This window comes from Sphingomonas sp. Leaf38 (genome assembly GCF_001421825.1).
In the GTDB taxonomy this organism is placed as follows: Bacteria; Pseudomonadota; Alphaproteobacteria; order Sphingomonadales; family Sphingomonadaceae; genus Sphingomonas.
The window spans coordinates 52,607-102,922 of the sequence record NZ_LMLD01000004.1 but is presented as its reverse complement, the minus strand read 5'-3'; the positions used below and the strand labels follow the sequence as shown (position 1 = coordinate 102,922).

The 50,316-nt window shown below is 66.9% G+C and carries 51 protein-coding genes, 1 pseudogene and 1 riboswitch; of the genes and pseudogenes, 24 read left to right on the top strand and 28 right to left on the bottom strand.

Going from position 1 to position 50,316, the window contains the following annotated elements; all coding sequences use genetic code 11:
• Window positions 1–46: 46 nt before the first annotated feature.
• Window positions 47–1,300, bottom strand: coding sequence for an aspartate kinase (locus ASE88_RS00680; RefSeq protein WP_056474393.1), 1,254 nt, complete (start codon window positions 1,298–1,300; stop codon window positions 47–49).
• A gap of 52 nt (window positions 1,301–1,352) precedes the next feature.
• Between ASE88_RS00680 and ubiG the strand changes: the two genes are divergently transcribed.
• On the top strand, window positions 1,353–2,093 hold the full coding sequence (ubiG, locus tag ASE88_RS00675; protein ID WP_056474207.1) for a bifunctional 2-polyprenyl-6-hydroxyphenol methylase/3-demethylubiquinol 3-O-methyltransferase UbiG: 741 nt from the start codon (window positions 1,353–1,355) through the stop codon (window positions 2,091–2,093).
• Window positions 2,094–2,319: 226 nt separating this feature from the next.
• Window positions 2,320–3,753 (top strand): hypothetical protein, encoded by a 1,434-nt coding sequence (locus ASE88_RS00670; protein ID WP_056474204.1) that lies wholly within the window; start codon window positions 2,320–2,322, stop codon window positions 3,751–3,753.
• Here the strand turns inward: ASE88_RS00670 and ASE88_RS00665 are convergent.
• From ASE88_RS00665 to ASE88_RS00655, 3 genes are read right to left on the bottom strand one after another with little or no spacing between them, the layout of a single operon-like run.
• Window positions 3,695–4,879, bottom strand: coding sequence for a glycosyltransferase (locus ASE88_RS00665; RefSeq protein ID WP_056474201.1), 1,185 nt, complete (start codon window positions 4,877–4,879; stop codon window positions 3,695–3,697). The genes ASE88_RS00670 and ASE88_RS00665 overlap by 59 nt on opposite strands.
• Window positions 4,880–4,903: 24 nt before the next feature.
• The gene (locus ASE88_RS00660) at window positions 4,904–5,419 is read right to left on the bottom strand and encodes a DUF2141 domain-containing protein (RefSeq protein WP_056474198.1); all 516 of its coding nucleotides are present in this window, start codon (window positions 5,417–5,419) and stop codon (window positions 4,904–4,906) included.
• Window positions 5,416–6,432, bottom strand: a complete 1,017-nt coding sequence (locus tag ASE88_RS00655) for a hypothetical protein (protein ID WP_235527607.1) — start codon at window positions 6,430–6,432, stop codon at window positions 5,416–5,418. The genes ASE88_RS00660 and ASE88_RS00655 overlap by 4 nt, the downstream gene beginning before the upstream one ends.
• Before the next feature lie 54 nt (window positions 6,433–6,486).
• Here ASE88_RS00655 and ASE88_RS00650 point away from each other — a divergent pair, with 54 nt between their 5' ends.
• Window positions 6,487–7,545 (top strand): glycosyltransferase, encoded by a 1,059-nt coding sequence (locus ASE88_RS00650; RefSeq protein ID WP_056474195.1) that lies wholly within the window; start codon window positions 6,487–6,489, stop codon window positions 7,543–7,545.
• Window positions 7,546–7,558: 13 nt separating this feature from the next.
• Here the strand turns inward: ASE88_RS00650 and ASE88_RS00645 are convergent, their stop codons facing one another.
• The 5 genes from ASE88_RS00645 to pyrE form a co-directional block, all read right to left on the bottom strand.
• Entirely contained in the window at window positions 7,559–8,626 is a 1,068-nt protein-coding gene (locus ASE88_RS00645; RefSeq protein ID WP_056474193.1) for an AI-2E family transporter, read from the bottom strand.
• A gap of 1 nt (window position 8,627) precedes the next feature.
• Window positions 8,628–9,611 carry a signal peptidase I gene (gene lepB / locus ASE88_RS00640; protein ID WP_055882086.1) on the bottom strand — a complete coding sequence of 328 codons (984 nt, stop codon included), beginning with the start codon at window positions 9,609–9,611 and terminating at the stop codon, window positions 8,628–8,630.
• Window positions 9,608–10,033, bottom strand: coding sequence for a holo-ACP synthase (acpS, locus tag ASE88_RS00635; protein WP_056474191.1), 426 nt, complete (start codon window positions 10,031–10,033; stop codon window positions 9,608–9,610). Before acpS ends, lepB begins: the two co-directional genes overlap by 4 nt.
• Window positions 10,034–10,207: 174 nt before the next feature.
• The gene (locus ASE88_RS00630) at window positions 10,208–10,948 is read right to left on the bottom strand and encodes a pyridoxine 5'-phosphate synthase (RefSeq protein WP_056474188.1); all 741 of its coding nucleotides are present in this window, start codon (window positions 10,946–10,948) and stop codon (window positions 10,208–10,210) included.
• The gene (gene pyrE / locus ASE88_RS00625; RefSeq protein ID WP_056474185.1) at window positions 10,945–11,529 is read right to left on the bottom strand and encodes an orotate phosphoribosyltransferase; all 585 of its coding nucleotides are present in this window, start codon (window positions 11,527–11,529) and stop codon (window positions 10,945–10,947) included. Before pyrE ends, ASE88_RS00630 begins: the two co-directional genes overlap by 4 nt.
• A gap of 296 nt (window positions 11,530–11,825) precedes the next feature.
• On the opposite strand from pyrE, the gene coxB reads away from it, so the two are divergent.
• The 11 genes from coxB to ASE88_RS00575 all read left to right on the top strand — a co-directional run bounded on the left by coxB (window position 11,826) and on the right by ASE88_RS00575 (window position 22,587).
• Window positions 11,826–12,968, top strand: a complete 1,143-nt coding sequence (gene coxB / locus ASE88_RS00620; RefSeq protein ID WP_235527600.1) for a cytochrome c oxidase subunit II — start codon at window positions 11,826–11,828, stop codon at window positions 12,966–12,968.
• A 1-nt stretch (window position 12,969) separates the two neighbouring features.
• Window positions 12,970–14,634: a cytochrome c oxidase subunit I gene (gene ctaD / locus ASE88_RS00615; protein ID WP_055882103.1), complete on the top strand. Its 1,665-nt coding sequence runs from the start codon at window positions 12,970–12,972 to the stop codon at window positions 14,632–14,634.
• 339 nt (window positions 14,635–14,973) lie between these two features.
• Complete coding sequence (locus tag ASE88_RS00610; RefSeq protein ID WP_056474181.1) at window positions 14,974–16,425, top strand: hypothetical protein; 1,452 nt, start codon at window positions 14,974–14,976, stop codon at window positions 16,423–16,425.
• Between the two features lie 60 nt (window positions 16,426–16,485).
• Window positions 16,486–17,385 (top strand): heme o synthase, encoded by a 900-nt coding sequence (locus tag ASE88_RS00605; RefSeq protein ID WP_055882109.1) that lies wholly within the window; start codon window positions 16,486–16,488, stop codon window positions 17,383–17,385.
• Window positions 17,382–17,528, top strand: coding sequence for a hypothetical protein (locus tag ASE88_RS19150; protein WP_200910116.1), 147 nt, complete (start codon window positions 17,382–17,384; stop codon window positions 17,526–17,528). Before ASE88_RS00605 ends, ASE88_RS19150 begins: the two co-directional genes overlap by 4 nt.
• A complete protein-coding gene (locus ASE88_RS00600) occupies window positions 17,528–18,079 on the top strand; it encodes a cytochrome c oxidase assembly protein (protein WP_055882112.1) in 552 nt (183 codons plus the stop codon). Before ASE88_RS19150 ends, ASE88_RS00600 begins: the two co-directional genes overlap by 1 nt.
• A 29-nt stretch (window positions 18,080–18,108) precedes the next feature.
• Window positions 18,109–19,035, top strand: coding sequence for a cytochrome c oxidase subunit 3 (locus tag ASE88_RS00595; RefSeq protein WP_056474178.1), 927 nt, complete (start codon window positions 18,109–18,111; stop codon window positions 19,033–19,035).
• Between the two features lie 259 nt (window positions 19,036–19,294).
• Window positions 19,295–19,678 (top strand): DUF983 domain-containing protein, encoded by a 384-nt coding sequence (locus ASE88_RS00590; protein ID WP_056474175.1) that lies wholly within the window; start codon window positions 19,295–19,297, stop codon window positions 19,676–19,678.
• Window positions 19,675–20,310, top strand: a complete 636-nt coding sequence (locus ASE88_RS00585; protein ID WP_414893209.1) for an SURF1 family cytochrome oxidase biogenesis protein — start codon at window positions 19,675–19,677, stop codon at window positions 20,308–20,310. The genes ASE88_RS00590 and ASE88_RS00585 overlap by 4 nt, the downstream gene beginning before the upstream one ends.
• A 10-nt stretch (window positions 20,311–20,320) precedes the next feature.
• Complete coding sequence (gene thrC / locus ASE88_RS00580) at window positions 20,321–21,721, top strand: threonine synthase (protein ID WP_056474172.1); 1,401 nt, start codon at window positions 20,321–20,323, stop codon at window positions 21,719–21,721.
• The gene (locus ASE88_RS00575) at window positions 21,718–22,587 is read left to right on the top strand and encodes a class I SAM-dependent methyltransferase (protein WP_055882124.1); all 870 of its coding nucleotides are present in this window, start codon (window positions 21,718–21,720) and stop codon (window positions 22,585–22,587) included. Before thrC ends, ASE88_RS00575 begins: the two co-directional genes overlap by 4 nt.
• Window positions 22,588–22,832: 245 nt before the next feature.
• On the opposite strand, the gene ASE88_RS00570 is transcribed toward ASE88_RS00575, so the two are convergent.
• The 3 genes from ASE88_RS00570 to rpsD all read right to left on the bottom strand — a co-directional run bounded on the left by ASE88_RS00570 (window position 22,833) and on the right by rpsD (window position 26,255).
• On the bottom strand, window positions 22,833–23,801 hold the full coding sequence (locus ASE88_RS00570; protein ID WP_056474168.1) for an agmatine deiminase family protein: 969 nt from the start codon (window positions 23,799–23,801) through the stop codon (window positions 22,833–22,835).
• Complete coding sequence (locus ASE88_RS00565) at window positions 23,802–25,445, bottom strand: M28 family peptidase (protein WP_056474384.1); 1,644 nt, start codon at window positions 25,443–25,445, stop codon at window positions 23,802–23,804.
• Window positions 25,446–25,640: 195 nt separating this feature from the next.
• On the bottom strand, window positions 25,641–26,255 hold the full coding sequence (rpsD, locus tag ASE88_RS00560) for a 30S ribosomal protein S4 (protein ID WP_055882130.1): 615 nt from the start codon (window positions 26,253–26,255) through the stop codon (window positions 25,641–25,643).
• A 179-nt stretch (window positions 26,256–26,434) separates the two neighbouring features.
• Between rpsD and ASE88_RS00555 the strand changes: the two genes are divergently transcribed.
• Window positions 26,435–26,734, top strand: a complete 300-nt coding sequence (locus ASE88_RS00555) for a chorismate mutase (protein ID WP_056474165.1) — start codon at window positions 26,435–26,437, stop codon at window positions 26,732–26,734.
• Between the two features lie 121 nt (window positions 26,735–26,855).
• On the opposite strand, the gene ASE88_RS00550 is transcribed toward ASE88_RS00555, so the two are convergent.
• The 5 genes from ASE88_RS00550 to rpiB all read right to left on the bottom strand — a co-directional run bounded on the left by ASE88_RS00550 (window position 26,856) and on the right by rpiB (window position 30,599).
• Window positions 26,856–27,992, bottom strand: coding sequence for a TrmH family RNA methyltransferase (locus ASE88_RS00550; RefSeq protein WP_082466008.1), 1,137 nt, complete (start codon window positions 27,990–27,992; stop codon window positions 26,856–26,858).
• A 215-nt stretch (window positions 27,993–28,207) separates the two neighbouring features.
• Window positions 28,208–28,672 (bottom strand): transcriptional regulator NrdR, encoded by a 465-nt coding sequence (gene nrdR, locus ASE88_RS00545; protein ID WP_056474163.1) that lies wholly within the window; start codon window positions 28,670–28,672, stop codon window positions 28,208–28,210.
• Window positions 28,673–28,852: a hypothetical protein gene (locus ASE88_RS00540; RefSeq protein WP_055882487.1), complete on the bottom strand. Its 180-nt coding sequence runs from the start codon at window positions 28,850–28,852 to the stop codon at window positions 28,673–28,675.
• 5 nt (window positions 28,853–28,857) lie between these two features.
• The gene (locus ASE88_RS00535; protein WP_056474161.1) at window positions 28,858–30,168 is read right to left on the bottom strand and encodes a serine hydroxymethyltransferase; all 1,311 of its coding nucleotides are present in this window, start codon (window positions 30,166–30,168) and stop codon (window positions 28,858–28,860) included.
• The gene (gene rpiB, locus ASE88_RS00530; protein WP_056474158.1) at window positions 30,165–30,599 is read right to left on the bottom strand and encodes a ribose 5-phosphate isomerase B; all 435 of its coding nucleotides are present in this window, start codon (window positions 30,597–30,599) and stop codon (window positions 30,165–30,167) included. Before rpiB ends, ASE88_RS00535 begins: the two co-directional genes overlap by 4 nt.
• Window positions 30,600–30,845: 246 nt before the next feature.
• On the opposite strand from rpiB, the gene ASE88_RS00525 reads away from it, so the two are divergent.
• Genes ASE88_RS00525 through ASE88_RS00505 form a run of 5 tightly spaced genes read left to right on the top strand, consistent with a single transcriptional unit; the run spans window position 30,846 to window position 33,603 of the window.
• Window positions 30,846–31,271, top strand: coding sequence for a hypothetical protein (locus tag ASE88_RS00525; protein WP_056474155.1), 426 nt, complete (start codon window positions 30,846–30,848; stop codon window positions 31,269–31,271).
• Between the two features lie 10 nt (window positions 31,272–31,281).
• Window positions 31,282–31,851, top strand: coding sequence for a sigma-70 family RNA polymerase sigma factor (locus ASE88_RS00520; RefSeq protein ID WP_055882152.1), 570 nt, complete (start codon window positions 31,282–31,284; stop codon window positions 31,849–31,851).
• Complete coding sequence (locus ASE88_RS00515) at window positions 31,844–32,542, top strand: anti-sigma factor domain-containing protein (RefSeq protein WP_055882155.1); 699 nt, start codon at window positions 31,844–31,846, stop codon at window positions 32,540–32,542. Before ASE88_RS00520 ends, ASE88_RS00515 begins: the two co-directional genes overlap by 8 nt.
• A complete protein-coding gene (locus ASE88_RS00510) occupies window positions 32,542–33,006 on the top strand; it encodes a DUF3429 domain-containing protein (RefSeq protein ID WP_056474153.1) in 465 nt (154 codons plus the stop codon). Before ASE88_RS00515 ends, ASE88_RS00510 begins: the two co-directional genes overlap by 1 nt.
• A gap of 39 nt (window positions 33,007–33,045) precedes the next feature.
• Window positions 33,046–33,603, top strand: a complete 558-nt coding sequence (locus ASE88_RS00505; RefSeq protein WP_056474149.1) for a Uma2 family endonuclease — start codon at window positions 33,046–33,048, stop codon at window positions 33,601–33,603.
• 36 nt (window positions 33,604–33,639) lie between these two features.
• Here the strand turns inward: ASE88_RS00505 and hemA are convergent, their stop codons facing one another.
• Together hemA and murI are read right to left on the bottom strand one after the other, a co-directional pair.
• Window positions 33,640–34,902: a 5-aminolevulinate synthase gene (gene hemA, locus ASE88_RS00500; RefSeq protein ID WP_056474147.1), complete on the bottom strand. Its 1,263-nt coding sequence runs from the start codon at window positions 34,900–34,902 to the stop codon at window positions 33,640–33,642.
• Between the two features lie 136 nt (window positions 34,903–35,038).
• Window positions 35,039–35,827: a glutamate racemase gene (gene murI / locus ASE88_RS00495; RefSeq protein WP_055882169.1), complete on the bottom strand. Its 789-nt coding sequence runs from the start codon at window positions 35,825–35,827 to the stop codon at window positions 35,039–35,041.
• A gap of 199 nt (window positions 35,828–36,026) precedes the next feature.
• On the opposite strand from murI, the gene plsY reads away from it, so the two are divergent.
• Both plsY and dprA read left to right on the top strand, forming a co-directional pair.
• A complete protein-coding gene (plsY, locus tag ASE88_RS00490) occupies window positions 36,027–36,641 on the top strand; it encodes a glycerol-3-phosphate 1-O-acyltransferase PlsY (protein ID WP_055882171.1) in 615 nt (204 codons plus the stop codon).
• Window positions 36,634–37,725, top strand: a complete 1,092-nt coding sequence (dprA, locus tag ASE88_RS00485; RefSeq protein WP_055882174.1) for a DNA-processing protein DprA — start codon at window positions 36,634–36,636, stop codon at window positions 37,723–37,725. Before plsY ends, dprA begins: the two co-directional genes overlap by 8 nt.
• 40 nt (window positions 37,726–37,765) lie before the next feature.
• Here the strand turns inward: dprA and thiC are convergent, their stop codons facing one another.
• The 8 genes and pseudogenes from thiC to ASE88_RS00450 form a co-directional block, all read right to left on the bottom strand.
• On the bottom strand, window positions 37,766–39,682 hold the full coding sequence (thiC, locus tag ASE88_RS00480) for a phosphomethylpyrimidine synthase ThiC (RefSeq protein ID WP_056474144.1): 1,917 nt from the start codon (window positions 39,680–39,682) through the stop codon (window positions 37,766–37,768).
• Window positions 39,683–39,721: 39 nt separating this feature from the next.
• A riboswitch (TPP riboswitch) is annotated at window positions 39,722–39,829 on the bottom strand.
• Between the two features lie 373 nt (window positions 39,830–40,202).
• A complete protein-coding gene (locus tag ASE88_RS00475; protein ID WP_082463531.1) occupies window positions 40,203–41,081 on the bottom strand; it encodes an outer membrane protein in 879 nt (292 codons plus the stop codon).
• Between the two features lie 79 nt (window positions 41,082–41,160).
• Complete coding sequence (locus ASE88_RS00470; RefSeq protein WP_055882180.1) at window positions 41,161–42,198, bottom strand: ferritin-like domain-containing protein; 1,038 nt, start codon at window positions 42,196–42,198, stop codon at window positions 41,161–41,163.
• Between the two features lie 52 nt (window positions 42,199–42,250).
• Complete coding sequence (locus tag ASE88_RS00465; RefSeq protein ID WP_055882494.1) at window positions 42,251–43,270, bottom strand: ferritin-like domain-containing protein; 1,020 nt, start codon at window positions 43,268–43,270, stop codon at window positions 42,251–42,253.
• A 519-nt stretch (window positions 43,271–43,789) separates the two neighbouring features.
• The gene (locus ASE88_RS00460) at window positions 43,790–44,653 is read right to left on the bottom strand and encodes a MipA/OmpV family protein (protein WP_055882183.1); all 864 of its coding nucleotides are present in this window, start codon (window positions 44,651–44,653) and stop codon (window positions 43,790–43,792) included.
• 69 nt (window positions 44,654–44,722) lie between these two features.
• Window positions 44,723–45,151: a DUF2141 domain-containing protein gene (locus ASE88_RS00455; protein WP_056474135.1), complete on the bottom strand. Its 429-nt coding sequence runs from the start codon at window positions 45,149–45,151 to the stop codon at window positions 44,723–44,725.
• Window positions 45,078–45,488 (bottom strand): annotated as a pseudogene (locus ASE88_RS18065) (sterol desaturase family protein); the annotation flags it as partial. The pseudogene ASE88_RS18065 and the gene ASE88_RS00455, both read right to left, overlap by 74 nt.
• A gap of 210 nt (window positions 45,489–45,698) precedes the next feature.
• Window positions 45,699–47,972 carry a CDC48 family AAA ATPase gene (locus tag ASE88_RS00450; RefSeq protein ID WP_056474131.1) on the bottom strand — a complete coding sequence of 758 codons (2,274 nt, stop codon included), beginning with the start codon at window positions 47,970–47,972 and terminating at the stop codon, window positions 45,699–45,701.
• 263 nt (window positions 47,973–48,235) lie between these two features.
• On the opposite strand from ASE88_RS00450, the gene ASE88_RS00445 reads away from it, so the two are divergent.
• Window positions 48,236–49,120 (top strand): LysR substrate-binding domain-containing protein, encoded by an 885-nt coding sequence (locus tag ASE88_RS00445; protein ID WP_055882189.1) that lies wholly within the window; start codon window positions 48,236–48,238, stop codon window positions 49,118–49,120.
• A gap of 178 nt (window positions 49,121–49,298) precedes the next feature.
• Here ASE88_RS00445 and ASE88_RS00440 read toward each other — a convergent pair whose 3' ends face one another.
• Window positions 49,299–49,757 carry a peptidylprolyl isomerase gene (locus tag ASE88_RS00440; RefSeq protein WP_056474128.1) on the bottom strand — a complete coding sequence of 153 codons (459 nt, stop codon included), beginning with the start codon at window positions 49,755–49,757 and terminating at the stop codon, window positions 49,299–49,301.
• Between the two features lie 108 nt (window positions 49,758–49,865).
• Here ASE88_RS00440 and ASE88_RS19295 point away from each other — a divergent pair.
• Window positions 49,866–50,316, top strand: a 451-nt coding sequence (locus ASE88_RS19295) for a magnesium transporter MgtE N-terminal domain-containing protein (RefSeq protein ID WP_414893203.1), incomplete at its 3' end; no start/stop codon positions are given.

The following is a 50,316-nucleotide window of genomic DNA, read 5'->3' as shown; positions in this document are numbered from 1 at the left end:
CGCCTAGCCCCCCCCCGCCCCCTCCCGCAAGCGGGAGGGGAGAGATTTACGCTGCATCCTCGGCATCGAGCCCGTAGGCGGTATGCAGCACGCGCACGGCAAGTTCGGTATAATCCTCTTCGATCAGCACGCTGACCTTGATCTCCGACGTCGCGATCGCCTGGATGTTGATCCCGCGTTCGCCCAACGTCGTGAACATCGTCGAGGCGACGCCCGCATGGCTGCGCATCCCGACGCCGACCACCGAGACCTTGGCGACGCGCGTGTCGTGGACGATCGTCGCATAGCCGATCGCGTCCTTGGCCTTGGCGAGGATATCGAGCGAGCGCGCGAGGTCCGCGGCGGGCACGGTGAAGGTGACGTCGGTCGAGCCGGTCGAATGCGCGACGTTCTGCACGATCATGTCGACGTTGATGCCGCCGTCCGCGAGCGGCGCGAAGATCGCCGCGACCGAGCCGGGGCGATCGCTGACCTGCGTCAGCGTGATCTTCGCCTCGTTCTTGTCGTGCGCGATCCCGGTGATGAGCTGGCGTTCCATATCGTCGATTTCCTCTTCGCCCACGATCAGCGTGCCGCGGTGGCCGTCATTGGTATCGCCGTCCTCGAACGAGGACAGCACGCGCACGCGCACATTCTCTTTCATCGCCAGGCCGACAGACCGGGTCTGCAGCACCTTGGCACCGACGCTGGCGAGTTCCAGCATCTCTTCATACGTCACCTTGCCGAGCTTCCGCGCGCGCGGGACGATCCGGGGATCCGTCGTGTAGACGCCGTCGACGTCGGTATAGATGTCGCAGCGATCGGCCTTCATCGCCGCCGCCATCGCGACCGCGGAGGTATCCGACCCGCCACGGCCCAACGTCGTGACGCGATCACCATCCGCCACGCCCTGGAAACCCGGAATCACGGCTACGACACCGTCCGCAAGGCTCGCATCGAGTGCGACCGTATCGATCTCGCCGATCCGGGCCGAGCCATGCGCGTCGGACGTATTGATCGGGAGCTGCCAGCCGAGCCACGACCGCGCCTTGCAGCCCGCCGCCTGCAAAGCGATCGCAAGCAGCCCGCTCGTGATCTGCTCGCCGGCCGAGACGACGACGTCATATTCCTTCGCATCGTACAGCGACGACGCCTCGCGGCAGAAGCCGACCAGCCGGTCGGTCTCGCCCGCCATCGCCGAGACGACGACCGCGACCTGGTTGCCCGCATCGACTTCGCGCTTCACGCGCGCGGCAACGTTGCGGATCCGCTCGATCCCGGCCATCGACGTGCCGCCGAATTTCATCACGATACGGGCCATGAACTGCGCAAATCCCTTTGGGTCGAAGCGGCGGCCCTGATAGGTAGCGCGCATGATACTGGCAAGTGACACCGTAGACGGCGCAACAATCGATCCGCGCGAGGCCGCGCATTTCGGCACGATGGCAAAGGACTGGTGGGACCCCAAGGGCTCGTCCGCGCCGCTCCACAAGCTCAACCCGCCGCGGCTCCGCTATATCCGCGAGCAGGTCGACGCGCATTGGGGTGGCGACGGGTCGACCTTCACGCCGCTGGCGGGGAAGACCGCGCTCGACGTCGGCTGCGGCGCCGGGTTGCTCTGCGAGCCGCTCGCCCGGCTCGGCGCGGCGGTGACGGGGATCGACGCCGCGCCCGAGAATATCGCGGTGGCGGAGATCCATGCGGCGCAGAGCGGTCTGGCGATCGACTATCGCGCGGGCGGCGTCGAGGGGCTCGTCGGCCAGTTCGACCTCGTCACCAGCCTCGAGGTGATCGAGCATGTCAGCGATCCCGCCGGATTCGTGCGCGGTCTGGCGCGCGTGCTGGCGGACGGCGGGTTGCTGATCCTGTCGACGCCCAACCGCACGCCGCTGTCGCGGCTCGCGATGATCACGCTGGCGGAGGGCACCGGCACGATCCCCAAGGGCACGCACGACTGGAACAAGTTTCTGACGCCCGAGGAACTGACGGCGTTGCTGAAGGATGCGGGGCTGCGCGTGACGGACACGCGCGGCCTGAGCTTCTCGCCGGCGACCGGCTTTACGCTGAGCGATTCGACCAGCCTCGATTACTTCCTGACCGCGGTAAAAGCCTGATCCGTGGCCTCTTCCCCTCCACCCCGGCGGAGGCCGGGGCCCAATTGGGAAGGCCGTGGTAACGAAACGCTGCCCCTGATCACCGCCGTCCCCCAATTGGGCCTCGGCCTCCGCCGGGGTGGGGCCTATCAGGATGGTGGCATCAGTGGTTGAGCGCCCCCCTCCCCAACGCTGTTCACCCGCGAAGGCGGGGGCCCAGTCTGGGCACCCGCCTTCGCGGGTGAACATGCTTCTGTTGCTCGCGGCGCTGGCGATCTTCCTTATCACCCTCGCCCTCCTCCGCCCCGTCGACCACGACGAAAGCCAGTACGTCGCCGCCACCGCGCTCACTGCCCGCGGGCTGCTCCCCTATCGCGACTTCGCCTACCTCCAGACACCACTTCAGCCCTACCTCTTCGCCCCCCTCGCACTGCTCGCCCGCGCATGGACCTGGCCAGCGCTCCGCATCGCCAACGCGCTGCTGGGGCTCGCCACGATCGCCGCGGTCCACCGCGCCGCGCGGATCGGTGGCGCCGGCCCCCGCGCCGCCGCCATCGCGGCCGCGCTGTTCGCCACCTGCGACATCCTGCTCTTCAGCATCGGTACCGCGCGCAACGACGCACTCCCCGCCGCGTGCCTCGCGCTCGCACTCCCCGCCATCGTCAGGACCGCGCGCGACCAGGCGCGCCGTCGCGACGCGCTCCTGATCGGCGCACTGCTCGCCGCCGCCGCCGCCGCCAAGATCTCCTATGCGCTGCCCGCGCTCACCTACGGCATCTGGACTCTGCTCCGCGCCGACCGCCGCCCCTGGTGGACGCTGCTCGGCGCGCTCCCCTTCGCGGCACTTACTGGCGCAGTGTTCCTCCAGGCCCCCGACGCCTTCCTGTTCGGCGTGCTCGGCTTTCCCGGCCGGGCGCCGACCGAATGGTATCAGGCGCGCCCCTGGAAGCTGTCGAACGCAGCGAAGCTCATCGACACGCTCAAGTTCCTCGCGCTCGGCCCCGCCCTGCTGGCGATCGTCGCCACCACGGGCAGGCGCCACCGCCGGCACCTGATCCTCGATCTGCTGATCCTCGCCGGCCTGATTGCAGCGCTCGCCCCCGTGCCGACATGGCGCCAATATCTGCTGCCGATGTTGCCCGCCTTGTTCGTGCGCGTGGCACTGGTCTGGCACGCGCACCCGCCTGGCAAGGCGATGCGGGTCGCCGCTATAGTATTTGCCTGCGCCGGTCTTGCGCCCACCGCCGAGGCCGTCGCGAACGGCGGCATCCCGATGCACGACGCGCTGCAGACCGCCACCGCGGTGCGCGCGACTCTGGACCGTGCGCACGTCACCGGCCCGGTCGCGACGCTCTCCCCGCAATTCCTCCCAGGCGCGGCGATCGACCCGCGCTTCGCCCCCGGCCCCTTCTATTTTCGCAGTACGGCGCTGCTCGACGCCGGGCAGGAACGCCGCCTCCACCTCGTCTCGCACGCGCGGATCGGGCTGCTCGGCGATCCGCCCGCGATCCTGACCGGCGGCGAAGGCGCCTGGAGCAGCGGCGACGACCGGATCGACGCGCTGCTCGCCGCCTACGCGATCCGCCGCGGATACCAGGCGGTACCGGTTCCCGGCACCCGCTTCACGCTGTACGTCGCACGCCCTGCTTCGCCGCGACCAGTCCCGCATAATAGTCCATGAGCTCGACCGCATGCTCGCGATCGCTGCGAACGTGCCGGGCCGCCACCGCTGCCGCGCGCCTGAGCAAAATGCGGTCGCGCGCGAACAGCCGACCGATCGCCGCCGCCGCGCTCTCCGCCTCGCGCGCTGCGTAGAGCTCGCTCGCGTGGGCGTCCGCGACTTCCGCGCAGCCCCCCGTGTCGGGCACGATCAGCGGCAGGCCCGACGCCATCGCCTCCGACGCGACCAGCCCGAACGGCTCGGCTTCCGACCCGTGGATCAGCGCATCGCAGCTCGCCATGATCCGCGCCAGCCGCTCGCGATCATAGACCGGCGCGAACATCCGGATATGCGGCGATCCGCCGATCCGCCGCGCGATCGCCTTGCTCTGTGCACCGGTGCCGATCAGGATCAGCCCGACCGGCAACGTCGCGCCGGCCCGCGCCACCGCATCGACCACCAAAGGCCAGCGCTTCTCGCCGTGATGCCGCCCGAGCCCGAGCAGCAGCATACCGTCCTCGGGCAGGCCGCACTGTTGCAGCAAGGCCGCCCGCAACCGCGGGTCGCGCAGGTCCGGCGAGAAATGCCCGCGTTCGATTCCCAGTGGCATCGCCACGTCGATCCGCACGCCGCGCGCGCGCAAACGCTTTTCCAACGCCGGGCCGTTGGTGACGACGACGTCGTATTTCTCGAGGAAGCGCCGCATGTACCGGCTGTACCAGCCAAACCCGCGCTCGATCTGGTCATGGCTCGCCACGCCCGCGAACCAGCGCTGCGCATAGGCCGCGATGTTGTCGTTGTGCATGAAGAACGCCTTGACCGCGCGGCCCTGCCAGTCGCCGACGAACCACGCGGGCCGCCACGGCGAGCAGCATTCGACCACGTCCGGGTCGAGGTCGTCGAGGACGCGGTGGATCGCGCGCTCGTCCCAGAACAGCCCGTAGTTGCGATCGAACGGCATCCCCGGCGACTTGAGGTATAGGATCCGCCCGCCGCCCGGCCGTTCCTCGATGCGGTCCTCCTTGCCCGGCGCGACGACGATCAGTTCATGACCCATATCCGCCATGATCCCCATCTTGCGGTCGACATAGGTCCGCACGCCGCCACCGGTCGGCGAGTAAAACTCGTTGACGTCGACGATCCTCACGCTTCGATTCTCACGTCACGATCCTCATGGCGTGACCGGCCCGAACCCGCCGAGCCCGCGCAGATATTGCGCGGCGATCTGCACGCTCGTCACGCCGGCCCCCACCTCGACCAGCGCCTGCTCGACCTTGGGCCGCGACCGCCCGAGCTTTACGTTGCTCGCAAACCCCGCGCCGTCGGACCAGACGCTGAACTTGTTCTTCCCGTCGCGGTTGTGCGTCAGCAACAGCGCGTAGCGGCCCGGCCGCGGCACCCGGATGCACATCGTCGCAGGGCCGCTCGCGGGCGTCGGCACCACTACCCGTCGAAACGTCTTGCCCGCCGCGATCAGATCGCGGTCGTCCTTAAGAAAATCCGCTTCGTCGCCCGGATAAAGTTCGAGCTTCAACGCGCCCGTGCGATCCTTCAGCCCAGTGATCTCGACCGCGATCGCCGGGCCTTCTCCCGGCCGGCACGCCGCCGCATCGCTGCCGAGCACCTGCGCGCGCGCGGGTCCCGCCGATACGACCGACGCGAGCACCGCCAGACCATAGCGAATCATGCCCGCATCCTGGTCAGCGCCGCGTGGATGCCGAACAGCACGATCAGGCCGACATGCACGAGCAAGGTCGCCGCCGCGGTAAACGCGATCAACTCCGACAGCGCCTGATCCTGGCCGATCAGCAGGATCGCGATATTGGCAAACAACAGATCCTTGTTCGGCACCAGCGGCAGGCGCGACACGAGCAGACGGCCCGCCGCGAGGAACAGCCACATCCCCATCGGCACCCCCGGCAGCGCGTAATGCCACGCGAACGCGATCAGCACCGATCCGCACAACAACCGCAAGCAGTGGATCCCGAACACCCACCACAGCCGCGCGCGGGGCAGCGAAAACACGCGGCGCGAGAAGATCAGGAACGGCAGCGAGATCGCCAGCGTCACTCCTGCCGATGCCAGCACCGTGCGGAACTGGTCGTGCGTCAGCAGATGCCGACCAAGCGGCAACGCGATCGCCACCAGCAGCAGCGTGACCGCATTGCCTGCGATCGCCGACAGGATCGTGACGTCCTTCACCGCGCCGAACGGCGACGCCACCATCCGCGCCCTGGCCCGCGCCCACGCATAGAAATAGGCGTCGCCCGAATAGCCGAACACGACTTCGTTCGCGATCCGCTTCTTGATCAGCGCGACGAGGCCGCCGAGCGGGATACCCCACAACCGACGGAAGATTACAAAGTCGCCGGTCGGCGGCGACATGTAGAGCAGCGCGAAGCACAGATAGAAGCGCGGATCGTGCGGCACCGAGCGCGACAGCCCGGCAAGGCCCTGCCCGAGCAATGCGCGGCCGAGCCCCGCGATCATCGCCAGCGTCAGGACCGCGCCGATGATGGCTGGCCAGCGACTGCCGATCGTCTTCAGCGGCTCGAGGCCGGCGCATGCTATGTCCGCATAGCTGTCGGCATCGGTCGACTTCGCTCGCGTGTTCAATTGCCGGTCCTCAAGCCGTTCTGCCGCGTGTCGCGCGGTCCAATAGCCGCCCGTCGGCGCGCATGCACGTAAAGTCGGTTTCATTCGGTCGCGATCTCCGCTCTACCAATCGCGCATTATGATGACCGCCATATTTCAGTGACGTCCCCGCCACCGCGCGCGCGGCACATCCTGACCTACGCCGAGGACCTGCGCGGTGGCGGCGTCGAGCGTGCCCAATTGCGCCTTGTGCGCGGCTGGCTGGCGGCGGGGCGGCGGGTAACGCTGGCGATCGAGGATCTAGCTGGGCCGCTGGCGGTTGAACTGCCGGACGGGCTGGAGATCGTTTCGCCGTCGCGGTTGCTGGCGCTTCCGAACGTGGTGCGCCGTCTCGCGCCCGACGTCATCTTCTGCCCCGGCAACTTCTACACCGGCATCGCGGCATGGACCCGGCTCCGGCTCGGCCGGGATTGCCCGCCGATCGTCGCCAAGATGTCCAACGCCCCCGCACGCGCGGATCACGGCCGGCTGATGCACGCCGCACACCAGATCTGGCTCGCGCGGCACGGCAGCTTCCTCGACCACCTCGTCGCGATGACCCCGGCGACGGCGGACGAGGCGGCGCGCGCGACGCACATGGTCGGGCGAACGAGCGTCATCCCGAACCCGCCGACGGTACGGATCCCGGGTGCAGTGCCTGACCTGCCGGCACGCTACATCCTCGGCGTCGGTCGGCTGGAACCGCAGAAGCGCTGGGATCGCCTGATCGCGGCGCTGCCGTCTTTGGCGGACCAGAGCATTCCGGCGGTGATCCTCGGCGAAGGCGACGAGCGGGGGGCAATCGAATCGCAGATCCGCGCGCTGGGCTTGGGGGACCGCGTTCGCCTGCTCGGCCACAGCACCGACCCGCTGCCGATCATGGCGCGCGCGCAGGTCGTCGTGCTGACCTCGGACTATGAAGGCGTTCCCGGCGTGTTGCGCGAGGCGCTCTCGGTGGGGACGCCGGTGATTTCGACCGAATCGAGCAGCGCGGTGGCGGAGATCATCGACCGGCCTGATCGCGGTACGATCGTCGCGCGGGACGATCCGGCGGCGCTGATTGCGGCGTTGGATTCATGGCTGGCGCCGACCGCACCGCGACCTGAACCGGTGCCGCAACCCGGTGCGGACTCCGCCGCCCGCTATCTCGCGCTCTTCGACCAGTTGGTGCGGCGGTAGCGCCTATACCCGATCAGGTCGTACCTTCGGCCTCCACCTTCTCTTCTTCCCGCTCCGAGCGCCGCTCGAGCGCGGTCTTGATCATCGCAGTCATCGGGTCGGCCAGCGCCAGCCCCAAGATCCCGAACAGCGCGCTCGCCATGATCTGCGCGCCCAGCGTCAAGGCCGGCGGCAGGTCGACGGTGCGCTTGGCGACCATCGGCACGATCACGTACCCGTCGATCGTCTGCACCACGAGATACGTGCCGATCGCCCAGTATCCCGTGTCGACGCCCGCGCTGAACCCGACCGCGACCATCAGCACGCCCGTCACGATCGCGCCGACGTTCGGAATGAACGCCAGGATGCCCGCGATGATGCCAAGCAGCATCGCCATCGGCACGCCGCCGATCGCCAGCGCGATACCGCTCGCGACACCCTCGACCGCCATGCCCAGCAGGCGCCCGGCGAGCAGCTTGCGCAACGTCTCGCCCATCTTGACCAGCGTCCTGCCGAATTCGGGCCGCAGATCGACCGGCACCATCCACTGGAGCCCGCGCGAATAGGTGCCCGGATCCATAGCGATGAACAGCCCGAGGATCAGGATCATGAACATGCTCGTGATCGCGCCGATCGCGGTGCCGACCCACGACGTCACGCGCCCGACCGAGCCAAGCGCCTCCTTGACGATGCCGTTGACGTCCGACGCGCCCGGCATCAGCCCCTGCGACGTCAGATAGCCGGTGAAACGGTTCGCCTGCATCTCGAGCGTCGAGCGGAGTTGATTGACCTGTTCGGTCACCTGCACCCCGGTCAGAACGAACGTCCCGACCAGAAACGCGAACGTCAGCAGCACGACGATCAGCAACCGCCAGCCGCGCCCGATCGGCAACACCCGCCCGAGCAGCCGCACGCCGCCATCGAGTAGAGCTGCGAACACGACGCCGGCAAAGATGATCAGCAACGGCTGGACCAGCACGATCAGCAACGCGATCACGCAGGCGAGGCCGAGCCAGATTACCGCGCGCTTCAGTTCCTTGCGCAGGAACGGATCGCGCATCTCGACCGGGCTGAGCTCGTCGACGGGCCTTGTTGCGGCCATCTCAGTTCGCCTTGGCAGGGTGCAGCGACGTGCCGGCGCGGTCCGAGCGCAGCGATCCCCACCAGGTCAGCGGGTTGAAGGTCGCATCGCCATCGAGGCTGAAGGTGATGAACTCCGCGCGGCCGCCGAGATTCTCATACGGCACCGGACCGCCGAGCCCGAGCTGGCTCAGCGCGAACCGGCTGTCGGCGGAGCGATCGCGGTTGTCGCCCATCAGGAAGACGTGGTTCGCAGGGATCGTGATCTCCGCGAAATTGTCGCCCTGGCTATCGGATTCGAGGTCCACGGTCTCGTAGCGGCGGCCGTTCGGCAGCGTCTCGGTATAGGTTGGCAGGCGGCACATCTCGCGCCCGTCGGGCAGCGTCTCGCGCGCGCCGGGATAGTCGATCTCGCTGCACGGGCTGTTGGTGTCGACCGGGATTAGCGTGTCGTGAAGGGGCCCGCGCTTCACCGCGACGCCGTTGAGGAACACGATCCCGCCGCGCACCGCTAGCTTGTCGCCAGGCAGCCCGATGACGCGCTTGATATAGTCGTTATGCGTCCCCGGCGGCGTCACGATCACCACGTCGCCGCGTGTCGGCAGCGATCCGAACAGCCGCCCGTGGATGAACGGCAGCGATACGCTCCAGCTGTCTTCCTGCTGGCGCAGCACGACGCCCTTGAAGATCGCGACCGGGTTTGGGATCGTCGGCGACACGAACGACCAGCCATAGGCGAACTTGGTCACCACCAGCCGGTCGCCGATCCGTAGCCCCGGCAGCATCGATTCGCTGGGGATATAGAAGGGCTTGGCGATAAAGCTGTGGAAGCCGAGCACGACCAGGATCAGCCAGAAGATCCCCTTCACCTCGCCCCACCAGTCGGTGCCGCGGCGGCGGGGGGTGTCCGGTGCGGCGACCGTCGGAGCGGTGGCATCGGCCGCCGTCGCCTGCTGCGCGAGGGGCTTGTCTGGGAACTCGTTGCCGTCCAACGCCGCGTCCTTCATCGATTCATATCTACTTGAGATATCAGAGGTATAGCTTCGATGATCACGAAGGCCTGCGCCCAGGGGTGATCATCCGTCATCGTCAGATGCACGCGCGCGGCGTGGCCTTCGGGCGTCAACGCGTCAAGCCTCGCTTTGGCGCCTCCGGTCAGCGCCAGCGTCGGTGCCCCGCTGGCGGCGTTGACCACGCCGATATCGCGCATGAACACGCCCGCGCGAAACCCCGTCCCGACCGCCTTCGAAAACGCTTCCTTCGCCGCGAACCGCTTGGCTAGCGTCCCGGCCTTGGTAAACGGTCGCCGCGCCGCCTTGGCGCGCTCGACATCGGTAAACACGCGCTGCTCGAACCGCGCGCCGAACCGCTCCAGCGACGCCGTGATCCGCTCGATATTACACAGGTCGGACCCGAGCCCGATAATCATCGCAACGCCTGTAGTCGGAAGACAAAGGATTTTGTTCGCGCGGAGGCACGGAGGCGCGGAGAGTTTGAGAGCCGCAAGTGCGGCGAAGAAGATTGGAGAGGGCCGATCGAACGGAGCGCGGAAGCTCCCTTCTCCTCCGCGTCTCCGCGCCTCCCCGCGACCAAACCTTCTTGCCTACCGCGCCGCATCCATAGCCTCGCGCATCAGCCGAACCGCCTCGCCAAGCCCGACGAACAGCGCCTCGCCCACCAGGAAATGCCCGATGTTCAGCTCGCGAACCTGCCGGATCGCCGCGATCGGCGCGACGTTGTCGTAGGTGAGCCCGTGCCCCGCATGTACCTCGATGCCGTTCCTCGCCGCGAGCGCCGCCGCGTCGGTCAGGCGCCGAAGCTCCGCCGTCCGCGCCTCGCCCGAGAGTTCGGCGTATAAGCCGGTGTGCAGTTCGACCACCGGCACCTTGAGCCGCACCGCCGCCTCGATCTGCCGCGCGTCCGGCTCGATGAACAAGGACACGCGTATCCCCGCCCCCGCCAAGGCGTCGACCAGCCGGGCCATCCGGTCGTAATGTCCGGCGACGTCGAGCCCGCCCTCGGTGGTCAGCTCCTCGCGCTTCTCAGGTACGATGCACGCCGCGTGCGGCTTGTGACGCAGCGCTATGCCCAGCATCTCGTCGGTCGCCGCCATTTCCAGGTTGAGCGGAATCGCCAACTCGGCCGACAACCGCGCAATGTCGTCGTCGGTGATATGCCGGCGGTCCTCGCGCAGGTGCGCGGTGATTCCGTCAGCCCCCGCCGCGGCCGCGGCCAAAGCCGCGCGCACCGGATCGGGATACCCCGCCCCGCGCGCATTGCGCACCGTCGCGACGTGATCGATGTTCACGCCCAGGCGCAGATGCTCGCTACCGGGGAGGCTCATGCCGCCGCCCTGCTGCCGGGCTTGATCGCCGGAATCGCCGCCAGCTCGGCGGGCAAGGCATCCGCCGGATAGGTCGGGACGTCGAGCCGGATCAGCGGGAAGAACGGCACGCCCAGATCCGCCGTCCCGTTCGAGCGATCGACCAGCGCCGCCGCCGCGACCGTCACGCCGCCCGCCCGTCCGATCGCGGCGATCGCCTCACGCGACGACAGCCCGGTGGTGACCACGTCCTCCATCATCAGCACCGTCTGCCCCGGCGTCAGGCGGAACCCGCGGCGCAGCTCGAACACGCCGTCGGGCCGTTCGAGGAACATAGCCTCGACGCCGAGCGCACGTGCCATTTCGTGCCCCGCGATCACGCCGCCCATCGCCGGCGACACCACCCCGCCGATCTGCGCGCGCAGATTGGCTGGGATCGACGCAACCAGCGCCTCCGACAACCGTGCGCCCCGCGCCGGGTCCATCAACACCCGCGCGCATTGCAGGTAGCGCGAACTGCGCAGCCCCGAGGACAGGATGAAATGCCCTTCGAGCAACGCTTCGGCAGCGCGGAATTCGGCGAGCACGTCGTCTTCGGTCATCGCGGGTCATCGCTCCAAAAGGATCTGCCGCGCTGATACGAGCGCGCGAATGGCCGCGCAACGACTACCGACGCTTCGGGCATCACACGTCACCCCACCCGTCATCCTGACGAAAGTCAGGATGACGGTAACCAGGCTCATTCCCGCCTTTGCCAGACAATGCTTGAGGCATCCCCCCCCGCCGCGTATAGCCCTGACAAAATTATAAACAGACATCCGCGCGTCCGTGATATCGGGTTCGCTATAAACCGGGGTCAAGAACAACGATGCGCAAGATGGGGATGAGAGGATTTGCGATGGCAGCGGGGCTCGCACTGGCGAGTCTCGGTGGTGTCGCCGGACATGCGGCCCAGCCAGTGGGCCAGCCAGCGACACCGCAGGCAGCGGCGGCGCCGGGCGGCGTATCCAACACCGCGCCGACCACGTCGGCCGCGACGCCGACCGCCAACCCGTCCAGCCCCGAACTCGCGATGGACGGCGCCCCCGCGATGACGGCCAAGCCGATGATCGGCCAGCCGACCGACGGCCTGTTCGGGCTCCAACCGCAGGTGACGAAGAACGGCCAGTTCGCCCACTGGATGCACAATTCGATCCTCGTGCCGACGATCACGATCATCTCGCTGCTCGTGCTCGGCCTGCTGTTCTGGGTGTCGTTCCGCTATCGCCGGGCGCGCAACCCGGTGGCGTCGAAGACGAGCCACAACACCTTTATCGAGATCATCTGGACGCTTGCGCCGGTCGTGATCCTCGTCCTGATCGCAGTCCCCTCGATCGGGCTGCTCCAGGCGCAGTTCAAGCCGGCGCCGTCGGGTGCCGTCACGCTCAAGGCGATCGGCAACCAATGGTATTGGACGTACCAGTATCCGGACAATGGCGGCTTCGAGATCACCGCCAACATGCTGAAGGAAAAGGGTGAGGTCGCCGCCGGCGAACGCGCCCGCACCGCTGCCGACGGCCCCAAGCTGCTCGCCACCGACAACCGCATCGTCCTGCCCGTCGGCGTGCCGATCCGCCTGATCACGACGTCGAACGACGTGATCCACAGCTGGGCGGTCCCGGCGTTCTGGATCAAGCTCGACGCGATCCCGGGCCGCCTGAACGAGACGAGCTTCACGATCGACAAGCCCGGCCTGTATTTCGGCCAGTGTTCGGAACTGTGTGGCGCGCGCCATGGCTATATGCCGATCGCGGTCGAGGCGGTTCCGCCCGCGCAATATGCCGCCTGGGTTCGCGCCAAGGGCGGCACGATGCCGACCCCCGGCAAGGCCTCCGACAAGGTCATTCCGCAGCCCGGCGCCGACGGCTCCGCGGCGAAGGTCGAGGAGGCTGCCGAGACCGCGAACGCGACCGGCCCTGTTGGGAACGTGACAACCGCAGCCCCCGCAACGACGCAGGGCGCCACCTCAAACCCGGCCGGCGCCGGCAACGCGGGACTCTAAGATGACCGACACCGCTCTCAACCCGTCGGCGTTCGTTTCGCACGAGGCGCACGACCATCATCACGACACCGATCACAAGCCGGGTTTCTTCGCGCGCTGGTTCATGTCGACCAACCACAAGGACATCGGCACGCTGTACCTGATCTTCGCGATCGTCGCGGGGATCATCGGCGGCTCGGTCTCGGGGCTCATGCGCGCCGAGCTCGCGCACCCCGGTATCCAGTATCTCCAAGGCTGGGCGTCGATGCTCCACGGCGGCAGCGCCAGCCTCGATGAATCGCTCCATCTCTGGAACGTGCTGATCACCGCGCACGGCCTGATCATGGTGTTCTTCATGGTGATGCCGGCGATGGTCGGTGGTTTCGGCAACTGGTTCGTACCGATCATGATCGGCGCGCCCGACATGGCGTTCCCGCGCATGAACAACGTGTCGTTCTGGCTGCTGATCCCCGCCTTCACCCTGCTGCTCGCCTCGCCGTTCTTCGGCGGCGCGGGCAATGGCTGGACGCTCTACGCCCCGCTCTCGACATACGGCGAGCCCGGACCGTCGACCGACATGGCGATCCTCGCGCTCCATCTCGCGGGTGCGTCGTCGATCCTCGGCGCGATCAACTTCATCACGACGATCTTCAACATGCGTGCACCCGGCATGACGCTGCACAAGATGCCGCTGTTCGTGTGGTCGATGCTCGTCACCGCGTTCCTGCTGCTGCTCGCGCTCCCGGTCCTTGCGGCCGCGATCACGATGCTGCTGACCGATCGCAACTTCGGCACCACCTTCTTCGATCCGGCCGGCGGCGGCGATCCCGTCCTCTACCAGCATCTGTTCTGGTTCTTCGGCCATCCCGAAGTCTACATCATGATCCTGCCGGGCTTCGGCATCGTCAGCCAGATCATCTCGACGTTCAGCCGCAAGCCCGTCTTCGGCTATCTCGGCATGGCCTATGCCATGGTCGCGATCGGCGTGGTCGGCTTCGTCGTGTGGGCGCACCACATGTTCACCACCGGCCTCAGCGTGAACACCAAGATGTACTTCACCGCCGCGACGATGGTCATCGCGGTGCCGACCGGCATCAAGATCTTCTCGTGGATCGCGACGATGTGGGGCGGATCGCTCACCTTCAAGACGCCGATGGTATGGTCGATCGGCTTCATCTTCATGTTCACCGTCGGCGGCGTGACCGGCGTGGTGCTCGCCAACGGCGGCATCGACGACTACATGCAGGACACCTATTACGTGGTGGCGCATTTCCACTACGTGCTGAGCCTTGGCGCGGTGTTCTCGCTGTTCGCGGGCTTCTACTACTGGTTCCCGAAAATGTCGGGCAAGATGTACAACGAGTTCCTCGGCCAGCTGCACTTCTGGGTGTTCTTTATCGGCGTGAACGTGATGTTCTTCCCGATGCATTTCCTGGGTCTGCAGGGCATGCCGCGCCGTATCCCGGACTACACGCCGCAGTATGAGCATTGGAACACGGTCGCCTCGGTCGGCTACATGATCATGGCCGCAGGCATGGTGGTGTTCTTCGTCAACCTGATCTGGTCGATGATCGCGGGCAAGCCGGCCGGCGACAACCCCTGGGGCGACGGCGCGACGACGCTGGAGTGGACGATCTCCTCGCCGCCGCCGTATCACCAGTTCGAAACGCTGCCGAAGATCGACTGACGATGCGAGGCGACGTAGCGTACGCTACGCGCCGGTGCGCAACGCGCACGCATCCGCTCGGCCGGCGCGGCTCGCCGCGTCCGACGACACGGGACTTGCTCCCGTGTCGGGGCCAGCCAGAAAAGAGAACGCCTCGGGGAAACCCGGGGCGTTTTTTGTTGTACGACCATCCCCCGCCCCGCCCCCCAAACGCCGTCATCCCAGCGAAAGCTAGGATCTCCCATTGCGACTCCGACCGCGCGTCAAACTGGAGACCCCAGCTTTCGCTGGGGTGACGATATGTTTCTGACACCATCCCTCATTCACCATTCCAAAGGACAATCGCGCTAATCCGCCTTCATGCCGAGCGCGCCACCCCCAGTCCGTCCCGACGCACCATCCGGCATCCCGCGCGCCACCTTCGCGCTCCTTGCCGCGTTCGCCGCGTTTGCATTCACGATCATCGTGCCGACGGCCCTTCGCGACGGCGACACCGGCTGGCACCTCGCGACCGGCGCGTGGATCGTCGCGCACACGCGCGTCCCGAGCGCCGACCCGTTCTCGTTCACTGCCCTCGGCCGCCTCTGGGTCGCGCACGAATGGCTCTCCGAACTGGCGATGTACGGGAGCTATCGCGCCGCCGGCTGGAGTGGCCTGATCATCCTGATCGGCACCGCGATGGCCACGCTGTTCGCGATCGTCGCGTACGAGATCCGCCGCTGGCTCAGCCCGCGCGCCAGCATCGTCGCGCTGCTGATGCTCGTCACCGGCCTACTCCCGTCGCTGCTCGCCCGACCGCACATCCTGGCGCTGCCGATCCTCGCCACCTGGCTGATCGTCCTGCTGCACGCCCGCGAGCGCGGCAGAGCGCCACCGCTCGGTGTCGCGCTGGTGATGCTGGTCTGGGCGAACGCGCATGGCAGCTTCGTGTTCGGCCTAGCGCTCGTCGGCGTGTTCGCTCTCGAAGCACTGGTCGCCGCCGCCGCGTACGATCGTCGCCGAGTCGTCCTCGGCTGGGGCGCATTCGGCGTAGCTTGCGCGGTCGCCGCCACCGCGACGCCGGCCGGCATCGACGGTCTCGTCTTCCCGTTCTACGTCGATCGTCTCAAGCTGCTCGCGCATCTCAACGAGTGGCAACCCGCCGACTTCGCGACCTTTTCCGGGTTCGAGGCGATCCTGCTCGCCACGCTCGCGGCCCTGCTCCTGCGACCGGTACGCATCCCGCCGATCCGCCTGCTCCTGATGCTCGGCGTCCTGCACCTCGCTCTCCAGCATACCCGTCAGGAGATCGTCCTCGTGGTCGTCGGCATCCTGGTCCTGGCAGAACCGCTCGGCAAAGCTTGGTCCGCGAAGACTGCGCCCTCTGAAACGTCCCGCCGCGAGAGTCGATCGATCGGCATCCTCATTCTGCTGCTCGCGATCGGCCTCGCCGGCTACCGCATCGCCGTGCCCGTAGTACGCGGGAACAGCGCCGGTATTCCCGCCACCGCACTCCGCCATCTGCCGCCGTCGCTGCGCAGTCAGCGTGTCTTCAACGAATACGGCTTTGGCGGGTCGCTGATCTTTGCCGGCATCCGCCCCTATATCGACGGCCGTTCCGACATGTACGGTGACCCGTTCACGCTCGACTATTTCGCGATCGCCGGCGGCGACACCGCCCGCTGGCGCGCCGCGAACGCACGCTGGCAATTCGGCTGGACGATCCTGCCGCCACGCTCGCGCCTGGTCCGCATACTCGACCACGATCCCGCGTGGCAGCGTATCTATGCCGACGACGTCGCGGTGATCCACCGCGCGCGTCCGCGGGGCTAACCGCCGGACATGCTGAAGCTTTGCGCACCACGTCGCAAACGCGTATAGCGTAGCCGAACCATGACTCCTGCCACTCCCCTTCTCCCACCGGCGCATTGGCGCGATTTCCTTGCGCTGACCAAGCCACGCGTGATGACGCTCGTCGTCTTCACCGGATTGTGCGGGATGCTCGCCGCGCCCGTCGGCGTGCATCCGGTGATCGGCTTCACCGCGATACTCTGCATCGCGCTCGGTGCGGGCGCCGCGGGGGCGCTCAACCAGTGGTACGAATCGGATATCGACGCGGTCATGCGACGCACGGCAAAGCGGCCGCTGCCCGATGGCCGGATGGACCGCCAGGCGGCGTTGCATTTCGGCGTCGGGCTCGGCGCGTTCTCGGTGCTGTTCATGGGGTTCGCGGTCAACGCGGTGGCCGCCGCGATCCTGACCGTCTCGATCCTGTTCTACGTGCTGGTCTACACCGTCTGGCTCAAGCGCCGCACGCCGCAGAACATCGTCATCGGCGGTGCCGCGGGCGCGTTCCCGCCGCTGATCGGCTGGGCGGCGGCGACCGGCGACATCGCGCTGCTGCCGGTGCTGCTGTTCCTGTTCGTGTTCCTGTGGACGCCGCCGCATTTCTGGGCCCTCGCGCTGTTCATGAAGAGCGATTACGCCGCCGCGGGCGTGCCGATGCTCCCCGTCGTCTCCGGTGAGCGCACCACGCGGACGCAGATCGGACTCTACACGATCCCGATGGCCGCGGTCGCGATCCTGCCCTGGCCGCTCGGGCTGACCGGCGCGATCTACGGCATCGCGGCGGTCCTGCTCACCGGCTGGTTCGCGCTGCTCGCCATCCGCGTCGCCAAACGCACCACGCATGCCGACGATGCGATGAAACCGGAGAAGGCCTTGTTCAAATACTCGATCCTGTATCTGTTCGTGATGTTCGGCGCGCTGGTCGTCGACCGGTGGTTCGCATGACGCCCTCAGACCCCCATCAGGCCGACCTGATCCGCAGCCGCCAGCGCGGTCGCGCGCGCGTGATGGCGCTGCTGCTCGGCGCCTTCGTCATCCTCGTCTTCGCGATCTCGATCGCCAAGATCCGCGCGGGCATGCCGCACTGATGGCCGGCTGGAAGGCCATGTCGCGCACCAACCGCACCGCGGCGCTTGCGGTGCTCTTCATCTGTTTCATGACCGGGCTCGCCTGGGCCAGCGTGCCGCTCTACCGCCTGTTCTGCTCGGTCACCGGCCTCAACGGCACGACGCAGCGCGGGCTGACGGCGCCGGGCGCGGTCGATCACCAGATCCGGGTCGATTTCGACACCAATGTCAGCCCCAAGCTGCCGTGGAAGTTCGCGCCCGAGAATCGCTCGGACACGATCGCGATCGGCGCGCGCGACATGGCGTTCTTCACGGCGACGAACACCTCGACCAAGCCGCTCACCGGCACCGCGACGTTCAACGTCCAGCCGGCGCAGGCCGGCAAGTATTTCACCAAGATCCAGTGTTTCTGCTTCACGCAGCAAACGCTCAAGCCCGGCGAGACCGCGCGGATGCCGGTGATCTTCTTCGTCGATCCGAAGATCCTGACGGACCCGGACGCGGCAGACATCCAGACGATCACGCTCAGCTACACGTTTTACCCGGTGGATTCCGCGAAAAACGCAAGCTAGGACGGGCGCAAAGAGAATAGGGGAGTTCCATGGCCGGCGCGAAAAACCACGAGTATCACATCCTACCACCCAGTGTCTGGCCGCTGGTCGGATCGATGTCAGCGCTGATCATGGCGGTCGGCGGCGTCATGTGGATGCACGGTGGCCATATCGACAAGCCCAATGGCGGCGGCTGGATCTTCTTTATCGGCCTCGCCGGGCTGCTGTTCACCTTCTACAGCTGGTGGGCGCAGGTCATCAAGGAAGCGCATGCGGGCGATCACACCCCCGTCGTCCAGCTGCATTTCCGCTACGGCATGATCCTGTTCATCGCCTCCGAGGTGATGTTCTTCGTCGGCTGGTTCTGGGCGTTCTTCGACTTCTCGCTGTTCCCCACCGCGATGACCTATGCCGATGGCAGCGTCACGCGCGCGGTCGAAGGCGGCGCGGCGATGATCGCGCAGTGGCCGCCAAAGGGCCTGACGGTCATCAACCCGTTCGAACTGCCGCTGCTCAACACGCTGATCCTGCTGACGTCCGGCACCACGGTGACCTGGGCGCACCACGCGCTGATCCACAACCAGCGCGGCGGCGAGAAGACCGGGCTGTGGGGGATGATCGGCGTCGGCAACCGCGATGGCGTTCTCAAGGGGCTGTGGCTCACCGTGATCCTCGGCGTGCTGTTCAGTGGCATCCAGGCGTATGAGTATGTCCACGCGCCGTTCCCGTTCAAGGGGATCAACTATGGCGCGGCGTTCTTCATGGCGACCGGCTTTCACGGGTTCCACGTCGTCATCGGCACGATCTTCCTGATCGTCTGCCTCGTCCGCGCGTATCGCGGCGATTTCACGCCCCGCCAGCATTTTGGCTTCGAGGCGGCGGCCTGGTACTGGCATTTCGTCGACGTCGTTTGGCTGTTCCTGTTCGTCACCGTCTATGTCTGGGGCGGCTGGGGCGCCCCCGTCCACGGCGGTTGAGCTTTTACGGGCCCCGTTCCGGTAGGCACCACCCCGGCGAAGGCCGGGGGCCAGTTGGCAAGGTTGTAGTAACGAAGCGCCGTCCTCCGTTGGCAACGTCCCCCAACTGGGCCCCGGCCTCCGCCGGGGTGGTGGCCTTTGCTGGTAAGATACTGTCCCAAGACAAATGTCGCACCCGCCCCTTGTTCTCTCGCGAAGGCGGGAGCCTAGTCTGGATCCCCGCCTTCGCGGGGACACATCCGACCGAGGCGCTGACCGCATGACGCAAGCCCCCTACCCGCTGGCCACCGCCCCCACGATCGCGCAGGTCGCGCTCAAGGGGCTGTGCCCGCGCTGCGGCAAGCCTACCCTCTTTGCGAAATGGTCCATCTTCGCCGACCGCTGCCCGAATTGCGGCCTCGACTTCTCCAAGTTCAACGTCGGCGACGGCCCCGCCGCGTTCCTGACGTTGATCCTCGGCGCGGTCGTCGTCGCGCTCGCGATCACGCTGGAACTCAAGGTCCACCCCCCACTTTGGCTGCACATGCTGATCTGGATCCCCTTCACCGCGGGTGGCGTCGTCCTGTCGCTCCGCGCCGCGAAGGGTGCGCTGATGTCCGCCGAGTATCGCAACGCCGCGCGTGAGGGCAAAATCGAACCGTGACCCGTCCCTCGCCGCGTATCCCCGTCATCCCCACGATCCTCGTCACGCTCGCGATCGCGGCGATGATCGGCCTCGGCCTGTGGCAACTCCTCGACCGGCTTCCGAAAAAGGAGGCGTTCCTCGCGCAGCTTGCCGCCAACCCCGCCAAGCCGCCGATGGCGTTCCCGCGCCTCCCCGACGAGACGCTCCTGTTCCGCCGCGCCTCGGGGCTCTGCCTCCAGCCGACCGCCATCACGCTCGCCGGCGCGGGCAAATCCGGCTTCCGCGCGATCGCGCAGTGCCGGACCGGCGCCGAAGGACCCGGCATGATCGTCCAGCTCGGCACCACGCGCGATCCGATGGCCAAGATCGTCTGGACCGGTGGCCAAGTCTCCGGGTTCATCAGCCACGCGCCCGACGGCCGTTCGCTGATCGGATCGCTGTTCGATCACACCCCGCAGCGTCTGATGCTGGTCGCGGACACGCCACACGCGGGCCTTTCACCCAACGGCCGGCCCGACATCGCCTCGGTCCCGAACAACCATCTCGCTTACGCGGGCCAGTGGTTCTTCTTCGCCGCCATCGCCGCGATCATTTATGTCCTTGCGATAGCCAAGCGGCGCAACCTTGTGTCGAAAGCCTCGCCCCGCTAACCGGCTGGCCATGCGTTACATCAGCACCCGCGGTTCCGCCCCCGTCCTCGATTTCGAAGCCGCGACGCTCGCCGGTCTCGCCTCCGACGGCGGCCTGTACCTGCCCGAGGCCTGGCCGACGATGACCCGCGACGAAATCGCGGCGCTCGCCGGCCTCTCCTATGTCGACACCGCGGTTGCGGTGATGGCGCCGTTTGTCGGAGACGCGATGACGCGCGAGGAACTGAAAGCACTTTGTGAGCAGGCCTATGGCCGCTTCTCGCACGCCGCAGTCGTCCCGCTGGTCCAGCTCGACCACGACCAGTGGCTGCTCGAGTTGTTCCACGGCCCGACGCTCGCGTTCAAGGACGTCGCGCTCCAGTTGCTCGGACTCTTCTTCGAACGCTTCCTCGCAGGCACGGACAAGCGGCTGACGATCGTCGGCGCAACCAGCGGCGACACCGGCTCGGCCGCAATCGACGCGGTCGCGGGGCGCGCGGGCATCGACATCTTCATGCTTCACCCGGTCGGGCGGATCTCCGACGTGCAGCGCCGCCAGATGACTACGGTGCTCAGCCCCAACGTCTACAACATCGCCATCGAAGGCAGCTTCGACGACGCGCAGGCACTGGTGAAGGCGATGTTCAACGACCGCGCCTTCTCGACCAAGTTCGCGCTGTCTGCGGTGAACTCGATCAACTGGGCCCGGCTGATGGCGCAGGTGGTGTATTTCTTCTACGCCGCGGTCCGCCTCGGCGCGCCCGATCGCGCGGTCGCGTTCGCAGTGCCGACCGGCAATTTCGGTGACGTGTTCGCAGGCTATGTCGCGGCGCAGATGGGCCTCCCCGTCGCCAAGCTGGTCGTTGCGACCAACGTCAACGACATCCTCCACCGCGCGCTGAGCACCGGCGATTATTCGAAGGGCGGCGTCCAGCAGACCCCGACCCCGTCGATGGATATCCAGGTCAGCTCCAACTTCGAACGGCTATTGTTCGATCTCGGCGGCCGCGACGGCGCGGCGTTGGCGACGCAGATGGCGGGGTTCGAATCGTCGGGTGCGATGCGCCTCACCAACGCGCAGTCGCAGGGCGCCGCGGCGCTCTTCCAGAGCGACCGTGTCGACCTCGACGACATGACGCTCGCCATGCGCTGGGCGCACGAACATGCCGGGCAGGTGATCGACCCGCACACCGCGATCGGCCTCGCCGCGGCGCTGCGCCTCGACGTACCCGCGGGCGTCCCCGTCGTGACGCTCGCGACGGCGCACCCCGCCAAGTTCGGCGACGCCGTCGAGCGCGCCACCGGCGTCCGTCCCTCGCTTCCCGCGCGCGTCGGCGACCTGTTCGACCGCGAGGAACGCTACGCGACGCTCCCCGCCACGTTCGAGGCGATCACCGCGTACATCACCGAGCGCGCGAGGCCGTCGGCATGAAGCTCGAAACGCTCATCGGCGAACCCTGGGCGGATTACGGCCTGATCGATTCAGGGAACGGCAAGAAGCTCGAACGCTATGGCCGCTTCCGCTTCATCCGCCCCGAACCGCAGGCGATGTGGGCGCCCGCCTCGACCGACTGGACGGCGCAGGGGGAATTCGTCCCCGGCTCCGACGAGGATGGCGGCGGCCGCTGGGAATTTGCCGAACCCGTCCCCCGCGAGGGCTGGACGCTCAAGTGGAACGAGGTGTCCTACACCGCGCAGACCACCCCGTTTCGCCATCTCGGCTTCTTCCCGGACATGGCGCCGGTGTGGAGCTGGATGCGCGAGCGCGTGGCCGGACTCGACTCGCCCGAATGCATGAACCTGTTCGGCTATACCGGCGTCGGCACGCTGGCGATGGCGACCAAGGGCGTTCGCATGGTCCATGTCGACGCGTCGAAGAAGTCGGTCGAGGCGGCCAAGGCCAACGCCAAGCTCTCGGGCATGGCCGACGCGCCGATCCGCTGGATGACCGACGACGCGGCGAAGTTCGTCGCGCGCGAGGTTCGGCGGGGGCGGCGGTATGACGGGATCCTGCTCGATCCGCCGAAATACGGGCGCGGGCCTGAGGGCGAGGTGTGGCGTCTCGAGGAAGACCTGCCCAAGCTGATCGCCGACTGTCGCAAGCTGCTCGACGAGAATTCGCGGTTCCTGTTCCTGACGGTGTACGCGGTGCGGATGTCCGCGCTGGCGATCGGCGAATTGCTCAACCAGGTGTTCGCGGACCTGCCGGGCAAGGTTGAAGTCGGTGAGTTGGGCGTTCGCGAGGAAGCGCGCGGGCTGACTCTGCCGACCGCGATCTGGGCCCGCTGGAGCCGCTGAGGCCGCTCTAGCGGCCACCCCGGCGAAGGCCGGGGCCCAATTGGAGAGGTCGGCGTGACGAAGGGCGGTCCTCCGTTTGCTACGTCCCCCAATTGGGCCCCGGCCTTCGCCGGGGTGGTGGTTTGTGGAACGATAGAGATCCACGCTGGCCCGCCGTTCCCCCGCGAAGGCGGGGGTCCGGGCGCCAGGAACGACACCGCTTGCAACCCTGAGCCCCCGCCTTCGCGGGGGAACAAGACAAGACGTCAGCCGGGGATCTGCTGCGAGATGCAGTGGAAGCTGCCGCCGCCCGTCAGGATATGATCCGCGCGCTGCCCGACGACCTCGCGGTCCGGGAACAGCGCCTGAATCGCCAGCACCGCAGCCGCATCGTTCTCAGCCCCGTACAACGGCACCACCACCGCGGCATTGCCGATGTAGAAGTTCATGTAGCTTGCCGGCACGACCTCCTCGTCGCGTAGCACGCGGCCCGGCGACGGGATCGTCACGACGTCCAGCCCGGCTGCCGCAGCATCGCGCGCGGCGTTCTGGTAGACCTGCCAGTTCGGGTCGTTGTCGGTCGCCTTCGGGATTGCCACACGTCCCTCGCCGACGAACCGCGCGAGGTTGTCGACATGCCCGTCGGTATGATCGTTGACCAACCCGTCCCCCAGCCAGACGACGCGCGTATAGCCGAGATCGGACGCCAGCCGCGCCTCGATCTCCTCCTTGCTCAGCGAAGGATTGCGGTTGTGGTTGAGCAGGCACTGCGCCGTCGTGACCACCGTCCCGGTACCGTCGCCGTCGATCGCGCCCCCTTCGAGGACCCACGCACACGCCTCGACCCGCTTGTGCCGGCTCGCCGCCAGCCGCTGCCCGATCGTATCGTCACCAGGCAGGTCGTATTTCCCGCCCCAGCCATTGAACTGAAAATCGCGCGCGCTGCCGTCGCCGACGATGATCGGGGCGGTATCGCGCAGCCAGATGTCGCCGAACGGCTCGACCACCACCTCCGCGAACGGCGCGAGCCGCTTGGCAGTGGTCGCCGACCCGACATCCGCCGCGACCAGGATTACCGTCTCGCCGCGGCCCTCGGCATGCACCGCCTTAGCGAACGCGACGACTTCGTCACGCGCGGGTTCCAGATCGTCCAGCCACAGGTCCGCATGGCTCGGAAAACCGATCCAGACGGCCTTGTGGTGTGCCCATTCTGCCGGGGTAGTCGTCGTGGTCACTTACTTGGCTCCTGCGCGATCGCGGTCACGAATGCCGCGGAATTCGGCGCTCTTATACCAGTTCGGCCACAGACTGGTATCATCCGCGAGCTTGCGCCCGAGACCGTAATAGATGCCCAGATCCTCGACCGCGCCCGACCAGTCCCATTTGGCGTCATATTCGTCCGCGGGCTTGTGATAGCGATGCGCGACATAATCCTCGCGCGCGGCATGCCCCGCCGCGGTCCCGCCGACGACCAGATCCTCGCCGCTGCCCCCGTCGAGCATCGGCACGCCCAGCTTGGCAAAGCTGAAATGATCCGACCGGTAATAGCCGCCGCGCTCGGGGTTCGCCTCGACACCGATCACGCGCCCCTTGGCGGCGACGAACGGCTTCACCAGATCCTCGATCTCCGACTTGCCCGCGCCGGCGAACACGAAGTCCTTCGCGCGGCCATCGACGTTGAGCACGTCCATGTTCACGCCGCCCACCGTGTGCGCCAGCGGGTAGATCGGATGCTCGGCATAATAGCGCGAGCCGAGCAGCCCCGATTCCTCCGCCGTCACCGCGAGGAACGCGATCGAGCGCTTGGCCGGCCCCGCCTTCACCTGCGCCTCGGCGAGCGCGACCAGCCCGGCGATACCCGTCGCATTGTCCGCAGCACCGTTGCAGATGTCGTCGCCCTCGACCGCGTCGCAGCGGCCGAGATGATCCCAATGCGCTGAATACAGCACATAGTCGTCGGGCGCAGTCTTGCCCGGCAGCACGCCGATGACGTTCTTCGACGCCTGCCGCCTGATCGTGTTGTCGAACCCGCCGCCAAACTTCAGCCCGAGCGGGACCGCCTTGAACCCCTTCACCTTCGCCGCCGCCGCCAGCGTCGCATAGTCCTTGCCCGCGCTCGCGAACACACGCTCGGCGGCCGGCTTCTGCATCCAGCCGACAATCTGCGACTGGTCGAGATGATCGCCCTTCTCGTCCAGCTCGAGCTGCGGCCCGGTCCAGGACGACTGCACCACCGCCCACGGATACGCCGCCGGCTGGGTATCATGGACGATGATTGCCGCCGCCGCGCCGTGCTTGGCGGCGTTCTCGAACTTGTACGGCCAGCGCCCGTACCACGTCATCGCACGCCCCTCGAACGGCCCCTCGCGCGACATCGTCTGCCAGTCCGCGTCGTTGATGAGGATGACGACGGTCTTCCCCTTCACGTCGGTGCCCGCATAATCGTCCCAGCCCTTTTCGGGCGCGGTGATGCCGTAGCCGACGAACACGACGTCGCTGTTCGCCACGCTCGATTTCGGCGCGACACGGTACGTGCCTGCGACCATGTCGGTGCGATAGGCGAGGCTGACCGGCGCCTTGCCGCCGGTGAAGCTGAACGGCGCGACGTTGCCGGCGGTGATCTCGACCATCGGTACGTCCTGCGTCCACGACCCCTTGTTGCCGGGCTTGAGCCCCGCCGCCTTCATCCGCTCGACGATATACGCGACCGTCTTGGCCTCCGCGGGCGTGGTCGGCGCGCGGCCTTCATACGCGTCCGACGACAGTACCTGCGTGACGGTCTTCAACGTCTCGACGGAGATGGCCGGCGTCGGAATCGAAGGCGTTTGCGCGGACGCGGCGGTCCCGAGCAGCAACAGAGACAGGATAGCAGCGCGCATGGTCATTTCCCCAATGAGTTGCGCGGGTTCTGGCAAAGGTAAGCGTTCCTGTCCATGCACCGAAACGGCGCAACGAAAAAGGGCGGCCCGACAGGACCGCCCTTTTTGTCTCGGATCAGCGTCATGGCAAAGCCATGACGTCGGACGTCGCCTGAGCGACGCCGGCGGAGCCGAACCTCTGCTCGTTCTCTTCGCTTAGCGCGAATAGAACTCGACGACGAGGTTAGGCTCCATCTTCACCGGGTAAGGCACTTCGTCGAGCGTGGGCACGCGCGTGAAGGTGATCTTGGCCGCGCCATCGGGGGCGACGTAATCGGGGATTTCGCGCTCGGCGAGGCTCTGGGCTTCCATCACCAGCGCCATTTCCTGCGCCTTCGAACCCAGCGTGATCTCGTCGCCGACGAAGCAGCGACGCGAGGCGATGTTGCACTTCACGCCGTTGACGCGGATGTGGCCATGCGAAACGATCTGGCGCGCCGCGAAGATCGTCGGCGCGAACTTGGCGCGGTAGACGATCATGTCGAGACGCTGCTCGAGCAGGCCGATCAGGTTCTGCGAGGTATCGCCCTTCATGCGCGATGCCTCGTGGTAGCACGCGCGGAACTGCTTCTCGGTCACGTCGCCATAATAGCCCTTGAGCTTCTGCTTGGCGCGCAGCTGGATACCGAAATCGCTGACCTTGCCCTTGCGGCGCTGGCCGTGCTGGCCCGGGCCGTATTCGCGCTTGTTGACCGGCGACTTGGGGCGACCCCAGATGTTCTCGCCCATACGGCGATCGAGTTTGTACTTCGCGCTTTGACGCTTCGACATGATAAAACCTTTGCAAATGCAAACAACGTTGGTCCCGGTATCGCTCTGCTGGTCGTCGTTAGACAAGGCAGGGCCACCGCTTCACCGGGGTGCAGGGCCATTGCGAAGGCGGGCGCCTAGACGGAGGGCGGGCCAGAGTCAAGCTGGACAGGCTGCGGGCCGCTCGGCAAGAGACGCGCATGACCATCCTATCCGGCCCCGACTGCACCACCATGACCGAAGTCCGCGCGGGCGTCGACGCGCTCGACCGCGAGCTCGTCGCGCTGCTGGCGCGCCGCTTCGCCTATATGGACGCCGCCGCGCGCATCAAGCCCGAACGCGGCCATGTCCGCGACGAGGCGCGCAAGACGCAGGTGATCGACAATGCCCGCGCCGAGGCGGTGCGGCTGGGGTTGCCGGACGCGGTGATCGCGGATCTTTGGGAGGGGTTGGTCGAGGCGTCGATCGCGTATGAACTGGCGGCGTTCGACCAGCGCTGAGCCTTCCCACGGACGCCTCCCCCCCACCCCGTTCGTGCCGAGCGAAGTCGAAGCACCCTCACTTGGGGCACGCCCTTCGACTTCGCTCAGGGCGAACGGAAGAGGGGGTGCTCATCGAAGATCAAGCCCGCGGCTTCTTCCCCGCCAGCGACGACAGCACCCCGCGGAACGTGCGAACCTCCTGGCTCGACCAGCCCGGCTTGGTCAGCAGCGTGCGCAAAGTCCGCCGCGTCGACTGCATCTTTTCGGGGAGATGGAAAAACCCTGATCCCACCAGCATCGCATCGAGCTGCCCGATCATCCCGTCGAGCTCCTCCTGCGGTGCGGGCGGCAGGATTGGATTGATCGACGGCTGGCTGAGCTCGCGCTCGGCGGTCAGCCCCTTCGACCATTCATAGGCGACGAGGATCACCGCCTGGGCGAGATTGAGCGAGCCGAATTCAGGGTTGATCGGCACCGTGATGATCGTCCGCGCGACCGCGACGTCGTCGGTTTCGAGGCCGGAGCGCTCGGGCCCGAACAGGATGGCGGAGCGGCCGGGCGCGGCGTGGATCTCGGTCGAGGCCTGCTCCGGGGTGACGACGGGCTTGGTCACGCCGCGCTTGCGCACGGTGGTGGCGAAGACCTGCGCGCAGTCGGCGGTGGCGGCGGCGACACTGTCATAGACCTGCGCGTTCTGGAGCACGATATCCGCACCGCTTGCGGCCGGGCCGGCGGAAGGGTTGGGCCAGCCGTCGCGCGGCGAGACGAGACGCATCTCGGTGAGCCCGAAATTGAGCATCGCGCGTGCGGCCTTACCGATGTTTTCGCCGAGCTGGGGGCGGACGAGGACGATCACGGGGGGTGGGGCGGCGTCCGCCAAGGTGCTTCGACTTCGCTCAGCACGAACGGGGGGAGGGAGTGAGGCATCAATGGCGGTTGGTGGTGCGACACCCTTCCCTCCCTCCGTTCGCCCTGAGCGAAGTCGAAGGGCCCGTTCCCTCGGGAGAATGGCCGCATCGTGCGGATCCGCCCAATCCTGACGCGCGAGCGCTTCCTTCTTGCGCCGCGACCACCCCTTGACCTGGAACTCGGCCGCGAGTGCCTCCTGCCGCGATGGAAATTCCTGGCTCCACATCAGCTCGACCGGGCGTCGTGTCTGCGTGTACCCAGGAATCTCGCCAAGGTTGTGCTGACCGATCCGGCGCTCCAGATCGTCAGTGTGTCCGGTGTAATAACTGTCGTCGGCGCAGCGCACCACATAGGCCCAGAATGTCATTCGCGGGGCTTATCCCTCGATACGCCGTCTCGACAAGCTCGACGTCTACTCGGGACGAACGGAAGTGGGGTGACGAGCCCGATGACGTAGCGTGGAGTGACCGCGCGGCTGGGTCGATGAGCGCCGGGCCTCACGCCCACCCACTCTTTCCAACCCGTTCGTCCCGAGTAGCGATCGAGCGAAGTCGAGAGCGCGTATCGACGGACAAGCCCGGATCACTCCGCCCGCCCGACCTCCTCGACACTCCCGGCAAACGCCTCGAAGTCCTTTGCTTCGCTGAAATCGCGATACACGCTGGCAAACCGAATATACGCGACCGAATCGAGCCCCTTGAGCCCGTCCATCACCATTTCGCCGATCCGCTTCGACGTGACGTCGTTTTCACCCAGCGTCTCCAGCCGCCGCTGGATTCCGCTCACGAGCTTGTCGATCCGCCCCGCCTCGATCGCCCGCTTCCGGGTCGCGATCGACAGCGACCGCAGCAGCTTTTCGCGATCGAACGGCTCCCTGCGCCCCTCACTCTTCAATACGAACAGCTCGCGCAGCTGGATGCGCTCGAACGTCGTGAAACGCGCGGCGCAGCCCTCGCACTGGCGCCGGCGCCGGATCGCCGCCCCGTCTTCGGTGGGGCGGCTGTCCTTTACCTGGCTGTCGTCATGTCCGCAAAAGGGGCAGCGCATTCAGACCTTCTTCTTGCCCTTGTAGTAGGCGTAGCCCGCGCCTGCGAGCGCACCGAAGATCGGCCCGATCACCGGCACCGGGATCGCGACGACCGCGCCGAGCGCGCTCCACTTGGCCATGCTCTTGCCGAGGCCGGGGGTCGCCTTGATGTCGTTCTGGATTTCGTCGATCTTCGACATGCTCATCATCCTTGATAGATCGGGAAGCGCGCGCACAGGGTGCGAACACGCGTCCGAACGTCCGCTTCGACCTCCGGGTCCCCATGCTCGCCCTTTTTCGCGAGCCCGTCCAGCACGTCGGCGACCATGTTGCCGATCTCGCGGAATTCGGCCGGACCGAAGCCGCGCGTGGTGCCGGCAGGGCTGCCGACGCGGATGCCGCTGGTCTTCATCGGCGGCAACGGGTCGTTGGGGATGCCGTTCTTGTTGCAGGTGATCCCCGCACGCTCGAGCGCCTCGTCCGCATCGCGCCCGGTGATGCCCAGCGGGGTGAGGTCGATCAGCGCCAGATGCGTGTCGGTGCCGCCCGAAACGACGTCCGAACCGCGCTCCTTGAGTGTCGCCGCGAGCACCTTGGCGTTCTCGACGACGGCCGCAATGTAGCTCTTGAAGTCGGGCTGGAGCGCCTCGCCGAACGCGACCGCCTTCGCCGCGATCACATGCATCAGCGGCCCGCCCTGGAGACCCGGGAACACCGCCGAGTTGATCTTCTTCGCGATGGCCTCGTCATTCGTCATGATCATGCCGCCGCGCGGCCCGCGCAGCGTCTTGTGCGTGGTGGTGGTCACGACATGCGCGTGGCCGAACGGCGTCGGGTGCAGCCCGGCTGCGACGATCCCGGCGAAATGCGCCATGTCGACCATGAAATACGCACCGACCTTGTCCGCGATCGCCCGGAAGCGCGCAAAGTCGATGACGCGCGGATAGGCCGAACCGCCCGCGATGATCAGCTTTGGCTGATGCTCGACCGCCAGCGCCTCGACCGCGTCATAGTCGATCAGGTGCGTGGTCGCATCGACGCCGTACTGGATCGCGTTGAACCACTTGCCCGACTGCGCGGGCTTGGCGCCGTGCGTCAGATGGCCGCCGGCATCGAGGCTCATGCCGAGGATCGTGTCGCCGGGCTTGACCAGCGCGAGCATCACCGCGCCATTCGCCTGCGCGCCCGAATGCGGCTGGACGTTGACGAACCCGCAGCCGAAGATCTGCTTGGCGCGCTCGATCGCGAGCGTCTCGACCGTGTCCGACGGCGCGCAGCCCTGGTAATAGCGCTTGCCGGGATAGCCTTCCGCATATTTGTTGGTGAACACCGAGCCCTGCGCCTCGAGCACCGCCTTCGAGACGATATTCTCGGACGCGATCAGTTCGATCTGCGTCTGCTCGCGCTCGAGCTCGGCCTCGACGCCGGCGAACACGGCGGCATCGGCATCGGCGAGGCCGCGGGTGAAGAAGCCGTCCGGCTGGACGTCATGGAGCGTAGTGGGCTGGGTGCTCATGCGGGGACCTTTAGCTTGTCGACACGGAGTTGATGACGGCCGCCGGCGAAGTCGGCGGTCAGGAAGGCTTCGACGCAGGCCTTGGCCATTTCCTCGCCGATCAGGCGGGCGCCCATCGCGATGGCGTTGGCGTCGTTGTGCACGCGCGCAAGGCTCGCCGACAGCGGCTCTGAGACGAGCGCGCAGCGGCAGGCGGGGTTGCGATTGGCGGCAATCGAGATCCCGATGCCCGACCCGCACAGCGCGATGCCGCGCTCCGCGCTGCCATCGGCGATCGCCGAGGCGAGCTTGAACCCGTAATCGGGATAATCGACGCTGGCGGTGCCTTCGGGGCCAAGGTCGAGCACGTCGTGCCCTGCCTCGCGCAGCCACGCGGCAAGCACCGCTTTCAACGAAACGGCGGCGTGATCGGACGCGATGGCGATGCGCACCTGGCGTAATCCTGTGACGGGGGATCGGGTGCCCAGCCCCATACCCACCCAGGGCGGAATTTGCCACACCTGTTCGCGGGGGCGTGATAGACGGGCGCATCCCAACCAACGCCGTCATCCTGACGAAAGTCAGGACCCAGGGTTACAGGGCACGACACTGATTGGCTCTGGGTCCTGACGTTCGTCAGGATGACGGCGGGAACAGAAATCGGCGCCAAGTGCCGATCGTCCTTAAGGAGACGCGCCATGAAACCCCTCGCCCTGGTTGCCGCCGTCGCGCTGACCGCCTGCTCCGGCCCCGCGCCCGACACCAGCAGCGACGGCACCATGACGTCTGTCGGATCCGTCGAGCGCAAACTGGTCCCGCCAAAGCCGAAACCCGCGCCCGACTATACCGGCCGCTGGATCGGCGTCGAAGGCATGGTTCTCGACATCACCCGCACGACCACCCCCGGCCGCTACACGCTTGCGATGCAATGGGACCTCGACAACAAAGGCACGTTCGACGGCATAGCGAGCGGCGACACGATCACGTTCGATCGCGGCGGCATCCGCGAAACCCTGCGCCCCACCAACGGCGACGCGACCGGACTCAAATATCTGTTCGGCAAAACCGACTGCCTCACCGTCAAACCCGGCGAAGGCTATTGCCGCGACGGGCTCAGCCGCTAGGCTCCTCTTCGTGACCAGAGCTTATCCAGACGCAGATGCCGCCCGCGCGCACCTCTCCGAGGTGCTGTTGCGTACCGGCCAGGAGGATCGCGACGCGTTTCGCGAACTCTATTCGCTGACCAGCGCGAAGCTTTTCGGCATCACCCACCGTATCTGCGGCAACGCCCAAGCCGCGGAGGATGTGCTGCACGAGGTCTATCTCACGATCTGGAAACGCGCCGGGGCCTGGGAACCCGGGCGCGCGAGCCCGATAACCTGGTTGGCGACGATCGCGCGCAACCGCGCCATCGACTGGCAGCGCGCGCAGGGCGTCCGCCGCACGAGCCCGCTCGACGATGCGCCCGACATCGCCGATCCCGGCGAAGGCGCCGAGGCGGGGATGCTGGCAAGCGAATCGTCGCGCGAACTGATCGAATGCCTGAACGGGCTCGAACCACAGCAACGCGACGCCATCCGCACCGCGTTCTTCGACGGCATCACTTATGCCGAACTCGCGATCAAGCGCGCCGTGCCGCTGGGCACGATGAAGAGCTGGGTCCGCCGCGGCCTCGCCCGACTGAAGGATTGCCTCGATGGCTGATCCCGACGCTATCCCGGAAGACGTCGCCGCCGCCGAACTCGCGCTCGGCCTGCTCGACGGCGAGGAGCGCGGCGCGGCACTCCGCCGCGTGCTCGCCGAGCCAGGTTTCGCGGCCCAGGTCGAATGGTGGCGGTCGCGCTTCGCCGCGTTGTTCGATCTCTGGCCGGAGCACGCGGCGCCGCCGCGTCTCGCCACGCGGATCGAGGCCAGCCTCGACGGTCCGACGGCCACCACGCCCCGCCGTTTTCCGTGGCCCGCGCTGGCCGCCATCACCAGTGCGATCGCCGCGTCGCTGCTGCTGTTCGTCATGGTCCGCCCCGAGCCGACCGTGCCCGTCTCGCAACCGACCCCGGTAGCGCGCGCGACCAGCGTGCTCGTCGCGATGCTCGGCGATGCGAAGTCGCCCGTCGCCGCGGTCTATGATCCCTCGAACGGCGCGCTCCGCGTCGCCGCCGGCCCCGGCGTTCCGGACGCGCGCGTCGCGGAGCTGTGGGTCATCGGCGGCGACGGTGTGCCGCATTCGCTCGGTCTATTGTCGGGCCGTCCGACCGCGCTGGCGCCGAACGTCGTCGACCGCGGCCGCATAGCGCCCGGCGCGACGCTCGCAATCTCGGTCGAACCGCTCGGCGGCTCGCCGACCGGGCTGCCGTCCGGTCCGGTCGTCGCGACCGGTGTGGTCGCACGCGTCTGATGCCCGTGCGACCTGCCGCCGGCGGCGGCATTCCGCCTATCGCGCGGCTGCTCGGCCTGAGCGGCCTACTCCCGCAACTCGGGGCGGTTGCGCTGTTGCTGAGCGGTGATCCACAAAGCCGCTACGCCGCGCTGGCGATCGCCTATGCCTATGCCGCGATCATCCTGAGTTTCCTCGGCGGCCTGTGGTGGGGCCTCGCCGCGCGCACCGACTCACCCCCGCGCTGGCTCTGGTTCGCCAGCGTCGCGCCCTCGCTGATCGCGCTCATCACCGCCTGGCCCTGGATGGTCGGCCTGCGCTGGCCCGGCCCCTCGCTGGTCGTGCTCGGCCTCAGCCTGATAGCCGCGCTGTGCGTCGACCGCGCGCTGGTCCGCGACGGTATCGCCCCGCCCGGCTGGATGGCGTTGCGTGTGCCGCTGTCACTCGGGTTGGGCGTGCTCACGATGCTCGCTGCGGCGTTCTGACGATTCGCGAGGGCACCGGTTTCGTGATACGAAGCGGCCATGAATAAATCCGCCGTTATTCTCCGCGCCGATCAGCAGATCCCGGCTCGTTTCACGACGGCCGAGTTCCTGCGCATGGGTGAGTCCGGCGCGTTCGACGATATGAAGGTCGAACTGGTCGAGGGGGAACTCGTACGGATGAATCCGCCGATGTCCGCACATGCCGCGCGCCAGGCCAAGATCGCGATCTGCTTGTCGCGTCTATTCGCCGAATCGCGGATCATGGGCGAAGTCGGCGTCGATCTCGGTAACGATACGGTAGTGGGTTGCGATGTCGCCGTCCTACGCGAACCGGTCGCCAAAAATCGCCTGCTGGTCGCCGCGGATGTCCTGCTCGTGATCGAAGTGCCCGAAACGTCGGCTGCCCGCGATACTACGTTCAAGCGCTTCGCCTATGCCAGTGGCGACATTCCGCATTACTGGGTCGTCGACGGCACCCGCGCCGTCGTCCATGTCTACGCCGCACCGGTCGAGGGCGACTACACGCGGTTCCGCTCGTTTGGCTTCGGCGAGCCGTTCGCCGTTCCCGGAACCGACGGCACGATCACGATAGACTGAGGCGGGAGCTCGACGCGCCAGACCGACGCGGGCCGGTCACGCCGCCTTACGCAGATCCAGCCGGCTCCAAATCTCGACCAGCGCATCGGTCAGTTCGCGCATCATCGCCTCGGTATGCGCAGGCCCCGGCGTGAACCGCAGTCGCTCGGTCCCGCGCGGCACGGTCGGATAGTTGATCGGCTGCACGTACACGCCGTATTCGGCGAGCAGCACGTCACTGATCTTCTTCGCCTTGACCGGATCGCCGACCATCAAGGGCACGATATGCGTGTCGCCGATCATCACCGGCAGCCCGGCGTCTTTCAGCATCGCCTTGAGCATCGCCGCCGCGGCCTGCTGGCCGTCGCGCTCCACGCTCGACGCCTTCAGATGCCGCACGCTGGCAAGCACGCCCGCGACCAGCACCGGCGACAGCGACGTCGTGAAGATGAACCCCGGCGCATAGCTGCGAATCACATCGACGATCGTGCGATCGGCGGCAATATAGCCCCCCATCACGCCGAACGCCTTGCCGAGCGTCCCCTCGAGGATCGTGATCCGGTGCGCGACGTCGTCCCGCTCCGAAATGCCACCGCCCCGCGCGCCGTACATCCCGACCGCATGGACTTCGTCGCAATAGGTCAGCGCGTTGTATCGGTCGGCGAGATCGCACACCGCGGCGATCGGCGCGATGTCGCCTTCCATCGAATAGACGCTCTCGAACGCGATCAGCTTCGGCACGGCCGGGTCTTCCCCGGCGAGCAGCTCTTCGAGATGCGCAAGATCGTTGTGGCGGAACACGCGCTTCTCGCAGCCCGAATTGCGGATCCCGGCGATCATCGATGCGTGGTTCAGCTCGTCCGAAAAGATGATGCAGCCCGGCAGCACCTTGGCGAGCGTCGCCAGCGTCGCCTCGTTCGAGACATAGCCGCTGGTGAACAGCAACGCGGCTTCCTTGCCGTGCAGGTCGGCGAGCTCGCCCTCCAGATCGACATGGTAGTGCGTATTGCCGCCGATGTTGCGCGTGCCGCCCGAGCCCGCGCCGACGTCGTGCAGCGCCTCTTCCATCGCCGCGATCACCTTCGGGTGTTGGCCCATCGCGAGATAGTCGTTCGAGCACCACACGGTGATCGGCTTCGGTCCGTTATGCCCCGCGAAGCAGCGCGCGTTGGGGAACGCGCCTTTGTTGCGGAGGATGTCGATGAACACGCGGTAGCGCCCCTCGGCATGCAATCGGTCGATCGCCTGCGTAAACACGCGCGAATAATCGACTCGTGGACCGCTGATGCCGTCCGTCGCCGTTTTGCCGTCGATACTCATAGGCTTGGGCACTACGCCTCACTTTCACTCAGTTCCAGCGCAATACCGCTCTTACGGTGATCGCTTTCCTCATCCTGGACGCACATTGCCACGATGCGCCCGCGAAGCAAGGTGCCACATTGTCCCAGGCCGACGCCTAAAGCTGCTCGATCCTGCCAAATCCCCGCGCAGTCAGCGCCGGTCCGAGCCTGCGCTCCTCGTCGCCCAACCGCGTGAAGACAGCGATGCCCTCGCCCGCGCCCGACCACGTTTCGTCCTGCATCAGGTGAACGATCCGTCGCGCGATCCCGGGACCGCCGTCGACGAACCGGACGCCGGGCGCCGCCGCCGCAAGCTCGGCTTCGACCAGCGGGAAATGCGTACACGCGTTGACGATGACATCGATCGCCGCCCCGCCGGTCTGCGAGAACAAACCATCGAGCACCGCGACATAGCGCTCCGGCGCCACCGCCCGCCCGTGCAGCTTGGCCTCCGCCATCTCGACCAACGCCGCCGACCCGTAGCGTACCACCGTGCAATCGCGGGCGAACCTCGCCGCGAGATCGTCGACATAGGCCTGCCGCACCGTCGCCTCGGTCCCCAGCACGCCGATCGTCCGCGTGACCGACAGCGCGGCGGCGGGCTTGATCGCCGGCACCGTCCCCACCACCGGCAGGTCGAGCGCCGCGCGCACCACGGCCAGCGCAATCGTCGACGCGGTGTTGCACGCGATCACGATCAACCGCGGCCGGTACCGCTCCGCCAAGCGCCCCAGCAGTACGGGCACGCGCGCCGCGATCTCCGCCTCGCTTTTGGTGCCGTAGGGAAACCCGGCCGAGTCGGCGGCATAGACGAACGGTGCGTCGGGGAGCGCCGCGCGAGCCGGGCCGACGATCGAGAGCCCGCCGACGCCGGAATCGAAGAAAAGGATGGGGCGTTGGTCCATTCCCGGTCCTTAGAACGGATCAGTTCGCGCAAACTAGGCCGGATTACCCCGATGCGCGCCAGAGCCTGACGATCCTCCCCCGCCAGGGGGAGGATCGAGATCGGTCGACGACCGCTCATTCTTGAGCACGCCGTCGATCACCGCGCCATTTGCCGTCCGCGCCGCGTCGTTTATAAGCCGTCCGGAACGGGGGACATAGTTGCAGACGGAAATTCTCTGGGTCGCGCCCACGCTATCGCTCGTGCTGAGCTATCTGCTCGGCTCGATCCCGTTCGGCGTCATCCTGACGCGGGCGGGCGGTGCGGGCGATCTGCGGACGATCGGCTCGGGCAACATCGGCGCCACCAACGTCCTGCGCACCGGGCGCAAAGGCCTCGCCGCCGCCACGCTGCTGCTCGACATGGCCAAGGGCGCGGTCGCCGTGCTGCTGGTCGCGCACCTGTTCCCCGGCAACACACCCCTGGCAGCCGCCGGAGCGTTCATCGGCCATTGCTACCCGATCTGGCTCGGGTTCAAGGGCGGCAAGGGCGTCGCCACGCTGATGGGGATCGTCGTCGCGCTCCACTGGCCGCTCGGGCTGGTCTATGCGGTCGTCTGGCTGGGATTGCTCGCGGCGCTGCGCATCTCCTCGGTCGCGGGCATCGCCGCCGCGCTGAGTGCGCCGTTCGCCGCCGCGCTGTTCGGCCGGTTCGACCTCGTCCTGCTGCTACTCGCGCTCGCGCTCATCGTGTTGTGGAAACACCGCGAAAACGTCGAACGGCTGTTCTCGGGGACCGAACCGCGCATCGGCTCCAGCCGGAAAAAGAGTGACTGACCCGATCGTCTCACGACTTCGGCTTATCCGCACGACCGGGATCGGACCGGTCACCTATCGCCAGCTCATCGCCCGCTTCGGCAGCGCGGACGCCGCGATCGACGCGCTCCCGATGCTCGCCGCGCGCGGCGGCGGCCGCAGCCCGCGCGTTGCCGACGCGGCCCTGGCGGAACGCGAGATCGCCGCCACCGCAAAGCTCGGCGCGCGCTATCTCTTCCTCGACGACCCGGACTATCCGCGGCTGCTCGCGGAGATCGAGTCCGCGCCCCCAGCGCTGATCCTGCGGGGCGACATCGCGCACGCGGCCCGCCCCTGCATCGCGATGGTCGGCGCACGCAATGCGTCGGCCGCCGCCTGCCGCTTCGCGCGCCAGCTCGCGCTGCAGCTCGCCGAGGAGGGTACGACGATCGTCTCCGGCCTCGCGCGCGGCATCGACACCGCCGCGCATATCGGCGCGCTCGGCGCGGGGTCGCGCGGCGCCACGATCGGCGTCATCGCCAGCGGGATCGACATCGCCTACCCGCCCGACAACACCGCGCTGCAGGAGCGCATCGCCACCGACGGCCTGCTGCTCGCCGAACAGCCGCCCGGCACCGAGCCCAAGGCGCGCAACTTTCCCTCGCGCAATCGCATCATCGCCGGGCTCGCGATCGGCACGGTCGTGGTCGAGGCCATCCCCAAGTCGGGCTCGCTGATCACCGCACGCCTCGCCAACGAATCGGGTCGCGACGTAATGGCCGTCCCCGGCAGCCCGCTCGATCCGCGCGCGCAGGGCTGCAATTTGCTGATCCGCGAGGGCGCAACGCTGGTGCAATCGGCGGCCGACATCCTCGAACAGATCCGCCCGTTCGATCCGCGCGCGGTCCGCTCGCCGATCGACGCCTATGCCGCCGATCCGGCCGCAGACGCCACCGACACCGATCGTCGCCGGATCGTAGACCTGCTGGGCCCGGTCCCCGTCGCGATCGACGAACTCATCCGCCAGTCGCGCCTCGGCCCGGCGGTCGTCCACACGGTGTTGCTCGAGTTGGAACTGGGCGGCCGCCTCGAACGCCACGCCGGCGGCCGCGCCAGCCTGATTTAACGATCCTCCCCCTCGCGTGGGAGGCCAACAAGGTCGGTGATCACTCCGCCGGCAGATAGATCTCGCTTCCTTTCGCCCGGAACTTCTCGCTCATGTCGGCCATCCCCCTCTCGGCGTCGGCGTGGGTGCCGGTCGCGAAGATCGCCCGGTCGAGATCGGCCGCATCGATGTCCGCGGCGAGGAACGTGTCCGCGGGTGCATTCTGCGTGGCGGCAAAGTCGCGGACCTCCTGCGTGATCTTCATCGAGCAGAATTTGGGCCCGCACATCGAGCAGAAATGCGCGGTCTTGGCGCCTTCTGCGGGGAGCGTCTGGTCGTGGTAGGATTCCGCCGTATCAGGGTCCAGCGAGAGGTTGAACTGGTCGCGCCAGCGGAATTCGAAGCGGGCGCGGCTCAGCGCGTCGTCGCGCATCTGGGCGGCGGGGTGGCCCTTTGCCAGGTCGGCGGCGTGGGCGGCTAGCTTGTAGGTCACGACGCCGACTTTCACGTCGTCGCGATCCGGCAGGCCGAGATGCTCCTTGGGCGTGACGTAGCAGAGCATCGCGGTGCCGTACCAGCCGATCATCGCGGCGCCGATGCCGCTCGTGATGTGGTCGTAGCCGGGGGCGATGTCCGTCGTCAGTGGCCCTAGGGTGTAGAAGGGGGCTTCGCCGCAGACTTCGAGTTGCTTGTCCATGTTCTCCTTGATCTTGTGCATCGGGACATGGCCGGGGCCTTCGATCATGACCTGGACGTCGCTCTTCCACGCGCGGTGGGTGAGTTCGCCGAGTGTGTAGAGTTCGCTGAACTGCGCTTCGTCGTTCGCGTCGGCGATCGAGCCGGGGCGCAGACCGTCGCCGAGGCTGTAGGCGATGTCGTACGCCTGCATGATCTCGGTGATCTCGTCGAAGCGCTCGTAGAGGAAGCTCTCCTTGTGATGGCTGAGGCACCATTTCGCCATTATCGAGCCGCCGCGGCTGACGATGCCGGTGACGCGTTTCGCGGTCATCGGGATGTACGCCAGCCGCACGCCGGCGTGGATCGTGAAGTAATCGACGCCTTGTTCCGCCTGCTCGATGAGCGTGTCGCGGAAGATCTCCCAGGTGAGGTCCTCGGCGACGCCGCCGACCTTCTCGAGCGCCTGGTAGATGGGCACGGTGCCGATCGGGACGGGCGAGTTGCGCAGGATCCATTCGCGCGTGTCGTGGATGTTGCGGCCGGTGCTGAGGTCCATCACCGTGTCGGCGCCCCAGCGGATCGACCAGACGAGTTTGTCGACTTCGGCGGCGACGTTGCTGGCGACCGCCGAGTTGCCGATGTTGGCGTTGATCTTGACGAGGAAGTTGCGGCCGATCGCCATCGGTTCGGATTCGGGGTGGTTGATGTTGTTGGGGATGATCGCACGGCCGCGGGCGATCTCGTCGCGGACGAACTCGGGGGTCACGAAGTCGGGGATGCTCGCGCCGAAGCTCTCGCCGTCTCGAACATAGTCCTTGAGCATGGCGCGGCCGAGATTCTCGCGCGTGGCGACATATTCCATTTCCGGGGTGATGATCCCCCGTCGCGCGTAGTGCATCTGGCTGACGTTCTGGCCTGGCTTCGCGCGCAGGGGCCGCTTGATGCTGCCGGGGAATTGCGGGACCCCGCCCGAGCGGTCGGGGCCGAGCTGGCCATTGTCCTCGGGGCGGATTTCTCGGGCGTCGTAGGATTCCACGTCACCTCGGGCCTCGATCCAGCCCCGGCGGAGTTGGGGGAGGCCGGCGTTGATGTCGATCGTCGCGCGCGGATCGGTATAGGGGCCGCTGGTGTCGTAGACGCGCAAGGGAGGCTCGGCGCAGCTCGGGTCGAGGACGATCTCGCGCATCGCGACGCGGACGTCGGGGCTCGACGGGACCGCGACGTGAATTTTGCGCGAGCCGCGGATCGGGCCGGTGGTGACGCCGATGTCGGTAGTGTTGGACTGCGTAACGACGGCCATGCGCGTGCTCCTAAAGGTCTCGGAGCAAGGCTTGCGGTTCTGTGGCGACCGCTCCCTCCCTCCGCCGGTATCAACCGGATCAGGTTCAGCGGGTCGAAGGCTCCTGCCTTCCTCTCAAGCGCGGACTAGCGCTCCCCCGGGGTAGCGCGAGCATAGGCGGCCCGAGGTGGCGTGCAATGGGAAATTTGGGGGCTTGGGTCGACCGGGGCTGGCTCTTGCGATCCTCCCCCGCCAGAGGGAGGTGGATGGCGCATGCCAAACGGAGGGCGAGGTAAGGGAAAACCTCGGTCACATGTCCTCCCCCTCCGTCGCCTTCGGCGCCACCTCCCCCTGCCGGGGGAGGATTGAGGTTGTGCAGACAAGGGAAAGGCCGCTGCCCTGTCGGGGCAGCGGCCTTTTCGGTGTCGTGTAGTAGTAATCGCCCCTCCCCGTTCGTGCCGAGCGCAGTCGAAAGACCCTTGCACGTGGGGCTTACCCTTCGACTTCGCTCAGGGCGAACGGGGATCGAAGGTGCGCTACCTCAGAACCGGAAAGAAACGGTGCCGCGCAGCGAGTGCCAGCGAAAATTCTCGTCGCTGCGGCGGAAGGTGGTGCCGGTGGTGTTGGGCGCCAGCACGAACGGGTTGTTCGCCAGCAGGACCGGGCTGCCGGCGAGCGTGGTGCCCGCGGTGACCAGCACGCGGGCGTCATCGTCCTTATACTGGTGATAGGTGTATTCCATCCCGATCGAGATGTTCCGGGTCAGCTTCTGCTCGATACCGCCGCCGCCGACATAACCCCAGCGCTTGTCCGAGCCGGTCGCCGCAAACGCGTTGGCGGTGTTGGTCGTGAAGAAGAGATTGTCGATCTTGGCATAGCCGGCGCCACCGGTGGCGTAGAACAGCGTGTTGCGCGCTGCGAGGCCGGCGCGGGCGCGAACCGACCCTTCCCACTTCAACTTGCGCGCCATCGTGTAGCTGGCGGGCGTGGTCGAGAAACCGGCGACGCTGTCGGTGATGTCGGACTTGCCAAATTCGCCGACCAGGCCGACCACGAACGGGCCGCTCTGCACGTCGAAGCCGGCGCGGCCATAATAGGACCAGCCGTCATCGTCGTTGCGGCAGCCAAAATCGACAACCGCAGTGCGGGCGGAGCCGTTGCAGAAGCCCGGCGAGAAGGCGTTAGCGCCGGTTATGGTGTTGACGCTGTCGTTGAAGTTGCCGTCGCCGTTGCGATCGAACAGGATCGACGAGCCGACATCGTTCGGCTGGACGTCGTAACCGCCGGCCGCGCCGATATAGAGGCCCGAGAACGGCTTGCTGTCACGGTCGTTCGTCATGTCCTGCGCGGCGGCGGGAACGGCAAAAATGCCCGCGGTGGCGAGACCGGCGAGCATGGTAAGCGTCGTGAAGTGTTTCATGGTCATTCCCCAAAACAAGGATCGCGGCGCTCCTGAATGCGCCGCGATCCGAGGTTTCTGTTTCAGTCCGTAACGGCGATCACGCGTTGGCGCCGCTGGTCCGAAGTGCATCAGTGCGATTGTTGGTGCCGTTGGGGAAGAAACCCCCGCCGATCCGTGCGGTGCTGGTCAGATAGGCGATGTTGTGCACCTGCGCGATCGACCGGCTATAGGCCAGGCCGTTGGCGTCGGTCGGCACGATGTTCGAGATCGTCGGATCCGACCCGGTGATGCCCTGGTCGATGTCGCCGATCACGCCGGTCGCGCTGTTGGTGACGGTGCCATCCAGGCTGTCGCGTGCGTCGCTGATCTGGCCCGCAATCGTGCGCAGCGACGGTGTATCCAGGCCCTTGCGGTACAGGATCGTGCGGATCAGGCCGGCGTGATAGGCCTCTGCCGCGAGGATGCCGGCGGCGGCCTCGAGATAGGTCTTGTTGGCGATCAGCGCCGCTGCGCCCTTATAGGCGGAGACGCCGACGTCCTCGAAGATGTATGCGCCGAGCAGGAAGCTGTTGTCGTCGGCATAGGGGTTGAACACCTGCGATGCAGAGACGACGCCGGCTGCGCGTGCGGCGGCCGTGAACGCACCCGGAGCGGCAACCGTGCCGACCGAGATATCGATCGCGGGCTGGGCGACGGCGGCGGTGCCGAGCGCGGTACGCAGGAACGCGACATGCGCGACCTCGTCGATCGCGATCTCGCGGGCATATTCACGAACGACGGCATCCTGGAACGGGACCTGTGCGCCGCCGGTAACGGCACCCTGCGTACCGGTGCCGGTGAGCAGGCTGGCGTTCAGGCCGACGCCGAACGCCGCGAACGCATAGAATTGCGCTTCGAGATATTCGAGGTTGAGCGCGAAATTCAGGATATCCGCATCGTTGATCGCAGCGGTCGGGGTCGGGGTCGGCGTGGGCGCGGGTGCGAGATCAGCATCGTCGTTGCCGCATGCTGCGAGCAGGCTGGCGCCACCGATGGCAAGCGCGGAGCCACCGGCGAAGCGGAGGAAGCCGCGGCGCTCGTTGCGGCGGGTGGCGATCGCGTCGAATATCTCGAGCTTGGTATTGAGATCGGTCATTGGGTCAAATCCCCTGAATAGCGAAGAAGAGCGTTGGGCGAGGCTGATGCGATCAGACTGCCGCAGTGCTCGTCTTGATGGTGCCGTTCATGCCCGACGGGTAGAAACCGCCGGCCGATGCCGCACCGCTGTTGAGATAGACGATGTTGAGCACCTGGCTCGCCGAGCGGCTGTAGGCAACGCCGTTGCTGTCGAGCGGAACGATGTTCGACACGGTCACCGCGGCCTGCGTGGTGGCGAGGTTGATCGGCGTCGCGCTGTACGACGAGATGCCCTGGTCGATATCGTTCGAACCGAAGATGGTGGTGTTGGCGCCGCCACCATCGAGGCTGTCGCGCGCCCGCGAGATCGCATCGGCCGAGGTGCGCAGCGACGGCGTCGCGATGCCCTTGCCATACAGCGTCGTGCGCACGATCGCGGCGTGATACGCCTCGACCGCGAGCAGCCCGGCCGCCGCCTCGAGATATGCCTTGCTGGTGAGCAGCGGTGCGGCGCCCTTGTAGGCGGTCACACCGACGTCTTCGAAAATGAAGGCACCAAGCAGGAACGCCTCGTCCGAGGCATAGGGATCGAACGCCGTCCCGGCCGGCACGAGGCCGGCAGCTTGCGCCGCGGTCGAAAAGGCACTGGTGGCGGAGACGCTGACGTCGATCGCCGGCTGCGAGACGGCGGCGGTGCCGAGCGCGGCGCGGAGGAACTTGACGTGGGCAATCTCGTCCTGCGCGATTTCGCGCGCATATTGCTGGACGATCGGATCGGTGAAGTTGACCTGGCGACCGCCGCGCACGGCGCCTTGCGTGCCCGAGCCCGATAGCAGGCTGTTGTCGAGCCCGGTGCCGTAGGCGGCGTAGGAATAGAATTGCGCCTCGAGATATTCGAGGTTGAGCGCGAAGTTCAGCACGTCCGCGTCGGTGATCGACTGCGCCGCCGCGGCGCTCGACATCGACAAGGCGGTGGCACCGGCTGCGGTGATCGCCGCCGCGCCGAGCGCATTTTTGAAGAACTCACGCCGCTCGCTGCGTCGCTCCACGCGAGCATCGAGGGCTTCGATCAGGTGCACGCTCTCGGTCATATCAGGGTCCTCCCCCTTGTTGTTGCAGACGTCGGAGTTATTGAAACAATCGAACAATCGGGACCGATGAGAGTAATACCCTGTCGCCAAGGCCGAACTCGTAACGCGCTCTGTTGCGGACATAAAAATGCCGTCCACGGCGAGGAACGGCTGCAATCGCGAAATGGACGCAGCATTAACGCGGGTCGGGTGAAATAAATTTCAGGGACCTGGGCGGCGCGATCCTGCGGCGCGCGCCGGGGCATCGGCGCGGCACCAGCGCGTGTCGCCGGCGGCCGCTGAACGCGGTGCTGGCGGTACAAACCCGGTTGCCAGCGCCGTACCGCAACGCCGCGGTCGTTGCAGCGAGCGCCCCGCCCCGCCCCGCCGGCAATGGTCGCGCGCCGGGCGACGCAAAAAGGGCAGACGCAGGCTGCGCCCTGCGCCCCTCCGTCTGCCCAGCGTCCCCTCCGGCGGGGAGCATCGATGGTATAGGCGCCTGCGCTCGTGCCGCGGTTCGGACTGCGCGTGTGCCGTAGATCAGAAGGTGTAGGTCAGCCCCAGCGCGCCCAGCCACTGGTCGGCAGAGCCGACGTCGGCGACGATCGGGCTGTTCTTGTACTTGCCGAGCATGCGTCCGTAGAGCACGCCCGCGCCGACCCCGAAGCCATGGCGGAGATCACCCGATAGGCTCTGCACGACGAAGAACGAGGCGTTGGCGCGACGGAAGCCGCTGTCGTTGACGTCGTAGGTGCGCAGGCCGCTCGCGAGCGAACCGATCGGCGTCACCGCGGCATAGGTCCGGCCAAAGCCCTTGCCGGCATAGTCCGCCGACAGCCCGATCGCGACGAGCGTCCGGACCGAGAGCGGGGTCGTGTAGTTGACCTGCGGGGTAATGACGTAGCTGTCATAGGTACCCGACACGTCGTGGACATAGGCGACACGCGCGGTGAGGGTATCGTAATCGCTGGTGATGACGCCGGTCTTGCCGATGCCGACATAGCCGCCGAGCTCATAGGCGGTATCGATCTTGCCGAGCGCGCGGACCTGGCGGTTGTCGATATCGCCGGTGCGATCCCGGCGGACACCACCGATAACGCCGACTTCGTAATTGATGCCGACCTCGCCCGTGTTCGGGATCAGGTTGAAGTATAGCTGCGTGCCGCGCAGGAAGAAGTCATGCCCGCGCACCGTGCCGATGACCGCACCCGCGGGTATGAAGGAATTGCTGTCCGCGCCTTCGTAATCGGGCATCGACACCACGCCAAGCGCGACCGTGACGCGGTTGTTGTCGGCAGGATTGGTGATCGGCGGCGACGGGTTCGGATCGGTCTGGGCGACAGCGGGGGTGGCGATCGGGAGCACCGCGATTGCGGCAGACGTGAAGAGAGTGAATGCGCGCAAGGAGATGCTCCGGACAAAAAGGTTCCAGCGCAAAACGCAGCGCGTTCATTTTCGGTCCGTTACGATCGGTCAGAAGATATAACGCATTTTCACCTGTTGCATTTCGGCATCACCGGCAAGCATGAACCGGGCGGCCGAAAAACGGGGCGGGCCGAACCGGACCGCGGCGTTGCGCGAAAAGCCATAGCCCTCGCGCGGGATGCCGGCGATCGTATCGAGCTTGGCGTTGCTGTTCTCGTCATGGATGATCGCGAGCGCATACCCGCGCTGCGGCAGACCGGGGAAGCTCGTCGTGTGAAGGCTCGCCGGAATCGACCGCGTGAGCGCATTGCCGTCGTCGACGCAGGCGGGAAAATTGTCCGGGTCCGCGGTCAGGCAGATCCGGATCAGGCCCTTTGCCGAGCGCAGATTGTCGACCGCGACGTCAAGCCGCGTGACGGGGGCTGCCGCCGCCAGCGTCAGCCACGCCAACGCGGCCGCCGCGACGAGCGGCAGCATGCGCCTTGGTGACGTCGCCCGGCCTGTTATCGGTGCCGCAGAGCCGATCCCAAAAGCGGAAATAGAGGCCATAGTTGCACCCGTATTGTTCGTGACGGCGCTGATGATGGCTGGCCGTGATCCGCCAACCACCCACTGCACCGCGCCACATGAACCGCGGGAAAACTTCCCACCGCATGTGGTTGGTTACCCCCATAACGGTCATGATCCTCAGTACCAGACCCAGCGCGCCGCTATGGATCGGAATCAGCGATACCAGTAGCGGAATTATCACAGCGCCAATACCCGCCTCGGTCGCATGGAACGCCACCGCCCGCGCGGTCGACGGCCGGCTGGCAGACCCGCCTGCGCCGGCTTGAACGGCTTCAACCCGGGTGGCCGCCTAGGCGTACCGTCGCGCGTCGGCGCCGATGACGCTGCTGGTCGCCGGACCGGTCGGCACCTGAACAGGCGCGCGTCGTCGGCCTCGATCGCGATCATATCGCAGCCGCCCGTTGGACGGCCCCCGCCTCCCCCAGCCTTGCGCCGGCGGGGGAGGCGAGACCGCTCAATCGTCCTTTCGTACCGGAAACGCGAAGCCGAGCGGCTGGATCGCGGTCGCGTCCTGCTTTAGCCGCGCGGCCATCTGCTCGTACTCGCGCTCGGTCTCCGGGGTGACGCTCGCGCGCGATTCCTTCAGCGCGCCGTCGAAGTCGGCCATGGTCACGTCGGTCGAATCGATCGACCGCCGCAACGCGACCAGACCGGCGCGGCGGACGACATCCTCCAGATCGGCACCGCTGAAGCGGTCGGTCCGCTCCGCAAGACGGTCGAGATCGACGTCGCTTGCGAGCGGCATCTTCTCGGTCTGGATGCCCAGGATGCGGCGACGCCCGGCCTTGTCGGGAACGCCGACATAGACGAGCTCGTCGAACCGTCCCGGCCGCAACAACGCCGGGTCGATCAGGTTCGGCCGGTTGGTCGCACCGATCACGACGACCGATTGCAGCTCCTCCAGCCCGTCCATCTCGGCGAGGATCGTGTTGACGACGCGCTCGGTCACCTGCGGCTCGCCCGCACCGCTGCCCCGCGCGGGCACCAGCGAATCGAGCTCGTCGATGAAGATCACGCACGGCGCGACCTGACGCGCGCGCTGGAACAGCCGGGTGATCTGCTGCTCGCTCTCGCCATACCATTTGCTGAGCAGGTCGGACGATTTGGTGGCGATGAAGTTCGCCTCCGCCTCGCGCGCAACCGCCTTGGCCAGCAGCGTCTTGCCGGTGCCGGGCGGACCGTAGAGCAGGAAGCCCTTGGCGGGCCGGATCCCCAGACGGCGGAACGCGTCGGGGTTCTTGAGCGGCAGTTCGACGCCTTCCTTCAGCCGCATCTGCGCATCGTCGAGCCCGCCGACATCGGCCCAGCGCACCGTCGGCGCCTGCACCATGACTTCGCGCATCGCCGATGGCTGGACGCGTTTGAGCGCACCGAGGAAATCCTCGCGCGTGACCGACAGTTCGTCGAGCACTTCGGGCGGAATCGTCCGCTCCTCGAGATTGAGCTTGGGCATGATCCGGCGCACCGCCTCGATCGCCGCTTCACGTGCGAGCGCGGCGAGATCGGCGCCGACGAAACCGTAGGTCGTACGCGCAAGCTCATCGAGATCGACGCGGTCACCGAGCGGCATGCCGCGCGCGTGGATGCCGAGGATTTCGCGGCGGCCACGCTCGTCCGGGACACCGACGACGATCTCGCGGTCGAACCGGCCGGGACGGCGAAGGGCTTCGTCGATCGCCTCGGGACGGTTGGTGGCGGCGATCACGACGAGATTCGCACGCGATTCGATGCCGTCCATCAACGTCAGCAGCTGTGCGACAAGACGCTTTTCGGCCTCGCCCGACACCTGACCACGCTTGGGCGCGATCGAATCGATCTCGTCGATGAACACGATCGACGGCGCGGACTTCGCGGCTTCCTCGAACACCTCGCGGAGGCGTGATTCGGACTCGCCATAGGCCGAGCCCATGATCTCGGGACCGTTGATCAGGAAGAATTGCGCATCCGATTCGTTCGCGACGGCGCGCGCGAGCCGCGTCTTGCCGGTGCCGGGAGGGCCATGCAGCAACACGCCCTTGGGTGGATCGACGCCCAGCCGCTGGAACAGTTCGGGATAGCGCAGCGGCAGTTCGACCATCTCGCGCAGCTGGTCGATCGTCTGCGCCATGCCGCCAATGTCATCGTACGTGACGTCGGCGCGCCGCGCAGCCTGCGGCTCCTCATATTCGGAGCGCAGTTCGATCTCGGTATTCTCGTCGATATGCACCACGCCCTTGGGGCTGGCGGCGATCACCGCGAGGCGGATTTCCTGCAACGCGTAGGCCGGCGCGTTCATGAACTGCTGGACGCCCGGCGGCATGTTGCCGACGCGCTGATGCCCCGCGGTCGCGACGATGTCACCCTGGCAGATCGGCCGGCCAAGGAACGTGCGCTTGAGCGCGTTGGTCGAACCCTGGAGGCGGAGGTTCTGCTGGGCGGGCGCGAAGACGACGCGCGTCGCAGGCTTCGACTCGGCCTTGCGCACCTCGACGAAATCGCCCGAACCGACACCCGCGTTAGCACGCTGGAGCCCGTCGATACGCAGGATGTCGAGGCCTTCATCCTCGGGATACGGCCCGACGGCGCGCGCGGGCGTATTCTGCTTGCCGAGGATTTCGATCACGTCGCCCTCGCCGATCGCGAGCGTCGCCATGAGCGCGCGCGGCAGATGCGCTAAGCCACGACCGCTATCCTCGGGCCGCGCATTGGCAACCTGGATTTTCCGCGTGGGGATTTCGCTGTCGGGCATCTCAATTCCTTCGAACTCGTAGCGCCCGAGATAGGGCGCCGGTTCCGATGGTTCGAGGACTTGAAAACACAAAAAAAGGGCCGGCCATAAAGGCCAGCCCATGAAAGTTTTTAGGAGAGGATGCCTGAAAGGCGAGGTCTTTTTGCGTCGGGACGGTTGATGTTGCAAGTGCGAAGGGATCAGCTACGATTGCGCGAACTGCAATCGTATGGCTGAATGCGTCCAGCGGTCGTTGTCACACTCGTCGAGTCGAAAGAGGAATCATGCGCAGGCTGCCGCCATTGGGGGCTATCGAGGCGTTCGTGCAGGTCGCGCGACTGGGCTCGATCAAGGCCGCAGCCGAGGATCTGGCACTGTCGGCCCCCGCGCTCAGCCGGCGTGTGCAGAGCCTCGAGCGCTTCATCGCCAAGCCTTTGTTCGCGCGCCGGCATCAGGCGATGGTGCTCAATGCGGATGGCGAGCGGTTGCTCGCGCAGATCGCGCCGGTGCTAGATTCCCTGTCGGATGCGGTCGAATCGCTGACCAGCACGACCGAGGTGCTGCGGCTGCGGCTAGGGATCCTGCCGCTCTATGCGTCGCAAAAGCTTTTCCCGCGACTGGGGGAATTGCGCACGACGCATCCCGAGCTCCATCTCGACATCGATACCGCCGCGCACCTTGTGTCGCGACTCGGCGACGGGCTCGACGCGGTGATCGCCTTGTCGCGCGAGATCGATCCGTCGCTCTACGCGCGGCGGCTCGATCGCAATTCGGTCTATGTGATCGGCGCGCGCAGCCTGCTCGAGCGGGCGGACCCGGTCACGCGGCCCGAACAGCTCGCGACGCTGACCGCGCTGGTGCACCGCGACATGACCGATACGTTCACCGCATGGCGAACGGCGGCGGGACTCGACGAGATCGAGCCGCTGGCGATCGACCATTTCGATTCGGGCGCGCTGATGCTCGAGGCGGCGGCGCAGGGCCTGGGCGTCGCGTTCATGCATGCGAGCCATTTCGCCGACGCCAACGATCCGCGGCTGGTGCGGCTGTTCGATATCGCGGTGGAGAGTCCGTACAGCTACTGGTTCGTGTGCCGCCCTCGCGCGCTGCAGACCAAGCCCGTCAAGCTGTTCCACGACTGGCTGATCCGGACCCTGGCGGAAGTTTAGCCCGGCGTGGCTTTCGCCGGGATACCGGGTGTATGTTTGAGAGAGGATCAGGGTAGCAACTGCGGGGCGCTTCATGTTCGAAGCGCGCCGCGGCAAAGCCGCGCCGTCGGACGCAGTTGCACTCCGCCGGCCGGCTTCGGCTGTCTCCGGCGCAGCCTCGGCTGCGCCGGTGCAGCCTTTAGGCTGCGCGGGCCTTGACGATCTTGCCCGGCGTACGCGGCGGCTCGCCCTTGGGCAGCGCGTCGATCAGGTCCATGCCGTCGGTGACTTCGCCCCACACGGTGTACTGCTTGTCGAGGAAGCGCGCGTCGTCGAACACGATGAAGAACTGCGAGTTCGCCGTGTCGGGCTGGTTGGTGCGCGCCATCGAGCACACGCCGCGGACATGCGGCTCGGCCGAGAATTCCGCCTTGAGGTTGGGCTTGCTCGACCCGCCGGTGCCGTCGCCGCGACCACCGTCACCGCCCTGCGCCATGAAGCCCGGGATCACGCGGTGGAACGGCACGCCGTCGTAAAAGCCTTCGTTCGCGAGTTCGGCGATCCGCTCGACATGCTTTGGCGCGAGATCGGGGCGGAACTTGATCGTGACGTCGCCGCCGTCGAGGGTCAGCGTAAGCGTTTCGGGGGTATCAGCCATTCATGTTCTCCTGAATTGATGAGGCGCAGATAGGGAGCCGCACTCCGACTGGCAAATGCACGCGCGTCGCGTTAGGGCCCAAGCGCAAATCTTTTAAGGGAGGCAGCCATGAGCGAACTCGAGCTTCCCGAGGTCGAAACCGACACCCAACCCGAAACGCAGCTCGATCGCGACGATCATCTGCGGCCCGAATTCGTCCGCGCGGTGCTCGACGCGGTCGAGGACGGCGACGACGAGACCGCGCGCGCGCTGGTCGAGCCGCTGCATCCCGCCGACATCGCCGATCTGTTCGAGCTGACCCCGCAGGAGGATCGCGCCGCGCTCGCCCGCGCGGTCACCGATCTGCTCGGCGGCGACGTGTTCGCTGAGATGAACGATTATGTCCGTGAGGATCTGATCGACGCACTCGAGCCGCACCAGGTCGCCGATCTGGCGTCCGAGCTCGACACCGACGACGCGGTCGCGATCATCGAGGACATGGACGAGGACGAGCAGCGCGCCGTGCTGCGCGCGCTCGATCCCGACGATCGCGCGGCGATCGAGGAGGCGCTGAGCTACG

Bases quoted from the DNA above. Each gene is read 5' to 3' on its own strand.
- ASE88_RS00680 (WP_056474393.1), bottom strand. From the start codon at position 1,300: ATGGCCCGTATCGTGATGAAATTCGGCGGCACGTCGATGGCCGGGATC.
- ubiG (WP_056474207.1), top strand. From the start codon at position 1,353: ATGATACTGGCAAGTGACACCGTAGACGGCGCAACAATCGATCCGCGC.
- ASE88_RS00670 (WP_056474204.1), top strand. From the start codon at position 2,320: ATGCTTCTGTTGCTCGCGGCGCTGGCGATCTTCCTTATCACCCTCGCC.
- ASE88_RS00660 (WP_056474198.1), bottom strand. From the start codon at position 5,419: ATGATTCGCTATGGTCTGGCGGTGCTCGCGTCGGTCGTATCGGCGGGA.
- ASE88_RS00655 (WP_235527607.1), bottom strand. From the start codon at position 6,432: ATGAAACCGACTTTACGTGCATGCGCGCCGACGGGCGGCTATTGGACC.
- ASE88_RS00645 (WP_056474193.1), bottom strand. From the start codon at position 8,626: ATGGCCGCAACAAGGCCCGTCGACGAGCTCAGCCCGGTCGAGATGCGC.
- lepB (WP_055882086.1), bottom strand. From the start codon at position 9,611: ATGAAGGACGCGGCGTTGGACGGCAACGAGTTCCCAGACAAGCCCCTC.
- acpS (WP_056474191.1), bottom strand. From the start codon at position 10,033: ATGATTATCGGGCTCGGGTCCGACCTGTGTAATATCGAGCGGATCACG.
- ASE88_RS00630 (WP_056474188.1), bottom strand. From the start codon at position 10,948: ATGAGCCTCCCCGGTAGCGAGCATCTGCGCCTGGGCGTGAACATCGAT.
- pyrE (WP_056474185.1), bottom strand. From the start codon at position 11,529: ATGACCGAAGACGACGTGCTCGCCGAATTCCGCGCTGCCGAAGCGTTG.
- coxB (WP_235527600.1), top strand. From the start codon at position 11,826: ATGGCAGCGGGGCTCGCACTGGCGAGTCTCGGTGGTGTCGCCGGACAT.
- ctaD (WP_055882103.1), top strand. From the start codon at position 12,970: ATGACCGACACCGCTCTCAACCCGTCGGCGTTCGTTTCGCACGAGGCG.
- ASE88_RS00610 (WP_056474181.1), top strand. From the start codon at position 14,974: ATGCCGAGCGCGCCACCCCCAGTCCGTCCCGACGCACCATCCGGCATC.
- ASE88_RS00605 (WP_055882109.1), top strand. From the start codon at position 16,486: ATGACTCCTGCCACTCCCCTTCTCCCACCGGCGCATTGGCGCGATTTC.
- ASE88_RS19150 (WP_200910116.1), top strand. From the start codon at position 17,382: ATGACGCCCTCAGACCCCCATCAGGCCGACCTGATCCGCAGCCGCCAG.
- ASE88_RS00600 (WP_055882112.1), top strand. From the start codon at position 17,528: ATGGCCGGCTGGAAGGCCATGTCGCGCACCAACCGCACCGCGGCGCTT.
- ASE88_RS00595 (WP_056474178.1), top strand. From the start codon at position 18,109: ATGGCCGGCGCGAAAAACCACGAGTATCACATCCTACCACCCAGTGTC.
- ASE88_RS00590 (WP_056474175.1), top strand. From the start codon at position 19,295: ATGACGCAAGCCCCCTACCCGCTGGCCACCGCCCCCACGATCGCGCAG.
- thrC (WP_056474172.1), top strand. From the start codon at position 20,321: ATGCGTTACATCAGCACCCGCGGTTCCGCCCCCGTCCTCGATTTCGAA.
- ASE88_RS00575 (WP_055882124.1), top strand. From the start codon at position 21,718: ATGAAGCTCGAAACGCTCATCGGCGAACCCTGGGCGGATTACGGCCTG.
- ASE88_RS00565 (WP_056474384.1), bottom strand. From the start codon at position 25,445: ATGCGCGCTGCTATCCTGTCTCTGTTGCTGCTCGGGACCGCCGCGTCC.
- rpsD (WP_055882130.1), bottom strand. From the start codon at position 26,255: ATGTCGAAGCGTCAAAGCGCGAAGTACAAACTCGATCGCCGTATGGGC.
- ASE88_RS00555 (WP_056474165.1), top strand. From the start codon at position 26,435: ATGACCATCCTATCCGGCCCCGACTGCACCACCATGACCGAAGTCCGC.
- ASE88_RS00550 (WP_082466008.1), bottom strand. From the start codon at position 27,992: ATGACATTCTGGGCCTATGTGGTGCGCTGCGCCGACGACAGTTATTAC.
- nrdR (WP_056474163.1), bottom strand. From the start codon at position 28,672: ATGCGCTGCCCCTTTTGCGGACATGACGACAGCCAGGTAAAGGACAGC.
- ASE88_RS00540 (WP_055882487.1), bottom strand. From the start codon at position 28,852: ATGTCGAAGATCGACGAAATCCAGAACGACATCAAGGCGACCCCCGGC.
- ASE88_RS00535 (WP_056474161.1), bottom strand. From the start codon at position 30,168: ATGAGCACCCAGCCCACTACGCTCCATGACGTCCAGCCGGACGGCTTC.
- ASE88_RS00525 (WP_056474155.1), top strand. From the start codon at position 30,846: ATGAAACCCCTCGCCCTGGTTGCCGCCGTCGCGCTGACCGCCTGCTCC.
- ASE88_RS00515 (WP_055882155.1), top strand. From the start codon at position 31,844: ATGGCTGATCCCGACGCTATCCCGGAAGACGTCGCCGCCGCCGAACTC.
- ASE88_RS00510 (WP_056474153.1), top strand. From the start codon at position 32,542: ATGCCCGTGCGACCTGCCGCCGGCGGCGGCATTCCGCCTATCGCGCGG.
- ASE88_RS00505 (WP_056474149.1), top strand. From the start codon at position 33,046: ATGAATAAATCCGCCGTTATTCTCCGCGCCGATCAGCAGATCCCGGCT.
- hemA (WP_056474147.1), bottom strand. From the start codon at position 34,902: ATGAGTATCGACGGCAAAACGGCGACGGACGGCATCAGCGGTCCACGA.
- murI (WP_055882169.1), bottom strand. From the start codon at position 35,827: ATGGACCAACGCCCCATCCTTTTCTTCGATTCCGGCGTCGGCGGGCTC.
- thiC (WP_056474144.1), bottom strand. From the start codon at position 39,682: ATGGCCGTCGTTACGCAGTCCAACACTACCGACATCGGCGTCACCACC.
- ASE88_RS00475 (WP_082463531.1), bottom strand. From the start codon at position 41,081: ATGAAACACTTCACGACGCTTACCATGCTCGCCGGTCTCGCCACCGCG.
- ASE88_RS00470 (WP_055882180.1), bottom strand. From the start codon at position 42,198: ATGACCGATCTCAATACCAAGCTCGAGATATTCGACGCGATCGCCACC.
- ASE88_RS00465 (WP_055882494.1), bottom strand. From the start codon at position 43,270: ATGACCGAGAGCGTGCACCTGATCGAAGCCCTCGATGCTCGCGTGGAG.
- ASE88_RS00455 (WP_056474135.1), bottom strand. From the start codon at position 45,151: ATGCTGCCGCTCGTCGCGGCGGCCGCGTTGGCGTGGCTGACGCTGGCG.
- ASE88_RS00450 (WP_056474131.1), bottom strand. From the start codon at position 47,972: ATGCCCGACAGCGAAATCCCCACGCGGAAAATCCAGGTTGCCAATGCG.
- ASE88_RS00445 (WP_055882189.1), top strand. From the start codon at position 48,236: ATGCGCAGGCTGCCGCCATTGGGGGCTATCGAGGCGTTCGTGCAGGTC.
- ASE88_RS00440 (WP_056474128.1), bottom strand. From the start codon at position 49,757: ATGGCTGATACCCCCGAAACGCTTACGCTGACCCTCGACGGCGGCGAC.